At 65.4% G+C, this 53,358-nt stretch carries 57 protein-coding genes, 1 tRNA gene and 9 pseudogenes; 30 read left to right on the top strand and 37 right to left on the bottom strand.

Annotated elements, in window-relative coordinates; genetic code table 11:
* Positions 1-40: 40 nt before the first annotated feature.
* Positions 41-958, bottom strand: coding sequence for an IS3 family transposase (locus ACNJ7E_RS13000; protein WP_418339243.1), 918 nt, complete (start codon positions 956-958; stop codon positions 41-43).
* The gene (locus ACNJ7E_RS13005; protein ID WP_418339244.1) at positions 958-1,281 is read right to left on the bottom strand and encodes a transposase; all 324 of its coding nucleotides are present in this window, start codon (positions 1,279-1,281) and stop codon (positions 958-960) included. The genes ACNJ7E_RS13000 and ACNJ7E_RS13005 overlap by 1 nt, the downstream gene beginning before the upstream one ends.
* Before the next feature lie 197 nt (positions 1,282-1,478).
* Here ACNJ7E_RS13005 and ACNJ7E_RS13010 point away from each other — a divergent pair, with 197 nt between their 5' ends.
* Positions 1,479-3,086 (top strand): FMN-binding glutamate synthase family protein, encoded by a 1,608-nt coding sequence (locus ACNJ7E_RS13010; protein ID WP_418340063.1) that lies wholly within the window; start codon positions 1,479-1,481, stop codon positions 3,084-3,086.
* Between the two features lie 433 nt (positions 3,087-3,519).
* Here ACNJ7E_RS13010 and ACNJ7E_RS13015 read toward each other — a convergent pair whose 3' ends face one another.
* Positions 3,520-3,783, bottom strand: coding sequence for a YciI family protein (locus ACNJ7E_RS13015; protein WP_007296737.1), 264 nt, complete (start codon positions 3,781-3,783; stop codon positions 3,520-3,522).
* Between the two features lie 508 nt (positions 3,784-4,291).
* Between ACNJ7E_RS13015 and ACNJ7E_RS13020 the strand changes: the two genes are divergently transcribed.
* Complete coding sequence (locus ACNJ7E_RS13020) at positions 4,292-4,462, top strand: hypothetical protein (RefSeq protein WP_418340064.1); 171 nt, start codon at positions 4,292-4,294, stop codon at positions 4,460-4,462.
* Here ACNJ7E_RS13020 and ACNJ7E_RS13025 read toward each other — a convergent pair.
* The 3 genes and pseudogenes from ACNJ7E_RS13025 to ACNJ7E_RS13035 form a co-directional block, all read right to left on the bottom strand.
* Positions 4,425-4,658 carry a molybdopterin dinucleotide binding domain-containing protein gene (locus ACNJ7E_RS13025; RefSeq protein WP_007300298.1) on the bottom strand — a complete coding sequence of 78 codons (234 nt, stop codon included), beginning with the start codon at positions 4,656-4,658 and terminating at the stop codon, positions 4,425-4,427. The two genes, ACNJ7E_RS13020 and ACNJ7E_RS13025, sit on opposite strands and share 38 nt — an antisense overlap.
* A 23-nt stretch (positions 4,659-4,681) precedes the next feature.
* Positions 4,682-4,987: pseudogene (locus tag ACNJ7E_RS13030) on the bottom strand (amidase family protein); the annotation flags it as partial.
* Entirely contained in the window at positions 4,971-5,588 is a 618-nt protein-coding gene (locus ACNJ7E_RS13035) for a carbonic anhydrase (RefSeq protein WP_418340065.1), read from the bottom strand. The pseudogene ACNJ7E_RS13030 and the gene ACNJ7E_RS13035, both read right to left, overlap by 17 nt.
* 197 nt (positions 5,589-5,785) lie before the next feature.
* On the opposite strand from ACNJ7E_RS13035, the gene ACNJ7E_RS13040 reads away from it, so the two are divergent.
* Together ACNJ7E_RS13040 and ACNJ7E_RS13045 are read left to right on the top strand one after the other, a co-directional pair.
* Positions 5,786-6,280: a MarR family winged helix-turn-helix transcriptional regulator gene (locus ACNJ7E_RS13040; protein WP_418340066.1), complete on the top strand. Its 495-nt coding sequence runs from the start codon at positions 5,786-5,788 to the stop codon at positions 6,278-6,280.
* Between the two features lie 49 nt (positions 6,281-6,329).
* Positions 6,330-6,500 (top strand): annotated as a pseudogene (locus ACNJ7E_RS13045) (IS701 family transposase); the annotation flags it as partial.
* A gap of 94 nt (positions 6,501-6,594) precedes the next feature.
* Here the strand turns inward: ACNJ7E_RS13045 and ACNJ7E_RS13050 are convergent.
* The 3 genes and pseudogenes from ACNJ7E_RS13050 to ACNJ7E_RS13060 form a co-directional block, all read right to left on the bottom strand.
* On the bottom strand, positions 6,595-7,023 hold the full coding sequence (locus ACNJ7E_RS13050; protein WP_418340087.1) for a hypothetical protein: 429 nt from the start codon (positions 7,021-7,023) through the stop codon (positions 6,595-6,597).
* Positions 7,024-7,759: 736 nt separating this feature from the next.
* Positions 7,760-8,275 (bottom strand): DUF5994 family protein, encoded by a 516-nt coding sequence (locus ACNJ7E_RS13055; RefSeq protein WP_418340088.1) that lies wholly within the window; start codon positions 8,273-8,275, stop codon positions 7,760-7,762.
* A gap of 159 nt (positions 8,276-8,434) precedes the next feature.
* Positions 8,435-9,294, bottom strand: a pseudogene (locus tag ACNJ7E_RS13060) (GTP pyrophosphokinase).
* Between the two features lie 64 nt (positions 9,295-9,358).
* On the opposite strand from ACNJ7E_RS13060, the gene ACNJ7E_RS13065 reads away from it, so the two are divergent.
* Positions 9,359-10,147: a helix-turn-helix transcriptional regulator gene (locus ACNJ7E_RS13065; protein WP_418340068.1), complete on the top strand. Its 789-nt coding sequence runs from the start codon at positions 9,359-9,361 to the stop codon at positions 10,145-10,147.
* Positions 10,148-10,478: 331 nt separating this feature from the next.
* Here ACNJ7E_RS13065 and ACNJ7E_RS13070 read toward each other — a convergent pair whose 3' ends face one another.
* From ACNJ7E_RS13070 to fdxA, 6 genes and pseudogenes are all read right to left on the bottom strand, one after another.
* The gene (locus ACNJ7E_RS13070) at positions 10,479-10,889 is read right to left on the bottom strand and encodes a DUF952 domain-containing protein (protein ID WP_016880633.1); all 411 of its coding nucleotides are present in this window, start codon (positions 10,887-10,889) and stop codon (positions 10,479-10,481) included.
* 93 nt (positions 10,890-10,982) lie between these two features.
* A complete protein-coding gene (locus ACNJ7E_RS13075; protein ID WP_418340069.1) occupies positions 10,983-11,294 on the bottom strand; it encodes a dsRBD fold-containing protein in 312 nt (103 codons plus the stop codon).
* A gap of 179 nt (positions 11,295-11,473) precedes the next feature.
* Positions 11,474-11,947: pseudogene (locus tag ACNJ7E_RS13080) on the bottom strand (group III truncated hemoglobin); the annotation flags it as partial.
* On the bottom strand, positions 11,935-12,381 hold the full coding sequence (locus ACNJ7E_RS13085; RefSeq protein ID WP_418340070.1) for a hypothetical protein: 447 nt from the start codon (positions 12,379-12,381) through the stop codon (positions 11,935-11,937). The pseudogene ACNJ7E_RS13080 and the gene ACNJ7E_RS13085, both read right to left, overlap by 13 nt.
* Before the next feature lie 177 nt (positions 12,382-12,558).
* Entirely contained in the window at positions 12,559-14,307 is a 1,749-nt protein-coding gene (gene ctaD / locus ACNJ7E_RS13090; protein ID WP_418340071.1) for an aa3-type cytochrome oxidase subunit I, read from the bottom strand.
* Positions 14,304-14,690: a ferredoxin gene (gene fdxA / locus ACNJ7E_RS13095; protein WP_418340072.1), complete on the bottom strand. Its 387-nt coding sequence runs from the start codon at positions 14,688-14,690 to the stop codon at positions 14,304-14,306. The genes ctaD and fdxA overlap by 4 nt, the downstream gene beginning before the upstream one ends.
* A gap of 59 nt (positions 14,691-14,749) precedes the next feature.
* Between fdxA and ACNJ7E_RS13100 the strand changes: the two genes are divergently transcribed.
* The gene (locus ACNJ7E_RS13100; RefSeq protein ID WP_418340073.1) at positions 14,750-15,442 is read left to right on the top strand and encodes a helix-turn-helix transcriptional regulator; all 693 of its coding nucleotides are present in this window, start codon (positions 14,750-14,752) and stop codon (positions 15,440-15,442) included.
* Between the two features lie 78 nt (positions 15,443-15,520).
* On the top strand, positions 15,521-16,057 hold the full coding sequence (locus ACNJ7E_RS13105) for a DUF488 domain-containing protein (RefSeq protein ID WP_418340074.1): 537 nt from the start codon (positions 15,521-15,523) through the stop codon (positions 16,055-16,057).
* Positions 16,058-16,199: 142 nt separating this feature from the next.
* On the opposite strand, the gene folE is transcribed toward ACNJ7E_RS13105, so the two are convergent.
* Positions 16,200-16,796 (bottom strand): GTP cyclohydrolase I FolE, encoded by a 597-nt coding sequence (folE, locus tag ACNJ7E_RS13110; RefSeq protein ID WP_242324018.1) that lies wholly within the window; start codon positions 16,794-16,796, stop codon positions 16,200-16,202.
* 128 nt (positions 16,797-16,924) lie between these two features.
* Positions 16,925-17,407 (bottom strand): hypothetical protein, encoded by a 483-nt coding sequence (locus ACNJ7E_RS13115; protein ID WP_418340075.1) that lies wholly within the window; start codon positions 17,405-17,407, stop codon positions 16,925-16,927.
* A gap of 91 nt (positions 17,408-17,498) precedes the next feature.
* On the opposite strand from ACNJ7E_RS13115, the gene ACNJ7E_RS13120 reads away from it, so the two are divergent.
* The 5 genes from ACNJ7E_RS13120 to ACNJ7E_RS13140 all read left to right on the top strand — a co-directional run bounded on the left by ACNJ7E_RS13120 (position 17,499) and on the right by ACNJ7E_RS13140 (position 23,560).
* Positions 17,499-18,209: a helix-turn-helix transcriptional regulator gene (locus ACNJ7E_RS13120; protein WP_418340076.1), complete on the top strand. Its 711-nt coding sequence runs from the start codon at positions 17,499-17,501 to the stop codon at positions 18,207-18,209.
* Between the two features lie 292 nt (positions 18,210-18,501).
* Positions 18,502-19,176: a hypothetical protein gene (locus ACNJ7E_RS13125; protein ID WP_418340077.1), complete on the top strand. Its 675-nt coding sequence runs from the start codon at positions 18,502-18,504 to the stop codon at positions 19,174-19,176.
* 74 nt (positions 19,177-19,250) lie between these two features.
* Complete coding sequence (tal, locus tag ACNJ7E_RS13130) at positions 19,251-20,393, top strand: transaldolase (RefSeq protein WP_418340078.1); 1,143 nt, start codon at positions 19,251-19,253, stop codon at positions 20,391-20,393.
* A 127-nt stretch (positions 20,394-20,520) separates the two neighbouring features.
* Positions 20,521-21,777, top strand: coding sequence for an NAD(P)/FAD-dependent oxidoreductase (locus ACNJ7E_RS13135; RefSeq protein WP_418340079.1), 1,257 nt, complete (start codon positions 20,521-20,523; stop codon positions 21,775-21,777).
* Positions 21,778-21,979: 202 nt separating this feature from the next.
* Positions 21,980-23,560, top strand: a complete 1,581-nt coding sequence (locus tag ACNJ7E_RS13140; protein WP_072943983.1) for an FMN-binding glutamate synthase family protein — start codon at positions 21,980-21,982, stop codon at positions 23,558-23,560.
* 249 nt (positions 23,561-23,809) lie between these two features.
* Here ACNJ7E_RS13140 and ACNJ7E_RS13145 read toward each other — a convergent pair whose 3' ends face one another.
* Entirely contained in the window at positions 23,810-24,250 is a 441-nt protein-coding gene (locus ACNJ7E_RS13145) for a MarR family winged helix-turn-helix transcriptional regulator (protein WP_011599175.1), read from the bottom strand.
* Between the two features lie 35 nt (positions 24,251-24,285).
* Complete coding sequence (locus ACNJ7E_RS13150; RefSeq protein WP_418340080.1) at positions 24,286-24,582, bottom strand: hypothetical protein; 297 nt, start codon at positions 24,580-24,582, stop codon at positions 24,286-24,288.
* Between the two features lie 275 nt (positions 24,583-24,857).
* Between ACNJ7E_RS13150 and ACNJ7E_RS13155 the strand changes: the two genes are divergently transcribed.
* The 4 genes and pseudogenes from ACNJ7E_RS13155 (at position 24,858) to ACNJ7E_RS13170 (ending at position 27,002) form a co-directional block, all read left to right on the top strand.
* The gene (locus tag ACNJ7E_RS13155; RefSeq protein WP_418340081.1) at positions 24,858-25,058 is read left to right on the top strand and encodes an RGCVC family protein; all 201 of its coding nucleotides are present in this window, start codon (positions 24,858-24,860) and stop codon (positions 25,056-25,058) included.
* A 474-nt stretch (positions 25,059-25,532) separates the two neighbouring features.
* Positions 25,533-25,649, top strand: a pseudogene (locus ACNJ7E_RS13160) (DUF3040 domain-containing protein); the annotation flags it as partial.
* Positions 25,650-25,652: 3 nt separating this feature from the next.
* Positions 25,653-25,937, top strand: a complete 285-nt coding sequence (locus ACNJ7E_RS13165) for a hypothetical protein (protein WP_244163878.1) — start codon at positions 25,653-25,655, stop codon at positions 25,935-25,937.
* Positions 25,938-26,105: 168 nt separating this feature from the next.
* The gene (locus ACNJ7E_RS13170) at positions 26,106-27,002 is read left to right on the top strand and encodes a slipin family protein (RefSeq protein WP_418340082.1); all 897 of its coding nucleotides are present in this window, start codon (positions 26,106-26,108) and stop codon (positions 27,000-27,002) included.
* 342 nt (positions 27,003-27,344) lie between these two features.
* Here the strand turns inward: ACNJ7E_RS13170 and ACNJ7E_RS13175 are convergent, their stop codons facing one another.
* Complete coding sequence (locus tag ACNJ7E_RS13175; RefSeq protein ID WP_007300326.1) at positions 27,345-27,701, bottom strand: DUF488 domain-containing protein; 357 nt, start codon at positions 27,699-27,701, stop codon at positions 27,345-27,347.
* A 25-nt stretch (positions 27,702-27,726) separates the two neighbouring features.
* Between ACNJ7E_RS13175 and ACNJ7E_RS13180 the strand changes: the two genes are divergently transcribed.
* The 3 genes and pseudogenes from ACNJ7E_RS13180 to ACNJ7E_RS43985 all read left to right on the top strand — a co-directional run.
* Complete coding sequence (locus ACNJ7E_RS13180; RefSeq protein WP_418340083.1) at positions 27,727-27,867, top strand: hypothetical protein; 141 nt, start codon at positions 27,727-27,729, stop codon at positions 27,865-27,867.
* Between the two features lie 278 nt (positions 27,868-28,145).
* Positions 28,146-28,941: pseudogene (locus ACNJ7E_RS13185) on the top strand (succinate dehydrogenase iron-sulfur subunit).
* Between the two features lie 96 nt (positions 28,942-29,037).
* A pseudogene (locus ACNJ7E_RS43985) lies at positions 29,038-29,136 on the top strand (wax ester/triacylglycerol synthase domain-containing protein); the annotation flags it as partial.
* A 44-nt stretch (positions 29,137-29,180) separates the two neighbouring features.
* Here the strand turns inward: ACNJ7E_RS43985 and ACNJ7E_RS13190 are convergent.
* Together ACNJ7E_RS13190 and ACNJ7E_RS13195 are read right to left on the bottom strand one after the other, a co-directional pair.
* Entirely contained in the window at positions 29,181-31,979 is a 2,799-nt protein-coding gene (locus ACNJ7E_RS13190) for an aconitate hydratase (RefSeq protein ID WP_418340084.1), read from the bottom strand.
* Positions 31,976-32,413: a carboxymuconolactone decarboxylase family protein gene (locus ACNJ7E_RS13195; protein ID WP_237720598.1), complete on the bottom strand. Its 438-nt coding sequence runs from the start codon at positions 32,411-32,413 to the stop codon at positions 31,976-31,978. The genes ACNJ7E_RS13190 and ACNJ7E_RS13195 overlap by 4 nt, the downstream gene beginning before the upstream one ends.
* A 259-nt stretch (positions 32,414-32,672) precedes the next feature.
* On the opposite strand from ACNJ7E_RS13195, the gene ACNJ7E_RS13200 reads away from it, so the two are divergent.
* Positions 32,673-33,086 (top strand): VOC family protein, encoded by a 414-nt coding sequence (locus ACNJ7E_RS13200; RefSeq protein WP_039952789.1) that lies wholly within the window; start codon positions 32,673-32,675, stop codon positions 33,084-33,086.
* 242 nt (positions 33,087-33,328) lie between these two features.
* On the opposite strand, the gene ACNJ7E_RS13205 is transcribed toward ACNJ7E_RS13200, so the two are convergent.
* The 3 genes from ACNJ7E_RS13205 to ACNJ7E_RS13215 all read right to left on the bottom strand — a co-directional run bounded on the left by ACNJ7E_RS13205 (position 33,329) and on the right by ACNJ7E_RS13215 (position 36,481).
* Entirely contained in the window at positions 33,329-33,610 is a 282-nt protein-coding gene (locus ACNJ7E_RS13205) for a YciI family protein (protein WP_007300332.1), read from the bottom strand.
* Between the two features lie 285 nt (positions 33,611-33,895).
* Positions 33,896-35,416, bottom strand: coding sequence for a catalase (locus tag ACNJ7E_RS13210; RefSeq protein WP_011599170.1), 1,521 nt, complete (start codon positions 35,414-35,416; stop codon positions 33,896-33,898).
* A 381-nt stretch (positions 35,417-35,797) separates the two neighbouring features.
* A complete protein-coding gene (locus ACNJ7E_RS13215; protein ID WP_007300334.1) occupies positions 35,798-36,481 on the bottom strand; it encodes a helix-turn-helix transcriptional regulator in 684 nt (227 codons plus the stop codon).
* A gap of 227 nt (positions 36,482-36,708) precedes the next feature.
* On the opposite strand from ACNJ7E_RS13215, the gene ACNJ7E_RS13220 reads away from it, so the two are divergent.
* Positions 36,709-37,254, top strand: a complete 546-nt coding sequence (locus ACNJ7E_RS13220) for an FHA domain-containing protein (RefSeq protein ID WP_007300335.1) — start codon at positions 36,709-36,711, stop codon at positions 37,252-37,254.
* Positions 37,255-37,307: 53 nt separating this feature from the next.
* Here ACNJ7E_RS13220 and ACNJ7E_RS13225 read toward each other — a convergent pair whose 3' ends face one another.
* The 4 genes from ACNJ7E_RS13225 to ACNJ7E_RS13240 all read right to left on the bottom strand — a co-directional run bounded on the left by ACNJ7E_RS13225 (position 37,308) and on the right by ACNJ7E_RS13240 (position 40,412).
* The gene (locus ACNJ7E_RS13225; protein ID WP_007300336.1) at positions 37,308-37,460 is read right to left on the bottom strand and encodes a hypothetical protein; all 153 of its coding nucleotides are present in this window, start codon (positions 37,458-37,460) and stop codon (positions 37,308-37,310) included.
* A gap of 280 nt (positions 37,461-37,740) precedes the next feature.
* Positions 37,741-37,971 carry a hypothetical protein gene (locus tag ACNJ7E_RS13230; RefSeq protein ID WP_007300337.1) on the bottom strand — a complete coding sequence of 77 codons (231 nt, stop codon included), beginning with the start codon at positions 37,969-37,971 and terminating at the stop codon, positions 37,741-37,743.
* 193 nt (positions 37,972-38,164) lie between these two features.
* On the bottom strand, positions 38,165-39,829 hold the full coding sequence (locus tag ACNJ7E_RS13235; protein ID WP_418340085.1) for a hypothetical protein: 1,665 nt from the start codon (positions 39,827-39,829) through the stop codon (positions 38,165-38,167).
* A 460-nt stretch (positions 39,830-40,289) separates the two neighbouring features.
* Positions 40,290-40,412, bottom strand: coding sequence for a hypothetical protein (locus tag ACNJ7E_RS13240; RefSeq protein WP_007300339.1), 123 nt, complete (start codon positions 40,410-40,412; stop codon positions 40,290-40,292).
* 317 nt (positions 40,413-40,729) lie between these two features.
* Between ACNJ7E_RS13240 and ACNJ7E_RS13245 the strand changes: the two genes are divergently transcribed.
* The 4 genes from ACNJ7E_RS13245 (at position 40,730) to ACNJ7E_RS13260 (ending at position 44,033) form a co-directional block, all read left to right on the top strand.
* A complete protein-coding gene (locus ACNJ7E_RS13245; RefSeq protein ID WP_011599166.1) occupies positions 40,730-41,107 on the top strand; it encodes a hypothetical protein in 378 nt (125 codons plus the stop codon).
* 635 nt (positions 41,108-41,742) lie between these two features.
* Positions 41,743-41,871 (top strand): hypothetical protein, encoded by a 129-nt coding sequence (locus ACNJ7E_RS13250; protein ID WP_039952787.1) that lies wholly within the window; start codon positions 41,743-41,745, stop codon positions 41,869-41,871.
* Positions 41,872-43,312: 1,441 nt separating this feature from the next.
* Positions 43,313-43,600, top strand: a complete 288-nt coding sequence (locus ACNJ7E_RS13255) for a hypothetical protein (protein ID WP_167332392.1) — start codon at positions 43,313-43,315, stop codon at positions 43,598-43,600.
* On the top strand, positions 43,593-44,033 hold the full coding sequence (locus ACNJ7E_RS13260) for a WhiB family transcriptional regulator (RefSeq protein WP_225857941.1): 441 nt from the start codon (positions 43,593-43,595) through the stop codon (positions 44,031-44,033). The genes ACNJ7E_RS13255 and ACNJ7E_RS13260 overlap by 8 nt, the downstream gene beginning before the upstream one ends.
* An 852-nt stretch (positions 44,034-44,885) precedes the next feature.
* Here the strand turns inward: ACNJ7E_RS13260 and ACNJ7E_RS13265 are convergent.
* From ACNJ7E_RS13265 to ACNJ7E_RS13285, 5 genes are all read right to left on the bottom strand, one after another.
* Positions 44,886-45,407, bottom strand: a complete 522-nt coding sequence (locus tag ACNJ7E_RS13265) for a Dps family protein (protein WP_007300343.1) — start codon at positions 45,405-45,407, stop codon at positions 44,886-44,888.
* On the bottom strand, positions 45,404-45,532 hold the full coding sequence (locus tag ACNJ7E_RS13270; protein WP_257226535.1) for a hypothetical protein: 129 nt from the start codon (positions 45,530-45,532) through the stop codon (positions 45,404-45,406). The genes ACNJ7E_RS13265 and ACNJ7E_RS13270 overlap by 4 nt, the downstream gene beginning before the upstream one ends.
* Before the next feature lie 32 nt (positions 45,533-45,564).
* Positions 45,565-45,717 carry a hypothetical protein gene (locus ACNJ7E_RS13275; protein WP_225857940.1) on the bottom strand — a complete coding sequence of 51 codons (153 nt, stop codon included), beginning with the start codon at positions 45,715-45,717 and terminating at the stop codon, positions 45,565-45,567.
* A 306-nt stretch (positions 45,718-46,023) separates the two neighbouring features.
* Positions 46,024-46,581: a CBS domain-containing protein gene (locus ACNJ7E_RS13280; RefSeq protein ID WP_007300345.1), complete on the bottom strand. Its 558-nt coding sequence runs from the start codon at positions 46,579-46,581 to the stop codon at positions 46,024-46,026.
* 328 nt (positions 46,582-46,909) lie between these two features.
* On the bottom strand, positions 46,910-47,350 hold the full coding sequence (locus tag ACNJ7E_RS13285) for a hypothetical protein (RefSeq protein WP_418340089.1): 441 nt from the start codon (positions 47,348-47,350) through the stop codon (positions 46,910-46,912).
* A gap of 35 nt (positions 47,351-47,385) precedes the next feature.
* Here ACNJ7E_RS13285 and ACNJ7E_RS13290 point away from each other — a divergent pair, with 35 nt between their 5' ends.
* A complete protein-coding gene (locus ACNJ7E_RS13290; RefSeq protein WP_011599159.1) occupies positions 47,386-47,763 on the top strand; it encodes a hypothetical protein in 378 nt (125 codons plus the stop codon).
* Between the two features lie 371 nt (positions 47,764-48,134).
* Here ACNJ7E_RS13290 and ACNJ7E_RS13295 read toward each other — a convergent pair whose 3' ends face one another.
* A complete protein-coding gene (locus tag ACNJ7E_RS13295; protein WP_007296963.1) occupies positions 48,135-48,695 on the bottom strand; it encodes an IS5 family transposase in 561 nt (186 codons plus the stop codon).
* Between the two features lie 883 nt (positions 48,696-49,578).
* Here ACNJ7E_RS13295 and ACNJ7E_RS13300 point away from each other — a divergent pair.
* The 4 genes and pseudogenes from ACNJ7E_RS13300 (at position 49,579) to ACNJ7E_RS13315 (ending at position 52,372) form a co-directional block, all read left to right on the top strand.
* On the top strand, positions 49,579-51,126 hold the full coding sequence (locus tag ACNJ7E_RS13300; protein WP_007296964.1) for an MFS transporter: 1,548 nt from the start codon (positions 49,579-49,581) through the stop codon (positions 51,124-51,126).
* A gap of 166 nt (positions 51,127-51,292) precedes the next feature.
* Positions 51,293-51,697: pseudogene (locus ACNJ7E_RS13305) on the top strand (MFS transporter); the annotation flags it as partial.
* Positions 51,658-52,068: pseudogene (locus ACNJ7E_RS13310) on the top strand (helix-turn-helix domain-containing protein); the annotation flags it as partial. The pseudogenes ACNJ7E_RS13305 and ACNJ7E_RS13310, both read left to right, overlap by 40 nt.
* Before the next feature lie 230 nt (positions 52,069-52,298).
* Positions 52,299-52,372 (top strand) — tRNA-Ile (locus tag ACNJ7E_RS13315).
* A 125-nt stretch (positions 52,373-52,497) separates the two neighbouring features.
* Here ACNJ7E_RS13315 and ACNJ7E_RS13320 read toward each other — a convergent pair.
* Positions 52,498-52,788 (bottom strand): DUF4193 domain-containing protein, encoded by a 291-nt coding sequence (locus ACNJ7E_RS13320; protein WP_007296967.1) that lies wholly within the window; start codon positions 52,786-52,788, stop codon positions 52,498-52,500.
* 19 nt (positions 52,789-52,807) lie between these two features.
* The gene (locus tag ACNJ7E_RS13325) at positions 52,808-53,140 is read right to left on the bottom strand and encodes a WhiB family transcriptional regulator (RefSeq protein WP_007296968.1); all 333 of its coding nucleotides are present in this window, start codon (positions 53,138-53,140) and stop codon (positions 52,808-52,810) included.
* Between the last annotated feature and the right edge of the window lie 218 nt (positions 53,141-53,358).

The following is a 53,358-nucleotide window of genomic DNA, read 5'->3' on the forward strand; positions in this document are numbered from 1 at the left end:
TGAGGTTCCCCCCGAACGGTGGACAAGGGGGTTGCGTGCCTCAGGCGACTTCCACCTGAAGCAACTTCTCGTAGCTGTCGGGACTGTGCATCCCCACCGTAGAGTTCCGTCGAACAGTGTTGTAGAAGACAATCCAGTTGTCAACGCCAGCAACGAGATCAGCCTTCGTTGCATAGACGTGCCGATAGTATTCTTCATGCTTGAAGATCGACCAAAACGATTCGGATGGACTGTTGTCCCAACAAATCCCGGTCGCACCCATCGACCGACGCAACCCGTGCTGCACACACGACGCCGCGGTCAGGTGGGCAGTGTATTCCCCACCCCGGTCCGAATGCAGGATCGTCTCGCGACACCGCCCACCGCGCGTGGCCACGGCTCGATCGATGGCGGTGGTGACCATCTCGGCGCTGATGTGATTAGCAATGCTGTATCCCAACACCTTCCGTGAATGACCGTCCCGGATCGCACACAAGAACATGTCCCCTTCACCGCACGTGAGGTAGGTGATGTCGGTAAACCAGACCGCATCGAGCCGGCCCCGATCGAAGTGCCGCTCGATCAGATCCGGCGGGAACGACGCCTGCGGATCGACCGCCGTGGTCTTGACCTTGAACGTGCGCGGGCTGATGCCCTCCACACCGAGCGAGGCCATGATCTTGGCCACGGTCTTGGCGTTCACCACCTCACCACGCGCCCGCAACTCGGCCGTGACCCGCGGCGACCCGTAGGTACCCTTCGATTCCCGGTGGACCTCGACGATCTTGACTTCGAGGTCGGCGCGACGCTGTTGCCTCGGCGTCAACACCGTGGCAACTCTGCGCTTGACGTACTGGTAGTAGCCCGATGTGGACACCTCCAGCAGTCTCGCCATCCGCAGGATCGAGAACCGTTCACCTTCCGGCGCGGCGGTGCCGGCGGTCTCTTCGATGTTGTCGGGGCCGGCGTACTTGGCCATCAGATCGAACCGGGTCGGTTCTTCTGCATCGCGGCAAAGTACGCCGAAGCTTTTACCAGGAAAGCGTTGTCCTTCTCGAGTTCGCTTACCTGCCTTCGCAATCGGCGTAGCTCGGCGTGTTCGGCCGCGTCCAAAGGCTTCTCTCCGTGGGACTCTGCGGCGGCGATTCTGCGCCGCTCGAGTTTGACCCATTCACCCAACAGACTCTCGTTGAGGCCGAGTTCTCGGGCGACCTCTGCGATGGTGCGACCGGAGTCGATCACCCGGTGGGCAGCCTCGACCTTGTACTCGGTCGTGAACGACCGACGCTTGCGAGGGGGCATACGGACATCCTTCCAGCGGGACCGGTGTCCCGCCAAGTCGGTGTCCACTTTCCGGGGGGAACCTCAGACGGCCTGCAAGGAAGTGAACTGCCGATGAGACGGCTGCAGGGCCGCTACGCCGGGCCGTGGGGGACCGGGCCTGCCGGCCGGGCCGGGGGAGGCCCGCCGCCGGTGTCCCTCGGCGGGGAAGGGTGTCGATGTTCCGGTTCCTGATCGTCGGGTTCACCGTCCTCGGGCTCGGTGTCGTCACCGCCGCGGCCGCGGTCGGCTCGTGGGCGTGGTGGGTGGTCGCTGCGCTGCTGGCGGTGTTGCTGATCGTCGGCCTCTACGATCTGCTGCAGCGCAAGCATTCGGTGCTGCGCAACTACCCGATCCTCGGGCATCTGCGGTATCTCCTGGAAAGCCTGCGCCCGGAACTGCAGCAGTACTTTATCGAACGCAACTTCGACGGCCGCCCCTTCGACCGGGATGTGCGCACCGTCATCTACGAACGCGCCAAGGGGATCCACGGTGAACTGTCGTTCGGGACCGAACGCGACATCGAAGAGGTCGGCTACGAATATCTGGTGCACTCGGTGATGCCGGCCGCCGAACCCGAGCGAGCGCCGCGGGTGCTCGTCGGCGGCCCGGACTGCCCCAGGCCGTATTCGATGTCCCTGCTGAACATTTCGTCGATGAGCTTCGGTGCCCTGTCCGCGAACGCGCTGCGCGCGCTGAACAGTGCCGCCGCCCGGGGCGGGTTCGCCCACGATACCGGCGAGGGCGGCCTGACCCCGTACCACCTGTCCGGCGGCGGCGACATCATCTGGGAGATCGGGTCCGGATACTTCGGCACCCGCACCACAGGCGGGCATTTCGACCCGCACCGGTTCGCCGACAAGGCCGCACACGAGCAGGTCAAGGCGATCTCGCTGAAACTGAGCCAGGGCGCGAAACCCGGCGTCGGGGGTGTGCTGCCGGCGGCGAAGGTGAGCGCCGAGATCGCCGAATACCGGGGCGTGCCGGTCGGGGAGAAATGCGTCAGCCCCGCGGCGCATTCCGCGTTCCACACCCCGCGGGAGATGATCGAATTCGTCGCCCGGATGCGCGATCTCGCAGACGGCAAACCGGTGGGACTGAAGCTGTGTGTGGGCTCGCGGGTGGAGATCCTCGCGATCTGCAAGGCGATCCTGGAGGTGGGCACGGGACCGGACTTCATCGTCGTCGACGGCGCCGAGGGCGGCACCGCCGCCGCCCCACTCGAATACGAAGACCATGTGGGCCTGCCGCTGACCGATGGGTTGATGACCGTCCACAACGCCTTGGTCGGCACCGGACTGCGGGAGCAGATCCGGCTTGGGGCCAGCGGCAAGGTCGCGGTCGGCAATGACATCGTCAAGCGGCTGATCCAGGGCGCGGACTACACCAACGCCGCCCGGGCGATGATGATGGCCATCGGCTGCATCCAGGCGCAACGCTGTCACACCAACACCTGCCCGGTCGGTGTCGCGACCCAGGACCCGAAGCGCACCCGGGCCCTCGACGTGGCGGACAAGAGCCTTCGCGCGTATCGGTACCACGAGGCCACCGTCCGCCAGGCCGTGCAGATCATGGCCTCGATGGGCGTCACCGACCCGTCCGGGCTCGGCCCGCATCTGCTGCGAAAGAAGATCACCCCGACCCGGGTGAGTTCCTACGCCGAAATCTACGAATGGTTGACGCCCGGTGAACTCCTCCATCACACACCGCGCGCCTGGGCCGCCGACTGGGCCGAAGCCAGCGCGGACACCTTCCACCCCGGCGCCGAGCCGGGACACCGACCCTAAAGCGCACCAAACCCCGGAAACGAGTGATACTCGGACGCGTGTTGGCGGGCAGCGCAAGACCCTCGCCGGGAAAGCGGCCGGCGTCACGGGTCAGGACGCCACCCGAAATGTACGAACCCTCGCAGTGCGGGTCTTCTGCCGCGCAATCTGTCGCTGTCCCTTTTCACCGTCACATCCCAGCCGGACGGCTACGGAAGGTTCCGTGCCCCACCGCGCGGTTGGGGTACCCCCACATCGCGCGGGCGCGACGCTTCGACACGTGGCAGCGGGAGAAGCCACGTCGATCGCCTCCGGGCACCCGCGGGGCTCCTCCGGTCCCGGATCGTGACCGGAGGCTGCACCGTTGCGGGTACGAGTCGCTCTCAGCTACCTCGTCACCGGACATCTCAACCTTTGCCCACAACCGGCTCCCATAACTCGTGAGATCGTCCTGTCACCGGTTCCAGGGGCTGATGGATACATGGGATACGAGGTGTGCCTGCGCAAACGGGTCGTGCCCGAACAGGCGGGCCACGGTGTCGGCATCGGCGGCGTCGACGATGAACTGGAAGCCGCTGTGGTCGGCGACGGGACTCGACGACAGCACCACCTTGCGGCGAACCAATTCCGCGAGCCATGCATGATGATCGGTGCGGTGATCGTCACGACCGGACGACGATTCGGGACTGTAGGTGTACTCGACGACGAACGTAGGCATACTGTTCTCGATTTCTTCCCGGGGCGACCTCTCGGGATGGTGCGCAGTCGCGAACGACCACCACTGCCACTTGTCAACCCACTCCCATGGTTGCGTGCGCGCTTCCGGCACGGCGGTCGGTGGCGCAGGCACATTGCCTAGACGCGAGGTCACCGTCTGACGAATTCACCTCGTGCCCTCGGCAACCGCACCTACAGTGCGGCGTCGGGACGACGTCCTCGACCCCGACACCCGACGCCGTCGCGATGCCCGACCAGCACGCGACGTCACACCACCGCCTCACCTGCCCCGTTGCCGGTCTGCAGCTGCCGGCGCACACACGCCTCATACCCAATCCTGCACCTAACCATTGCGCAATCGCAACCATTGCGCGTTGGATGGAAGACAAGTGGCGCCGACACCTGGCGCCGAACCGAGGAAGGAACGACCAGACCGGTTCCGGTACAGTTGACGCCAACACGGCCAGCCTTCCACTCATTCGAGGGGGAGGCTGGTTTTCTTTATCCTCATGAGCCAGCCCGCCTACTGCAAACCGTTCAAGACCATTCCCCAGCAGCGGCAGCTGCTGGAATCGCGGGGCATGACGATCGTCGACCCCGCGGCCGCGGAGCAGTGGTTGGACACCGTCGGGTACTACCGGCTCAGCGGCTACTGGCAATATGCAACATTCGACCTATAGTCGACACGAGGTCTTGTATGCGGCGAGTGTTCATGTAGCCGTAGTGGAACGGGACGAACAGCACGCCGGGTCGGATGCCAGTGATCCGCGCCTGGGCGTGCAGGGTTCCTCGCGGGGTGGAGATCGCGAGCACGTCCCCGTCGACGATGCCGTGTTGGTGCGGGATTGCGCCGGCGGCGTGGGTGCGTTCGACCACGAGTTGGCTGCGGGAGGGATGTGGTCGGCGAAGATCGGGGACCCATGGGTGGTGCGCAGCCCCGCGGTATCGAGGGTGTCCTTGTGGGCGATCGGCAACCCATGGAGGGGGCCGAGTGGTTCACCAGACATGGTGCGGGCATAGGATTTTCGGGCGAGTTCGAGTGCGTGCTCGGGTTGGACAGTGACTATGGCGTTGATTGCGGGGTCGATCTGGTCGATCCGCGGCCGCGCCGGTGCCCCGCCCGCGCTATCCGCCGGTGGTGAGTGATGTGGTGGTGTTGGATCCGACGTAAGTCGTGGTTCTGGGGAGTCAGTTGCCGGGCTCACCGATGTCTCCCACCGTCCCCTGAAGATGTATTCGGCCGTCGGACAGCTTGTAGGTGACGCCCGCGATGGCGCAAGTACCGGCCTCGATGCGTCCGGCGATGAGGCGTGAACGCTGCGCAAGAAGTTCGCCGGTCTCCACTACGTGACGGGCCTCGAGTTCGTCTGCGGTGCAGAGCCCTTCACGACGTCCCGTCATGACCGACGGTGCCACGCGTTCGACGACAGTGCGAATGAACCCGTCCGGCACCGCGCCGTTGTCGAGCGCGTCGAGCGTCGCCTTCACGGCGCCACAGCCGTCGTGGCCGAGCACGACGATGAGCGGAACGTTCACGATTTCGACGGCGTACTCGATCGAGCCGAGAACGGCGTCGTCGAGGACGTGGCCTGCGGTGCGCACGACGAACACGTCACCGAGACCCTGATCGAAGATGATCTCGGCGGCGACTCGCGAGTCTCCGCATCCGAACAACACGGCGTTGGGGTGCTGCCCGTCGGAGAGCGCTGCGCGGTCCGCGATCCCCTGGTTGGGATGCAGTGGGGTCCCGTCGACGAATCGCTCGTTTCCCTGCCGCAGAATCTTCCATGCGGACGCGGGGGTCATAGGGTGCGGGGAATCTGTGTGCACTGAGGCCTCATTTCGTCTCGAGCGGGCTGGGTACTCGTGTCGCTGCGCCGGGCCCGGCTCGGGCCGAAGCTCGAACATCACTGACGAGGCTCAGCCGGCGCGGTGGTCCAGTATCCACCAACCTACGCAACTTCTTGCAGCATGCAAGGCTTAGCTTCTGCAATACTTGAGCTATGCGCAAACGCGACGGTGGCGACGAGTCGGTGAGCACGAGTCCCGAGGATCTGCGAGCATTCGAAGTCGCCATCCGAGATCTCGTGGGTGTGGCGCTGCGCAGCATCGAGGGAGGCGACGTCGAGGTCACGTTGCCGCAGCTGAGGCTGCTGATGGTATTGAACGAGGAGGGCACAGTGAGTTCGAGTCAGGCGGCGCGAGCATTGGGTGTGGCCGCATCGACGGTCACCCGCCTCGCCGATCGTCTGCTCGCCTCCGGGCACCTCAGACGAGGCGCGGACCGATCGAATCGCAGCGTCGTCACCCTGGAATCGACGGCGCGGGGGCGCGCCGTCGTCGAGCAGGTCAATGCTCGACGGCAAGACGAGTTGCGTCGCATCCTCGACCAACTCGACCCCACCGAGCGGTCCGACTGCGCGGCCACCCTGCGTCGCATCCACGAGTGCCTCGACGGAACGTCGACACCACCCGTGCTCAGTTCACTCTTGCGGTGAACTGCCCGCTCCCGGGGTGACCGGCTGGTGCGATACGCCACCACGTGTGATCCGCTGGCGCATCGAGCACGACTACCGGAAACTGAAAACCCGGCTCGAGCTGGACATTACGACGAGCCCTCCTGGCTCGGCGGGCACCACCACGCCACCGAAGGTCACCGCCGCCCATCTCTTCCCCAGCACCCTGCGACTGACTCATCCAGAATCGGTTGGGCAGGACTGGCCCTCCGCGCCACTGTCCGAGAACTTCAACGCGCACTTGTTCGTTCGATCATACCTGCCCACGGTGCCACCAACCTCCTGACGCAGTCCTATTAGGGGAGCGCGTGGGGTACGGATCCGATCTCGATGGTCGACGACGTTGCCGCCAGGCCGATCCGGGCCCATTCCACGGTCACCGTGAGCGACACCGGCGTGTGGATTCCGCCTATCCAGTACCGCGGCGTGGTGCGGAAGTCGATCAAGCGCGTCGTTCCGGTCGACAGGATCGGGGCCTGGTACGGGTCGGCCTCGCCCGTGAGATTCCCGGCGCGCACGTGTGTCCGGAGGAACGACCACCGCGGCGACGGGTCCCCGGGGTCGGTCAGCGGTCGTGTTTCATAGCGTGCCTGCTGGGCCGCGTGGCCGTAGGCGGTGAGGGCAAGACGCAGTTCCACCCCGGCCGGGTAGCGAAGAAGGTCGATGAGTTCGACGGTGATCCCGAGGTCGGCTGCGAGAACGGAACGCCCGTGAACAATACCCACCCCGCGCCACGCGGGTGGGGGTGCGGCCGGCCAGCGTCTTCGCATACTCGTCATACTTCCACTGAGACAGCACCTCGATGTGAGAATTCCATCGGAGGAGGACTTTTCGCATCCCACGGCACGCAAACGACATTGGTATCCGTGCCGTGGTGTGCACGACAATTGTATCAAGCAACACCTGCTCCGGCGGTCTGTCTCACCTGTGTGCGCGGTAGTGCGAGTAGGCCGGAACGACAGTGCCTCTCGGCTATGCGACTGGTGGTGGCAGGGGGAGTGGCACTGGAGGAGGCAGCACCAGCACCAGACGGGGGGACATCCTGTGGATGTCGAACTTTGGGCATCGAGGCGTGTGTGGGTCGCAGTTCCGCCCTCTTCGGTGAGGCCGTCGGTAATCCGCCGAACTACCCGCGGACATGAAAAGGCACTGACCCCACCGTCTTGCGATCCTGGAAGCACGTGTCCCATTCACTCAGCGGTATGGACGCTTCTGCGCCGTGGAGTCGTGTATCACCAGGTGAATGGTGGAACACGATGACCGCGCCGCGACGCGCACGACTTCTGAGCGCATGCGGAATTTCGCGTCCGTTGGACAACGTTTCGCGCGTGGCTCGACGGGCTGCTGTCGCACGCGTTGTCCACGAGGGCACTGCGTGCTCTCACCCTGACCGCCCATTGTCGAGGATCACTGTGGCGGTGCCAGGGTGGACGGAAAAGATGTGTGTCCCCCGGGTCTCACTCAGCCGCGTCGCACCCCGTCGCGGTCGCCGGTGCGGCGCGGCCGCACAGACCTGTCTCCACGGTGGCGTATTGCTCCGCCTTCGGACTCCCAGCGGTGTTGGGCGAGCAGTGCCAGCCGGCGATCCTCGGCCTCGCGTGCACCGATCGCCAGCAGTTCGTCGGCGGTGGAGACGTCGCGCGGACTCGCCGCCGTCATTATGGTCGCGTAGGCGAAGACCGGGTCGGTGTAGGGAGGGACCACCAGCAGGACCAGCCGTCCGAACTTCTCGCCGGTGATCGCCAGGGTATTGCTCGACTGGTCCTTGGAGTGTCGCAGGGCCACCGTGTTGCCTGCGTGGTCGATACGCGACGGTGCTGGCGCCCAGCCGTTCTCGTCGTAGATGATCCGGTCGATGGGGCCCAGCCGCCGCGAGAGGGCCGTGATTAGGGCCGGAAGTTCATCGGTGAGGTGAGTCGATCGTGGCCACCAGGCGCCCTGTACGAATCCACGGGACTGGGCGGGCTTGAGCCGCAATCGCAGTCCTCGACCGGGTGAGGGTGTCGCCTTCGAGGCATCCACATGCAAGGTTGGTGTGGACATGAGTGGCCTCCCGCCTGTTGATGATTGGTGAAACTGGTGTCGTGGGATTTACGGATTGGGGTTTCGTCGGCACTGCTGTAGTGCAGTGCTGGGTCATTCTCGGGTGTTGCCCTGCAACGCTCCGTTAGGCGACGTGTGTGGTGGTTCGGCAGACATCCACACCACCCGCCGGCGGGTATCGCACGAGCGGCCCGGCGGTCGCGTTGTGTGGTTTCCGCACGGTTCTGTGAGCGATCGCCGTGATCGTGGTCAATGGCCTTGAGGCTCAGTGGACCGTCGTCGGAGTCCAGCGCCGACTTCAGACCGGCAACTTCGTTGTGCAGCCGCTCCATCTTCCTGTCGAGTCGGTGCGCGACGTCGGCGGCCTCGGTCAGCTCCTGCAACAATCGGCGGGGGACGGAGCGCTGGTACTTGTAGTAGATCTTGTGCTCGAGGCTGGCCCAGAAGTCCATGGCGATTGTCTGGATTTGCAGCTCGACGGGTACCTGGACAACTCGGTCGCTCAAGAACACCGGGATCTCGACTGACACATGCAAACTTTTGTAGCCGTTGGATTTCGGCTTCGCGATGTAGTCTTCGACCTCGAGCACGGTGACATCGGGCTGACCGCCGATCAGGTCCGCAACGCGGTAGGTGTCCGAGATGAGACCGCAGGTGATGCGGACTCCGGCGATATCGCGGATGTTCTGACGAAGGTCGGCGGCCGTGAGCGGGCAGCGCAGGCGCTGCGCTTTGGCCATGATGCTGTCGGGGGATTTCACCCGTGCCGAGACATGCTCGATCGGGCAGTGGCGATCCAGGTGCGTGAAACCCTTTCGCAGGATTTGTACTTTGGTGGTCAACGTCGCGATTGCGCATTGGTAGGGCAACACGAACTGGGTGAATTCGGGACCGAAGAGCTCGAATTGCGTCGTCATCGGTAAGTCGGGATCGCAGATGTTGTCGACCGTCATGCCCTACCTCTGTTGTTGTGAAGCGGTTAATATTTAACGGAAGGGTATCCTCTAAATTGGTAAAATGAAAGGTGACGCGGTGGACGAGGCGAGCGATACCCGGGGGCCGCGGCGAAATTTCCTGCCGCGCAACCGGCAGCGGGAACGTGTTCTTCGGATGGTGCGTGAGCACGAGGGTGCGGTGGACGCCGTCGAACTGGCATCACAGATCGGTGTGCACGTGACCACGGTGCGGTTCCATCTGGATGCGCTGTGTGACGACGGCGCGATCACGCGCACCCGGATGAACCGGCCGGGCGCCGGCCGGCCCCGTACCGGTTATCTGGCGATCGAGGAACGCGTGGACTACCGCACTCTCGCCAACGTCCTCGCGATGGAGCTGGGCCAGACGGCGCAGACGCGGGCTCGCCGCGCGGAGCACGCCGGGCACGAATGGGCCACGCGGATGGCGGCTTCCCGCAGCGCAGGCACCGGTGACGGCGGGCACACACCGGAACCGGATGCCGGTGATGCGCTCGATCACGCGGCGGCGCGCACCACTGATGCTTTCGCGCGGATGGGTTTCGGCCCCGAGCTGGTCTCGGCGCCGGGCCCGTCGGCACCGTCGTCGGCGGACAGCGGCGGCCCCGCCGGCGAACGTGAACGGGTCATTCGCCTGCACGCCTGCCCGGTACGGGATCTGGCCCGGTCGCATCCCGAGGTGGTGTGCGGAGTGCATCGGGGGTTGCTGCAGGGTCTGCTGGACACGTCAGCGACCGAGGGAAACCGAAAGCCGCAGCGACCGGCCATCTCGGCTCACCTCGAGCCGTTCGTCGAACCCGAACTGTGTGTGGCCAGGCTGGTGGCGGGGTGAGTCAGGTTGTCCGAAACGCGGCGTTGCTGTGCCGGGGTCGGGGTCGGGGTGAGGGCGGCGATGTCGGGGTGATTGTGGCGATCGTTCGCCGGAACGCTCTGTGACACGTTGTTTCCGAGAGTGACTCTGCAGATGATTTTCGACACCAACAAAAGCTGTGGGCTCCGGGTTTCTGTCGACGGGCCTCTGGTGATTTAGGCACTCGTGCACGCCCGAGCTGCACTGTGCGCCACCGCTACCGGTGCGGCCCGCCCGGGAATCTGCACAGTTGGCCTCCGTGTCGGCGGACGTGTGCCGACAGCGGTGGACCGGGTTTACGGGCGGGGGATTGCTACGACGCCGCCTCGCCGACGCTGTACCCGGAAAGGTCGGGGACGGCCCAATTCTCACCGTGTTTCTCGAGCGGGATGGTCGCCACAACGATGTCCGGATCCAGCGGCACCGCTCCCATGATCCGCGGAACCCACCGACCGGGCGTACCCGACGGCCCTGCCATCTCGTCCCATCGAACGTCGACACCGGCATCGCGGAGTGCGTCCTGGTCGATCACAATCACCGCCAGGGGAAGATTGACGTCACGATATACGGTGGCGAGGACGTGCTCGAGTTGCTCCGCGGTCGCGGCGTGGATGAATCCCACCTGATCGAGTGTGTGGGCGCGGGTGGACGCCTCGTATTCTCCGAACCGTGCGGCGCCTTCCCAGTCGTCGGCGAGGGCTATGTGAAAGAGATGTTCGCTCATCGTGATGTCCTTGTGGAGGAATGTCCGCGGGAATGCAGGTGTCGGGCGCCGCCCCGCGCCAACGGGTCGACAGGGGATTCGTGCGTGCCGAGTTCAGGCCGAGGAACGTCGACGGCCGAAATCGGCGGCGCGTGCGGAGGTGAGGGCGCTGCGCGTGACCGCTTCGCGCTGTGCGGCCGCTTCGTACAGTTGATGCGACAGGTCTGCCAGGGCGCGGGCGGCGGCCATGTCGTCGCTGACTTCCGGGACGTCGGTATGGCGCGGATTGCGCCGGGCGAGTCCCGTTCCCACGAAGGCGGCCCGGCCGCTGGTGCGCAGGCGGGCGCTCGCTCGTGTCTGGGCGCCGGTCTCCGCCGATTTGTGTTCGTCGATGACGATGTTCACCGACCATGTCTTCTGGTTCACGGTTGATGCACTTCCTTTCGTGTTCTGCCGTCGCGGACGCATCCGGGTCGACGGTGGTGTCCCCGGGGGGCCGCTGTCTAACCTGCTCGGCGCGAATTAGGGTGGGTTTCCGGGAGATCCGTGGCCTGACCGTGCTTCAGGCGATGCGATGCCGTTCGGTCATCGAGGTGACCGCCGGGGGAGCGATCAGGTGTGTGGTCCTCGCGGACCCGACGGTGAAGTCGGGAGGTGAGGGCGTCGAGTTCGGCGGAGTCGGTGCCGGTCAGGTTGCGGTGCATCGCCCGGGCGATCCTGGTGGCGTGGACTGTGGCGTGTTCGGCGATCGGACCCTGAAACATCTGCCCGACCGTGGTGGACCAGAGGGTGAGCCATCGTAGGAAGTGTCGTGTCTCGAGTCGATGCCGGGTGTGGACGCTCCGGTGCGCCCGCAGGGCGCTGCCCTGGTAGAGGCGGGCCCCGAACAGGACGGTTTCCCAGAAGTCGCACATGATCGGCAGGTGTGATTCGAGTCCGCTCTCGCGGATCTCGGCGAACGGGTCGGCGAGGAGGTCGTCGACGAGCACGCGCCCGTAGAAGCGGCGGAGCAGGTCCTCGATGTCGGTGCGAGTGGCCAGATCCGTGCGCGTAGGTTCGTCTGGTGTCAGTGAAGGCATGAGGCCACCGCCCGAAAGAACTGGAAGATCAACGCGATCAGCAATGCGACCTTCGCTACTTCCAGTCCGATGTACACCAGGTGCATCCTCGATCGTGGCAGGTGCTCTCCGGCGAGGATCCGGTCCGATCGTGTACTCAGAGGCGGGCGGACCACCGCGATCTGCACCACCAGCACCACCGTGACAAGCGCGAGCACCGTCAACGCGGTTGCGTCCGGGGGCGCGGCGACGCACGACGCCAACAGCGCGAGTGCCAGAACCAATTCCACCGCATTGAGGGCGAGGAAGACCTTCCGGCCGATGCCGAGCCCGATGGCCAGGGTCACGCCCGGGGCCCGAAATTTGATCGGCGCCTCGAGAAACGAAATCGCCACCACCATCCCGAGCCAGAACACCGGCAGGATCAACTGCGTGTAGCGCGCCACCTCAGTCATGTGCCCCCCCTTGTCAGGCGGGCACGGGTCCGCCGGACGGTCTCCGGTGGACGGGTGCAGCAGTAGTCGCCCCGCGGGGTCGGCCGGTCGCCGCCGCTCACCGGCCAGGACCGTGCAGGCGTCGCGATCGCATCGGCTTCGGGACACCGCAGGAAACTGTAAGAACGATCGGCGGTGTCACTCATCGCCGGCCCGTTTCTCGCTCGGGACCCGGGCTGTGCCGGCGGTGACCGTGACCGACTTGGGCCGTCGGCCGACGTACGTTTCGGCTCGCATCCGCGTCACCATGTGGGGGTAGTGCAATTCGAACGCGGGGCGCTCGGAACGGATTCGGGGCAGCTCGGTGAAGTTGTGCCGCGGCGGGGGACAACTGGTGGCCCACTCGAGCGAGTTCCCGTAACCCCAGGGGTCATCGACCGTGACCACCTGGCCGTACCGGTAGGACTTGAAAACATTCCACACGAACGGCAACACCGACCCGCCGAGGACGAACGAGCCGATCGTCGAGACCGTGTTGAGGGTGGTGAACCCGTCCGTGGGGAGGTAGTCGGCGTAGCGGCGGGGCATGCCCTCGGCGCCGAGCCAGTGTTGGACCAAAAAGGTGGTGTGGAAACCGATGAACGTGGTCCAGAAGTGCCATCTGCCGAGGCGTTCATCCATCAGCCGTCCGGTCATCTTCGGGAACCAGAAGTAGATGCCGGCGTAGGTGGCGAACACGATGGTGCCGAACAGCACGTAGTGGAAATGCGCGACGAGGAAGTAGGAGTCGGTGACGTGGAAGTCCAGCGGCGGGCTCGCGAGCAACACGCCGGACAGGCCACCGAACAGGAAGGTCACCACGAAACCGAGCGAGAACAGCATGGGGGTTTCGAAGGTGAGCTGCCCTTTCCACATGGTGCCGATCCAGTTGAAGAACTTCACCCCGGTGGGCACCGCGATGAAGAAGCTCATCAGCGAGAAGAACGGCAGCAGAACGGCACCGGTGGCGAACATGTGGTGCGCCCACACCGCGGTGGACAGTGCGGCGATGGCGATGGTCGCGTAGACGAGGCCGGTGTAGCCGAAGAGCGGCTTGCGGCTGAAGACAGGGAAGATCTCCGAGACGATGCCGAAGAATGGGATCGCGACGATGTACACCTCGGGGTGACCGAAGAACCAGAACAGGTGCTGCCAAAGCAGGGCGCCCCCGGTGGCCGGGTCGAACAGGTGCGCCCCCAGGTGCCGATCCACGAGCAGGCCCAACAGTGCCGCGGCCAGAATCGGGAAGGCGATCAGGACCAGGATCATGGTGATGAAGATGTTCCAGGTGAAGATCGGCATCCGGAACATCGTCATCCCCGGCGCCCGCAAACAGATGACGGTGGTGATCATGTTGACGCCACCGAGGATGGTGCCCACACCGGCCAACGCCAGTCCCGTGATCCACAGGTCGCCGCCCACCCCCGGCGAATGCACCGCGCTGGTCAGGGGGGAATACCCGGTCCAGCCGAAGTCCGCGGCCCCTCCCGGGGTGAGGAACCCGGACACGGTGATGATCGCGCCGAACAGGTACAACCAGTAGCTCAGCGCGTTCAGCCGGGGGAACGCCACGTCGGGGGCACCGATCTGCAGCGGCAGAATGTAGTTCGCGAATCCGAAGACGATCGGCGTCGCGTACAGCAGCAGCATGATGGTGCCGTGCATCGTGAACAGCTGGTTGTACTGTTCGTTGGACAGGAACTGCAGGCCGGGGACCGCGAGTTCGGTGCGGATCAGCAGGGCCATCAACCCGCCGACCATGAAGAACACGAACGAGGTGACCATGTACATCAGACCCAGCATCTTCGGGTCGGTGGTGGTGGCGGCCTGGTAGAGGAACGATCCCTTGATCCCGCGCCGTTGTGGGTACGGCCGGACGGGGACGACGTCCACGGTGAGGGGAGTCACGATGCACCGCCGCCGCAGGGGGACCCCTCGCCGGTAGCGGCGGGGCCCGAATGTGGATGCCCACTGACCAATTCGGTGTCGGCGGCGAGCCGGCCGAGCTTGCCCGCCCCTCCCGGCATCCCCAATGCGGCACTCGCGCCGGGGAGCGGGCTGTGGAAGAACCGGGCGTTGTCGTCGGTGAACGCGCCCCACCGGGCGGGCAGGTCGTCCTCGTAGAAGATGGCCTCCACCGGGCAGACCGGCTCGCACGCGCCGCAGTCGATGCATTCGTCGGGGTGGATGTACAGCGACCGGCCGCCCTCGTAGATGCAGTCCACCGGGCATTCCTCGACACAGGCCCGGTCCATCACATCGATGCACGGTTCTGCGATCACATAGGTCATGGCCACCTCCGGGACGCTGCCCTTTTTTTGAGGAATCCCTTCCTCTAAAGTCATACAGTATGGCGATACGAAAAGGAACCGGTGCCGAGCGCGCCGGGACGCACGCGGTGCTGGCCTCGCGCAGACGGGTCCAGTTGCTGGATGCTTTGCGGGCCAGTCCGACGCCGATGACCGTCGGGGAACTGGCGGCGCTGTGCGAGCTGCACGTGACCACGGTTCGCTTCCACCTCGACGCGTTGACCGGCGCCGGATTGGTCTCGGCCGAACCCGAGCGGAATCCGGCGCGCGGCCGCCCGCGTCGGCTCTACCGGGCGCTGGCCCCCCTCGAACCGGGGCACGCCGATTCCGGATACCAGGGGTTGGCTCGGGTGTTGGCGGCGCACTGGGCCGGTGCCGACGGCGGCGACCCCGTGGGCCGGGCGGAGGCGGCCGGCCGGGCGTGGGCACTCGACGACCTCACCGGCACCTCCGGGGCACCCCGATCGATCGAGGGCGCCGCGAGCACCCTCACCACCCTGTTCGCGGAGATGGGATTCGACCCCGAACTCGAGTCCACACCCGAGGAAATGCGAATCCGGTTGCATGCCTGCCCGTTCGAGTCGGTCGCCCGGCAGAGCCCGAACGTCGTGTGCGCGCTGCATCTCGGACTGATGCGCGGCGTCCTCGACCGGCTCGGCGCACCGGAAACCGACAATCGGCTCATCCCGTGGGAAACACCCCAGACCTGCGTCGCCCACCTGGCGCGACGCTAGCCGGCCCGGTATGCCCGGCGCCGACCTCGATCGCACATGGGGGCGGTGTGGTCTCCGGCAGGCGGAGGTGGTGAGGCGATGTTGCTGTCCGTCGGGCACGGCCGGCTCGGTCGGAAGGAGCTGACCACGCTGCTGACCGCGGCCGGCGTCGACGCGGTGGTCGACATTCGCCGGTATCCCGGCAGTCGCCGCAACCCCGATGTCGGCAGCGAGATGATGACGCACTGGTTGCCGGCCGCCGGGATCGGCTATCGCTGGGAGCCGCGACTGGGCGGGCGCCGCCGCCTGCCGCCCGGCGAGCCGCGTGAGGACCCGTGGTGGCAGGTCGATCAGTTCGCCGCCTATGCCGCACACACCCGCACCACCGAGTTCGCCGCGGCACTGACCGAGCTGTTGGATCGGGCGGCGCGGCAGAAAACGGCGATGATGTGCAGTGAGAGCGTGTGGTGGCGGTGCCACCGCCGGCTCGTCGCCGACGTCGCAGTCCTGCGGCGCGGGGTGCGCGTCGAGCACCTCATGCACGACGGCCGGCGCACCCCGCACCTCCCGGCGGACGGCGCTCGGGTGCGGGCCGACGGCCAGGTGGTCTGGGACCGCCCCCGGGCGCGGTCCTGATCGGCAGCCCCGGTGGCCCGCACTCGTGCCCGACGCCCGCTCCGGCCCGGCACCGGGCCGAGACCGCAACGCGGAGCGGCGCAGCGCTCGGCGTGCCGCCCGGCCGAAGCAATGACGGACCGCGGGTCGTCCACCCACCCGGTCAGGCGCGGACGCCGGCGAGGGCGAAGAATTCCTGGCGCGAACGAGGATCATCGCGCAACGCTCCCAACAGAGCGGAGGTGACGGTGGCCGATCCCACCGATTGCACCCCGCGCAGGGTCATGCAACTGTGCTCGGCCTCGATGACCACCCCGACACCCCGAGGATGCAGGTGTTCGTCGAGCCAGCCCGCGATCTGCTTGGTGAGCCGTTCCTGAACTTGAGGGCGACAGGCGAAATGCTCTGCCACGCGGGCGAGCTTGGACAATCCAATGATGCGCTCGCCGGGCAGATACCCGATGTGCACGGTACCGGCGAACGGCAGCAGATGATGCTCACACACCGATCGCAGCGGGACGTTGCGGACCAGGACGAGTTCGTCGTAGTCCTCGTCGTTGGGGAAGGTGGTCAGATCGAAGGCGCGGGGGGTGAACAGTTCGGCATAGCCGTGGGCCATGCGGCGGGGCGTCTGGCGCAGGCTTTCCGAGTCCAGGTCGATCCCGAGTGCCTCCAGGAACGCCGCTGCCGCCTCTTCGGCCGCAGCCAGGTCTCGTCCTGGTGCCTGATGGAGAACGTGGAGTGTCGCGGTCGACGGCATGCCGGGTTCCTTCCGCAGTGGTGGTGGTGTGGCGTCCACCCGGCGAAGCGCAGCGGCCTCGGGCGGGTGGACGAATGAGGGTGTCGACGTCGCGCGCCCCGGAACGAGGGGACGCACGTCGGTGTCGGCTAGACGGCACTGAGTTTCGGGGCGAGTGCGGTCCGCCGGTGCCAGGCCGGGTCGTACACGTAGGCCAACCGGCCGAGGGTGAGGGCGGCGAGCATCAGTCCGAAGTCACGCAGTGCGATGTCGTAGAAGCCGGGGTAGCTCAGCAGGTTGATCACGATTCCGGCGAGCCAGGCGGCGACGATGTAGGCCGCATAGCGTGGTTTGATCGCGACGGCGATGCCGGCGACGATTTCGATCACTCCGACGACCAGCATGGTCTGGTGCGCGCTGAACGGGCTGAGGTCGACGATCCACGGCGCCAGGTAGTCCTCCCAGGTGGTGAGCACGTTCGTGAACTTGTCGATGCCCATCACGATCGGGAGCACGGTGAATCCGATCCGCAGCAACAGGAACGCGCCGTAGGCGGGGTCACTGCGAGCGCGTTGCAGGGCCGTGCCGGGTGTGGGTGCGGTCGCCGCCGAGTCGGGCGTGGGAGTAGTCATCAGAAACCCCTTTGTAAAAGTAATAGGACTCATTTTTAGAATCTTCCCTCCACGCCTATTTGTCAATACTTTTTGGTGTTACAGTCGGGGTATGTCCACTCCGCGATCCGCTGCGCCGGCGGTGCTGGCGGCGTTGAGCAACCTCGATGATCCGTTGCGGCGCAGGCTGTATGACTACGTGACCGAAAGCGACGCACCGGTCTCGCGGGAGCAGGCGGCCGCCGCCGTCGACGTCGGCCGGACCCTCGCGGCCTACCACCTCGACAAGCTGGCCGATGCCGACCTGGTGACGGTCAGTTACCAGCGGCCGGCCGGCCGCGGCGGGCCCGGCGCCGGCCGCCCGGCGAAGCTCTACACCCGGGCCACGACGGAAATGACCGTCAGCGTGCCGCCCCGGGACTATGAACTGCTCGCACGGTTGCTCGTCTCCTCGGTCGAACAGGACACCAGCGGAACCGTGCGGGCGGCCGTGAACGAGGCCGCGCTCGACGCCGGCAAGCGGGCCGTCGCCGACACCGGGGGAGATCTCCTGGCGGCGCTCCGCGGCTGCGGATACCTGCCCCAGGTCGCCGACGACGGCCGTATCGACCTACGCAACTGCCCCTTTCACCATGTCGCCCGTGACCACCTGGACGTGGTGTGCGGGTTGAACTTACGCCTTGTCGAGGGCGCGATCGCCGGGAGCACCCAACACGACGCGCACGCAGAACTGGACCCGCGACCGGACCGGTGCTGTGTCGTGGTCCACCACGCAGCGTCCGCACACGCACACTCGCCCCCGGGCACCGCCGCCCGTCCCTGACGGACACGAACCGGCAGGTCACGAGGCGCCGGATCGGCTCGCGCGTCGATCGAAGGACCCGCCCATCCGAGCACCGGCATTCCGGCGCACCGCGACCGCGGCGCTCCATGCAAGCGTTGCGTGCCAGGACGCGCTCGTCGCGCATCACACCGCGAACCATCGGAACCGCATCTGGAAACCCCGAATCGGGGACCCATGACGCTCACCGCTCGTCATCTTCTTTTCGGTGACACCGCGGGTCCAGGGCGGTCCGCATCGCTCAAAGCCATATCTCTGCAAGGGATCACATCCCATGGGTGTCTATCGAATCCTCTGGTGGGTGGTAACAGTGCCACTGGGGTTGGTCGGCTTCGCGGTCGCGATCTTCACCGTCCACCCCGACGTCCTCGTGTCCGCGGCATTCGCCGCGGCACTGACCGGCGGCGGCCTGACCGCAATGGCGGCCGACAGGTCCGCCACCGCCACGCCGCGTTCATCGCTGCCGACCGCCGCACTCAACGCCGCCACCGCGGGCGCGGCCCTGATCGGCATTGTCGGCCTGATCGCACTGTCCGGCGCTGCGGCCGTGCCGCTGGTGCTCGTGCTGACGGTCACCGCCCGGCCGGTGGCGCGGCGGCTTCGAAGCTGGCCGCCGTTGGCGCAGTTACTCTCCCCGCAGCCCTCTGCTCTGTGTGATCCGGACGAGGCGAGCGCTCCGGGTTCCCCGGCGGCGCCGCCGCCGAGCTGCGCGGAATTGTCCGGCGATGCGTTGTGCCGCGGCTGGCGCACCAGCTTCGCGGAGCTGCAGAACGCCAGGTCGGTCACCGACCGACTGCGACTGGCCCGGATCCGCCAGCAGTACCTCGACGAGATCGAGCGCCGCGATCCCCAGGGATTCGCGGCGTGGTTCACCGCCGGGGCCCGGGCGGGCAGCGATCCATCGAAGTTTCTCACCACACGAGAACAACCACCGACCGACCGGCAGTGACACGGTGCACACGCCGACAGAGCGGGGAGCCAAGTGGGCGTGGATGAGACGCCCGCACGACGAGAGGCACGACGATGAACAGATTCCCACCCCCACCGGTAGGGGTAACGGTGAGCCGGTTGCATCGCCTGTACCGCGAGCAGGGGCAAAGCCCCTGGTTGGACAACCTCACCCGCCCCTACCTGCGCGATGGCACCCTCGCCGGGTTCGTGGCCGCCGGGATCCGGGGGGTGACGGCCAACCCCACCATCTTCGCGCGGGCCATCGCCGGCTCCGATGCCTACGACGCACAGTTCGCGGCGCTCATCGCCGAGGGACTCGCGGTCGAGGACGCGTATTGGGAGCTCGCCGCCACCGATGTCGTCGACGCAGCCGCGATATTGCGGCCCGTCTACGACACCTCGGGCGGCACCGATGGGTTCGTCTCGATCGAGGTCGCCCCGGAACTCGCCCGGGACACCGACGCCACGATCGCCGCGGCCGGGCGACTGCACGAACGGATCGCCCGACCGAACGTGTTCGTGAAGATCCCCGCGACCGCGGAGGGAATACCGGCGATCGCGGACATGATCGGCAAGGGCGTCAGCATCAACATCACCTTGATCTTCTCCCTCGCCCGCTACGAACAGGTGATCGAGGCGTACCTGCAGGGTCTGGAGACGCTGGCGGCACGGGGCGGGGAACCGGCCGCGGTGCGCAGCGTCGCATCGTTCTTCGTCAGCCGCGTCGACACGGAGGTCGATCGACGACTCGAGCACAGCGGCGACCCCGGGGCCCCAGGGTTGCGGGGTCGGGCGGCGATCGCCCAGGCCCGCCTCGCCTATCGGATCTTCCGGGACCGCTTCACCGGAGCGCGGTGGGAGGCCCTCGCCGCCCGCGGCGCCCGGGTGCAACGGCCACTGTGGGCATCGACCTCGACCAAGAACCCCGACTACCCGGACACCCGCTACGTCGACAGTCTCATCGGTCCGGACACCGTCAACACGCTGCCCGAGGCCACCATCACGGCATTCGAGGATCACGGCACCCTCACGCGCTCCATCGACACCGACCCCGCCGGCGCGGCCGCCGTCCTCGGCGAGCTCGCCGCGGTGGGCGTCGACATGGACGACGTCGGCCGCACCCTCGAAGACCAGGGTGTCGCCGCCTTTCACCAGTCGTTCGCCGATCTGCTCACCGAACTCCACGCCAAAGCCCACCAGCTGGCGCAACGATGACCCCCGGGCGGCTCGCCGAGGCGACCCGGCACTACAAGATATCGGCGCGGTGCGGTGAACAGGAACCACAGCGCGCATGAAATCGGTCCTCGCACCTGAAACACCTCGCACCAGAGAAGGACATGACATGGCCACTGCAGAGCAGACATTCGTCATCGTGGGCGCCGGACTGGCCGGTGCGAAGGCCGCTGAGGCGCTGCGCACCGGCGGGTTCGACGGACGGATCGTTCTCATCGGCGACGAGACCGACCGCCCCTACGACCGACCCCCACTGTCGAAGGCCTACCTCCAAGGCACCACCGAGCGGGAGAAGATCTACCTTCACCCGGCAGGGTGGTACACCGACCACGACATCGAGTTGCGGGTGGGGACCCCGGTCACCGCCCTCAACCGGACCGAACACGAGGTGGTCATTGACGGCGTCGAGCGGCTCGGATACGACAAGTTGCTGTTGACCACCGGTTCGTCGCCCCGCCGGCTGCAGGTGCCCGGCGCCGATCTGGGCGGGGTGCACTACCTGCGCCGGGTCACCGACTGCGAGACAATGAAGGCCGCGTTCGCCGCGGCGGACCGGGTGGCGATCGTCGGGGCGGGATGGATCGGTTTGGAGACCGCGGCCGCCGCCCGAGCGGCGGGCTGCGCAGTCACGGTGGTGGGGAGATCGAAGTTGCCGTTGCTGGCGGTGCTCGGCGCCGAGGTCGCCGAAACCTACGCCGCCCTGCACCGCGACCACGGTGTGGAGTTGCGCCTGAACTCCGGGGTGCGCGAGATCGTCGGTAAGGACAACCGGGCCACCGGAATCCGCCTCACCGATGGCACGGTGGTCGAGGCGGACGCGATCGTCGTGGGGGTGGGCATCGTGCCCAACACCGCACTGGCCGAGACGGCCGGGCTGGCGGTCGACAACGGGATCGTCGTCGACGAACACCTGGCCACGACCGACCCCGACGTGTTCGCCGCCGGGGACGTCGCCAACACCTTTTACCCGCTGTTGGGGACTCATCTGCGCCTCGAGCACTGGTCGGCCGCCCTCAACCAGGGACCGGTGGCGGCGGAGAACATGATCGGCCGGGTCACCGCCTATGACCAGGTGCCCTACTTCTTCTCCGATCAGTACGACAGCGGGATGGAGTATTCCGGCTACGTCCCGCACGGCAGTTACGACTCGGTCGTGTTCCGCGGCGACGTCGCCGCCGGCGAGTTCATCGCCTTCTGGATGCGGGACGGGCGGGTGCTGGCCGGCATGGACGTCAACACCTGGGGGGTCACCGATGCCATCGAGGCGCTGGTGCGCTCCGGTGAGCGGGTCGACCCGGCGAAACTGGCCGACCCGGACGAGCTCTTGAGGTACCTGGCCGATCGGGTGCCGGGAGGTGCGCGGTGACGCTCATGCCCCAGCAGGAACGGACGCGAACCCCCGAGACACCGCCCCCGTCTCAGTGGTGTCGACAGGTCTGTTCGAACTCGTCGGGACTTCCTGGATTTACCGACGGCGCTTCCGGTTCGGCCGGACCTGCTCGGTCGGGTGCGCGGGGGTCGCAACGGAGGGTGGGTGCGTCCGCGACCACGCGCCGGGAGGAATTCCCATGATCCGGTGGCTGGTCATCGCGGGCGCCTGGGTGTTGGGGTCGGCGTCGCTGCTGCTGGTCTTCTTCGTCTCGGCGTGGTGGCTGCTCGGCACGGTGATCGTGGCGGCGATCGCCATGGTCGGCGCCTGGGATCTGCTGCAGCGTAGGCACAGTGTGCTGCGGAACTATCCGGTGATCGGCCACGCCCGGTTCATGCTCGAGAGGATACGCCCCGAGATCCAACAATACTTCATCGAACGATCCACGGACGGAACACCGTTCGACCGCGACACCCGCACGACGGTGTACGAACGCGCCAAGGGCACCAAGGACGTGGAACCGTTCGGAACCGAACGGGACGTCACCGCCACCGGATACGAGTTCGTCACCCACTCGTTGCGCGCGCATCCGGCCTCCGATGACACACCACATGTTCGGATCGGCGGTCCACAGTGCACCATGGGGTACGACATCGCCTTGTACAACGTCTCGGCGATGAGCTTCGGCGCCCTGTCGGGCAACGCCATCGAGGCGCTCAACGGGGGCGCGGCACGCGGCGGGTTCGCCCACGACACCGGCGAGGGCGGTATCAGTCCTTACCACCTCGCGCAGGTCGGCGACCTGATCTGGGAGATCGGTTCCGGCTACTTCGGCTGCCGCGACGCCGACGGGCACTTCGATCCCGGCGAGTTCGCCGCCAAGGCCGCCCTTCCGCAGGTCAAATGCATCTCCATCAAGCTCTCCCAGGGGGCGAAACCAGGGCTCGGCGGCGTACTGCCCGCCGCGAAAGTCAGCCCCGAGATCGCCCGAACCCGGGGGGTGCCGGTCGGGCAGAGCGTGATCTCGCCGCCCTCCCACAGCGCGTTCTGCACACCGCTCGAGCTCATCGACTTCATCACCACACTTCGTGCACTGTCCGGCGGAAAGCCGATCGGCTTCAAACTGTGCGTCGGTTCCCGCACGGAATTCCTCGCCATCTGCAAGGCCATGATCGAGACCGGCATTACCCCGGACTTCATCATCGTCGACGGATCTGAGGGCGGAACCGGGGCTGCCCCACTCGAATTCGAGGACCACGTCGGGATGCCGCTCACCGAAGGTCTGATGCTGGTGCACAACGCGTTGGTGGGCACCGGGCTGCGGGACCGGATCAAGATCGGCGCCTCGGGCAAGGTCGCCAACGGAATCGACATCATCAAACGCCTGATCCAGGGAGCGGACTTCACCCTCGCTGCCCGCGCGATGATGTTCGCGGTCGGCTGCATCCAGGCCCAACGCTGCCACACCAACCGGTGCCCCGTCGGTGTCACTACCCAGGACGCCCGCCGGGCCCGCGCACTGAATGTTCCGGACAAGACCACCCGGGTGTACAACCTCCAGAGATCCACCGTCGCGAGCGCCCAACAAATCCTGGCATCGATGGGGCTGGACGACTTCTGCGACCTCGATCCGTCGATGCTCAACCGGCGCATTCAGGGGCACCGCACGATGACCTACGCGGACCTACACGAGTGGCTGCAGCCCGGCGACCTGCTCACAGAGGACCCCCCGACGAGTTGGCTCCGCGACTGGACGAACGCCGACTCGTCTAGGTTTTGACGGCATCGCCGGAGTCTGTGGTGTTCGCCCGAGTCCCGCCGAGGCCGGCTACGTCGCACCACCTACCGCAGAACCTGCGCCCACGAGCGCGACGTCCCCGATGTCCGGGATCCGACTGCGCCAGCTCCTCACTCGGTGCCTACCGACCCTCGGGCAATCGCATCTTCGCCGACCGGCAGCTGATGGGAACCGGGATTGATGTGCGGGCGACCGATCACGGCCCCGGGCGGTCGACGAACGGACGCGACGTCACCGATCCTGGGGAGGGTCGTCCCAGATGGGTAACTCGAGGGCGGGTCCGAGGCGCAGCAGTTCGTCGCGGTGCATCGCACTCAGACGTGCCAGGATCAGCTGCCCGTGCTCGGTCAACTCCACCCGTACCGCTCGCGCGTCGGACGGGTGCGGCGCGCGCTCCACGAGACCCTGCTTCTGCGCTCGGTCGACCAGCTCCACCACGCTGTGATGACGCAGCTGCAGGCGGTCGGCCAACTCTCGCATGGTGGCCCATTCGCGGCCGGGAAATCCCTTGAGTGCGAGCAGCAGCTGGTAGTGCTGCGGGGTGAGGCCATGGTCACGGACCGTATCCTCACTGAAGCGCACATAGCGGCGGATACCGAAGCGGAAACGTGCCAGTGCCTCGAAATCCCGCTTCGTCAACGGCTCCGACTCCACGTGCTCCTCTGCAGTCACGGCACCTCGCCCCTTCAGTCGTCAGAACCGCCGCACTATATATCGTCATACGATACACCAGGGATGTTCTCGTGGTCATCACGCCTGAACGGGGCATTGCCCGACATCGTGCGACGAGTCCTTGGAGACAGCGCCGACGTCGATGCCACGGCGACGAGTGCGTAACGCCCCGCCGTGCGATCGGCCACCGACGCGGCAATGTCGACAAAGTATCGCCGATTGGCGGTCGTGATTCCAGCGCAGACGATTTCCGATTCCCTCAGAAGAAGGACGCACAGGAACACATCATGCATCAGCACCCGCACTGCCCCGTGCAGCGGAGCGATGAGCACGGGCGGACGATTCCGCAACGAAAGCATCGAGGACTCGTTCGGGTGCAATTGCGACAGGATCGCCGAGGGCCGAGGAAGGGTCGTCGGGACGTTGTGAACCCTCGACGCGTCATCGCAATAGGTTCCGGGAGAGGGTCGTTCACCCGCGGAGCCAAAGGAGCCGGCGGGCACGTGTAGCCTTGAGGGTGCCGAGGGCCCGAACATGCGCGGTCAAGCCATGTCGTCCTCGGCGCCCGAACCGGCCCGATCGCAGGGCCGAGAACTGGAGCGCCGCCATGGCGTCGAACGCGACCAATGTGTCGAGCCTTGAACGGGCACTGGAATCAACGCCGTACTGCACGGCATGTCCGCACAGCCCGGCTTCCCACGATGCGCTCGGTATTCGGTTTTGCGCCGCGACCTCGGACCGAAACCTCGGCCGAAAGTGCATCTGCGCTGGCGAACCGGCGACTGGACAGCACTACTCCCGGTACTGAACGAGAAGTACAGCTCGAAAAGCCCACCCAGGCATATCCGCCCGATTCCCGGCGAGTTCTACCGCAACCCCTATTCGCGCGGTGCGGGACCGGCGCCCATGCGGCGACATCACCGACCGCACCAATCCCCGACCGTTGCTAGAAAAGGGGGTAGCGGCGGCATCCCCACCTTTACTGGCGCGCAATCACCTTCGTGTCCGGCAGGGGCCGGGCTTACCGCGGTGCCGGATGTCGACCGTGATTTTCGCGAAAGTCGCATACGGATCGAGCGATGGGACCGGATATGTGGTTGGGCGCGAGTGCCTTCGCGCACGAAGAAGGTCCACTACCGAACCACCGGCGAGGAGCGCAGTCAACCGGGTGGCCGACGCCGCGCCTTCCCGTGCTACTGGCGAAACATTTTTATCGTGATACGATATAAAAAGTGGTCGTCCCGGCACCAAGACCTCGCCGGGGGAGTCCGGGAGGTGCGCTGTGCTCAGCGACGATGAACGAAATGCTCTGTGCGAGATCGAACAACGGCTACTCGCAAGCAGCCCGACGCTGGTCCGAGTGTTTCACGGCGTCACACCGCGCCCACCATACGATCGCAGTGTGCGGGTCCGGCTGAGAGTGCTGGTGCTCGCGGTGACGTTCGGCATGTTTGCACTGCGGGGGCCCCGCGTTTTCAACGACGCCGAGATCACCGTCCGGAAGAGTTCACCGACGCCACGTACAACACGGGCGGTGCCTGCACGCAACCGTCTGGCCGTCGGCGGTTCCCATTCCGCGAGCGCGATTCCGGTCGATACCGACACCGTCCGGATCCTCGATCCGTCGACCGCGTCCGGTGCTGTGCTCATACCGTGGCCGCCCCGCGAGGTGCCGGCACCGAACTGAGTGGCGAACTCGGAAATCCAACGCCTCGCGCAGGTTTGGGCGCCTCTACGAATCGAGGCGCTGCTCCGAGGAGCCGTCAACGCGGGGACGCGAGGTTAATTCATCGATTGGCAGCAAGCCCGTGGTGACCGGGTATCGGTAGAGGCCACGGGCGGATGGGAGAACACCATGATTCTCTATGCGGTGGCCGTCTTGGTCGGACTCGGCCTGCTCGGCCTGAGCTCGAGCATTCGCGTCGTCAAACAGTTCGAACGCGGCGTCGTGTTTCGGTTCGGATGCGTCCAGCCCGCCGTCCGCGCACCGGGCCTGATGTTGCTGATCCCGATCGCCGACCGGCTCGAGAAGGTGAACATGCAGATCATCACGATGCCGGTGCCCGCCCAGGACGGCATCACCCGCGACAACGTGACCGTCCGGGTGGATGCGGTCGTCTATTTCAACGTCGCCGATCCGGTGCGAGTGGCAGTGGACGTGCAGGACTACGTCTCCGCGATCGGTCAGGTCGCACAGACGTCGCTGCGGTCGATCATCGGCAAGAGCGAACTCGACGACCTGCTGTCCAACCGGGAGGGCCTCAACCAGGGCTTGGAGCTGATGATCGACAGCCCCGCGCTGGGGTGGGGTGTGCAGATCGACCGGGTGGAGATCAAGGATGTGGTCCTCCCCGATTCGATGAAGCGGTCGATGTCGCGCCAGGCCGAGGCCGAACGTGAACGGCGGGCCCGCATCATCACCGCCGACGGCGAACTGCAAGCCTCGGCGAAACTGGCCCAGGCCGCCGAGACCATGACCGAACATCCCGCCGCCCTGCAACTGCGGCTCCTGCAAACCGTCGTGGAAGTCGCGGCCGAGAAGAACTCGACCCTCGTGCTGCCGTTCCCGGTCGAGTTGCTCCGCTTTCTGGAACGAGCGACACCGCACACCGCCCATGTTCCGACGCGAACAGCCGAACCTACAACCACAACCACGCCTGCCAACGTAAACAACGAACCGTCGACCCGGCACACACAACACAGATCCGTCGACGCCCGCGGATTCGCCCTCGAGCAATCACGATTCGGATAGGGCCAATAGACCCTGCAAGTTCCAGAGCGGTGATCGCCGGTTCCGTTCGGGGGTCCTGGGCAGCAGGCGGTGTCGGGAGCGGTGGTTCACCCCGACACCACGGTGACCTCTGTTGCGGCGGGACTTACGGGTAGGGGGCAGGACCGTCACCCGGTGTCTTCCGGGTTTCCAGGATGTCGCCCTGCGGGCCTTGGGGTCTGACTGCCCGCACTGACCTGCGACCGACCCACCACCGCCCCGCGGACCACGGCCCCGTTCTGACCGCGGCCGACCGGCACGGCTCGAGGTGCAAGGCCGAGGGTTCATGGATGCGATGAGTATTCAGGCCGTCCTACGGTGATGTCAGAACTGATTCGAGATCCACTCGCGCAAGACCACGGCTTGGTTGTGCTCGAGGTCCTTCGCCGAATACAGCAGCACCACAGTCCCGTTACGCGCCGCCTCGACGATCGGTTGGGCGGCAGCGCGATTGGTGTCGAGTTCCTGAAGGTAGCGGGTGCGGAACTCCGGAAAGCGATCCGCCTGGTGGCCGAACCAGGTCCGCAGCTGCGTGCTGGGTGCCACCTCCTTGATCCAGGCGTCGCAGTCGAGGTCCGCTTTCGCGATGCCCCGTGGCCACAGTCGATCTACCAAGAAGGTTGGCGATGTCTTCTTGGTGCCGCGAGCGTCATAGGCTCGCACCAACTCGATCGGGCCCATAGATCGATCATGACACGAAATGACGGTGCCCACAACGAATGACAAACCCGCGGTGCACTGTGGCGGTGGCGGTGGGGGGGTGAAGACCGCGGACACCGCACTGATGGGTGAGAACCTGCTGAAGCTGCCCGAGTCGATCCACCTGGCGAGCGCACCGTGGCCGTGATGCGGCAGAACATCGGTGTCGCGCCCGCAACCGTGTCGTGGTGCCGGCAGGCGCCTTCGCCGGCCACGCCACGATGTCCCTCGGGATGCTCGTGCACGGACTGTCGGTGCTCGTGGCCCTCATTAGGAGGGGTGTCGCGTCCGCACATCACGCGGCCCCCGGCGCGAGAGAGGGTCCGGACCGGTTTTCCGATCCGACAACCGACCACTGAGCTAACCTGTGGACAATCCGAGACGAGCTCCCCGAAAACGTAATTGACGAGGTTGGAGTCGATAACCATGTCTGTCACCATGAACAACGAGGGCCCGGGTTTCGTCGCGCTACCGCCAGTCCCCGAAGGCGCCGTGATGGTCACGTTGAAGATTCGCCGTTTCAACCCCGAGGACCCGGGCAAGGCCGGATGGGTCAGCTTCGAGGTTCCGTGCCTGCCCACCGATCGGTTGCTCAACCTGCTCACCTACGTCAAGGGGTATCTCGACGGGACCCTGACCTTCCGCCGCTCGTGCGCGCACGGCGTGTGCGGATCGGATGCAATGGTCATCAACGGAGTCAACCGGCTCGCGTGCAAGGTGCTCATGCGCGACATGCTGAACAAAGACGGTAAGAACACCACCGTCACGATCGCACCCCTCAAGGGACTCCCGGTCGAGAAGGATCTCGTCGTCGACATGGAGCCGTTCTTCTCGGCGTACCGCCAGATCAAACCGTTCCTGATGACATCGGGTCAGGAGCCCACCCGCGAGCGGATCCAGTCCCAGGCCGATCGTGCCCGGTACGACGACACCACCGAGTGCATCCTGTGCGCGTGCTGTACCGAGTCGTGCCCGGTGTATTGGGCGGATGGTAGCTATTTCGGGCCGGCCGCCATCGTCAACGCCCATCGCTTCATTTTCGACAGCCGCGACGAAGGCGCCGGGGAGCGGATGGACATTCTGGGGCGGCGTCGACGGCGTCTGGCGTTGCCGCACCACGTTCAATTGCACCGACGCTTGTCCGCGCGGAATCAAGGTGACGCAAGCGATCACCGAAGTCAAACGCGCGTTGCTGTTCAACCGCAAGGCAGTCGTGCGGTAGCCGCACGAGTTCTGCACCGCCAGACCTTGAACAGGGGTCTCCGGCCCTGGTCGGGGAACGAAAGGGTGTCACCCTGTTGCTTCCACGACCGACTCACTGTTGCTGTGGGGTGAGTCCCGCGAGCATCCGATGCACGTGGGCGGCCTGGCACGGTTCACTCCACGCCGGGTGACGGCGGCGGAGGTGCGGGGGCTGTGCGAGAGACGCTGTTTCCGCATGGGTGCTCTATGGCGAGCCGCTCAGGTCACGAGGAGCTGTCGCAGCACATATTGCAGTATCCCGCCGTGCCGGAAGTATCCCGCCTCCGCGGGGGTATCGATCCGCACCGTGGCCGGAAATTCCTGTACTTGACCATGGTGGTCGGCTCGGACGGTGACCTCGGTAGGGAAGTCCGCGCGCGGGTCGCCGCCTTCGAGTCCGGTGATCGAGTATTCCTCTTCACCGGTCAACCCGAGGCTTTCGCGGGTGCGACCGGGCGGGAACTGCAGGGGCAGCACCCCCATGCCGATCAGGTTGGAGCGGTGGATGCGTTCGAACGACGTCGCGAGGACCGCTTTGACCCCGAGGAGCAGTGTTCCCTTGGCCGCCCAGTCGCGCGAGGACCCAGATCCGTATTCGGCGCCGGCGAGGATGATCAGCGCAGTGCCCTCGGCGGCGTAGGCGTTCGAGGCGTCGAAGATGCTCATCACCTCCCCGCGGGGGAGGTGGCGGGTGACGCCGCCCTCCGTGCCCGGAGCCAGCAGATTCCGCAGGCGGATGTTGGCGAAGGTGCCGCGGATCATCACCTCGTGGTTGCCGCGACGGGATCCGTAGGAATTGAAGTCGGGCGGTTCGACACCATGCTCGCGCAGGTAGATACCGGCCGGGCTGTCGCGGCGGATCGTGCCCGCGGGTGAGATGTGGTCGGTGGTCACCGAATCCCCCAACATGACCAACACCCGGGCGCCGGTGATGTCGGAGATCGGTTGCGGTTCGGGCTGTATGCCGTTGAAGTACGGTGGCCGCCGCACATAGGTGGAGTCCTCGTGCCATTCGAAGATCTCGCCGGAGGCGACATCGAGGCCGCGCCAGTTGTCGTCGCCGGCGAAGACATTCGAGTAGCCGTCGGTGAACATCTGCGACTGCAGGCATTCGTCGATGACTGCCTTGACCTCCTCGGTGCTCGGCCAGATGTCGCGCAAGTACACCGGCTGCCCGTCCGACCCTGTCCCGATCGGGTCGCGGCGCACATCGGCGAGCATGGTCCCGGCGAGTGCGTAGGTGATGACCAGCGGCGGGGAGGTGAGGAAGTTCATCTTGCACTCGGCGTGGATGCGGCCCTCGAAGTTGCGGTTCCCGGACAGCACCGCGCAGGCGGTCAGATCGTGTCCGGTGACCGCGTCGCTGACCTGGGGGATCAGCGGACCGGAATTACCGATGCAGGTGGTACAGCCGTAGCCAACGAGTCCGAAGCCGAGCCGTTCCAGATAGGGGGTCAGACCGGCCCGTTCGTAGTAGTCGGTGACCACACGCGATCCCGGGGCCAGCGACGTCTTCACCCACGGTTTGCGGGTCAGGCCCGCCTGCACGGCCTTCTTCGCCAGCAGGCCCGCGCCGATCATCACCGACGGGTTCGAGGTGTTGGTGCACGAGGTGATGGCGGCGATGACCACGTGCCCGTGATCGACACTGTGCACCTCGCCGTCGAGGACCACCTCCACCGGGTCGGAGGGCCATTCATGGCTCTTCCCGCACCGGCACGGTGCCGCCGGTCCGTCCGAGGCGCGGTCGTGGTCGATCGCGATCGGATCGCTGGCGGGGAATGACTCGTCGGATGCCTCGTCGAGGCCGGCTTCCAGCGCAGTCGGCAGTGGTTGGCCAGCCAGCAAGGACCCGACGGCGTGCGACGCGCTGGCCAGCGGGATGCGGTCCTGGGGTCGTTTCGGGCCCGCGATGGAGGGCTCGACGGTGGCGAGGTCGAGCTCGACGGTGTGGCTGTAGGCCGGTTCCTGATCGGGGTCGTGCCACATTCCTTGTTCTTTGGCATAGGCCTCGACGAGTCGGATCTGCTGCTCGGGTCGCCCGGTCAGACGCAGATAGTGGAGGGTCTCGTCGTCGATGGGGAAGATGGCGCAGGTCGAACCGTATTCGGGGCTCATGTTTCCCAGGGTCGCCCGGTTGGCCAACGGGACGTTGGCGACGCCAGGGCCGTAGAACTCCACGAATTTGCCGACGACACCGGTCTTGCGGAGCAACTCGGCGACGGTGAGGACGAGGTCGGTGGCGGTGGTGCCCTCGGGTAGGGCGCCGGTGAGTTTGAGCCCGAGGACCTGCGGCAGGAGCATGCTCATCGGCTGGCCGAGCATGGCCGCCTCCGCCTCGATTCCGCCGACTCCCCAACCGAGCACGCCGAGGCCGTTGATCATCGGGGTGTGCGAGTCGGTGCCCACGAGAGTGTCCGGGTAGGCGAGGGGGCCGTCCGGTGTGTCCCGTGTGAACACCACGCGGGCCAGGTATTCGAGGTTGACCTGATGGCAGATGCCGGTATCGGGTGGCACGACCAGAAAATCGTCGAAGGCATGCTGCGCCCACCGCAACAGTTGATAGCGCTCCTTGTTGCGGGAGAACTCGAGGTCGGCGTTGACCCGGTAGGCGTCGGGCCGACCGAAGACGTCCGCGATCACCGAGTGATCGATGACCAATTCGGTGGGAATGAGCGGGTTGATCTTTCGCGGGTCGCCGCCCAGCGCCGTCATCGCGTCCCGCATCGCCACCAGGTCGACCACACACGGCACGCCGGTGAAGTCCTGCATCAGCACCCGGGCGGGCGTGTATTGGATCTCGGTGTGGCCGGGATTGCGCGGTGACCAGGAGGCCAGGGCCGAGACCTGACCGGGGGTGACCAGGCGGCCGTCCTCGTTGCGGAGCAAATTCTCCAACAGCACCTTCATACTGTAGGGAAGCTGGACGTCGGTCTCGATCGCATCCAGCCGGTAGATACCGTACGTCTGGTCTGCGACCGTCAGTGTGGAGCGCGCACCGAAACTGTTGCCGCTCACGGTTCGGGCTCCCCGGTAGTGGTGTGGCCACTATGGTTCATCGCGTTCAGGGCCAGCGTGGAGTGTGCGAACGCACCACCGGCCCGCATTTCCGCCGCGACCCAGATGGCTTCCATGATTTCCTCCGGTTCGGCGCCCGTGCGGCGGGCGAGCTTGGTGTGCCCGGTGATGCAGTAGGGGCACTGCGTCACATGGGCGACCGCGACCGCGATCAGCTGTTTCGTCTTCTCCGGCAGCGCACCGTCGGCGAAGACGGAGCGACTGAAATTCTCGAAGGCTTCGTGAATCCCGGGTGCGAGCGTTTTGCGGCGCTCCGAAATCTCCGGCGTGGTGGGCTGATACAGCGACTCGGGCATACAGCTGTCCTCCTGTTTCAGCGTTGCCAGCCGTAGCACAGACACCGCAGCAGCAGCGCGGACCTTGCCTGCCACCATAGCCCGTCCGCATCAAATTGCCAGGGCCGAATGTCCCCACCTCCACGACCGATCCGGTGGCTCAACGGTGCAGACGGAGTGGGGCGATCTGCAGGACAGTGTGGGACGATTAGTCATCGGCCCGATTCGCTTGCCGCATTGCGCGGCGCGATGGTGTCGGAGGACAATATTGGATGCGTGCGTTCCGATCTGAGCGACGGGTCCACCCCGCGCCGTGAGCGGTTGAAGATCATGGACCGCCCGGGCGTAGGAGATGAAAATGTGCGCTGCCAAGGTTGCCTCGTCGGTGATGCAAGTGGCCGAGTTGGATCGGTCGGTGAAGTACTACTGCGACGTATTCGCCTGCCGTGTCGCTGTGCGCGAGCCCGATGCAGCACTCCTTCTGACGCCGGACAACTTTCAGATCTACATGTACGCGAAGAAGGGGGCATCGACCCGTCGCGGGGTAAGCGTTATCGGCGTCCACTACGTCATGTGGGCCGCCGACACCGAGGACGAGTTGGCGCGGATCACCGAGCGACTACGCACATATGACGCGGCCACATACACGCAGACGGTCGGTGGGGTGACCTTCGTGGATGGTTGCGACCCGGACGGCATCCGGGTCATCGTCGCCTACCCGGGCCCCGAGCAGCTACCGCGGGAGCTGATCGCGCAACGATTCCGCGGGTGACCACAGGCGGTGGTGCATCCGCCACGCTGGCAAGACGAGCGCCTTGTTATCGAATGCGACCGTGCCGCGGTCTGGCTATTTCAGACGACGAGTTACGCACAACGGATCCCCGGCGTCGAGGTTATGACCGTTCGACGAGAACCGTCGAGTACCAGAGGTCATCGAGCCTTCAAGAGATACCGTGCACGGTTCGGTCAATTCCGTTGACGATGCCCGATCCTGACACTGGCGTGGATCAGCATCTAGGCGCGGATTTCACCCACGGGGTTCCATGTGCCGATGAGAACCTTTGCTACGAGGTTTGCTTGAGCAAATGGATCGTGTGTGAACAGACGTGTGACGGTGTCTTCGTCGGCGGCGTCGACGATGAACTGGGCGCCGGTATGGTCGGCGAGGGGACCCGATGACAGGACCACTTTGCGGCGGACCAATTCGGCGAGCCACGCATGGTGGTCGGTTCGGTGATCATCACGACCGGAGGATGTTTCGGGGCTGTAGGTGTATTCAACGACGAACACGGGCATGCTCTTCTCGTTCGCTCGTAGGCCGATCTATCCAGTGTGCAACCACGCTCGATTCAATACCAGTCCTTCTCGCGCGATTCTTCATGAGGGGGCGGCCCGCCTAAGCAGTCGGCCGAGGGTGGCGATAGATCCGAATATGCCTGTCGTTTAATCCATACTGAGCGACAGGCGTATTCATGTGTGGTTGGCGGATCAGCTACCAGTGGAACCACCCGAGAAGCGCATCGACCCGGTGCAGACGGAGTGAGGGGTCTCGGTGTAGGTGATCACGATCTGACGAAGTCCTCAGGCCTTCTCTTGAGCGGATCGACGCGACGGGTTGTCTTGTCCCGCGGCCTTGGGATCGAGTTCATCCTTTTTGGCGCGCACCCCCTGCGCGACTTTGTCGCCGAGGCCTTTGTCCACATTGCGCCAATACTCGAACACTCTCGCCAGGACAGGTTCGCTCACGCCGTTGAGTAGGTGCCCGACGATGTTGTCGACCAAGCGTCCGCGGGCCGCATCGTCGAGAACGTCGCGTACCATCGTGCCCGCCTGACCCCAATCGTCGTCGTCCTGGCGAAGTGTGTAGGCCTGCCGCACCATGTCCCCGTCGCTGTACCAGCCGATGGGTTCGCCCGCCACCGCTGGATCCGCATGCGGGCCGCCCTTGGAGTTGGGTACATACACCGGGTCTCCGGGATTCTCGTGGCGCATGTGGCCATCCTTCGAATACGACCGCACGGTGGTCGCGTGTGGCCGGTTGACCGGCAGCTCCTTGTAGTTGGCGCCGATGCGGTGCCGATGCGAATCGGGATACGAGAACCACCGGCCGAGCAGCATCTTGTCCGGACTCGGCCCGGTTCCGGGCACGGCGTTGCTGGGCTCGAATGCCCCCTGCTCGATCTCGGTGTGGTAGTTGCTCGGATTGCGGTTCAGCGTCATCTTGCCGACTTCGACGAGTGGATAGTCCGCATGCGGCCAGACCTTGGTGAGGTCGAACGGGTTGAACCGGTACGTCTTTGCATCCTCGAACGGCATGATCTGCATCTTGAGTGTCCAGCTGGGATAATCACCTTGTTCGATGTGCTCCCACAAGTCACGAAGGTGGTAGTCGGTGTCGATCGAGGCCATCTGATCGCCCTCGTCCTGCGTGAAGAACTCGATTCCCTGATCGGTGATGAAGTGGTACTTCACCCAGAACTTCTCGCCCGCGGCGTTCATCCACATGTACGTATGGCTGGAATAGCCGTTCATGTGCCGCCAGGTGCGCGGAATTCCGCGGTCACCCATCAACCACGTCACCTGATGCGCGGACTCCGGAGACAGCGTCCAAAAATCCCACTGCATATCATGATCGCGCAGATTGTTGTCGGCACGCCGCTTCTGCGAACGGATGAAATCCTGGAATTTCATCGGGTCCCGCATGAAGAAGACCGGAGTGTTGTTGCCGACCATGTCGAAATTGCCTTGTTCGGTATAGAATTTGAGGGCAAAACCGCGCGGGTCGCGCCAGGTATCCGGACTGCCACGTTCGCCGGCGACTGTGGAGAACCGTGCGAGCATCTCCGTCTTCTTGCCAGGCTGGAACAGGTCCGCCAAGGTAAACGCACTGACATCGCCCGTCACCTCGAATGTGCCGAACGCCCCTCCTCCTTTGGCATGAGGCTGCCGCTCGGGTACACGCTCGCGATTGAAAGCAGCCATCTTTTCGATGAGGTAGGCGTCGTGCAGCAAGATCGGACCGTCCGCGCCGACGGTGAGCGAACGCTCGTCGCTCGGTACCGGAATTCCCGCATCATCGGTGGTGTAGTTGTTCTCAACCATCATGCCCTTCTTTCTTTCGACGTTGCGGACACAGCCCTCAGAAGACGACCTCGGTATCGCTTGCTTGAGACACCTGTTTCGATCTGCTCGCGGACCAGATGGGCGATGTCTCTCGCAGTGAGGTGTGGGTGATCATCGAGAACCTCGAGCACAGCCCCGTCGCGGGCTGGTGAGCCGAAGGTCGACTTCCCGCAACCGCAATTCCACATCGCGTGATGTGTTGTGCCGCATACCCCTCAGGGCATCATGTCTTCTTGAATCCGTCAAGCGACGTTCTCGGTGGCTGCCACAATGACCGATATCTGGTTACGGCGTGATCGGTTGTCCGGGAGGTTGTCCGGGAAACAACCACTCGCTAATCACACGAGGTGGAGGTAACTCTCATTCGGGGGTGGGGATCAGGTGCGCCAGGCAGAGCGACGGCTCGACGAACGGTTCGAGTCGATCGGCCGCGAGCGGTGCCCGCACCTCGGCCAGCGCCCCGCGGATCAAGCCCAGGTGCAGCGAACACACCACGTCCCGGTGCCGCTCGGCTACCTCCCGGAACGGGCAGTGTCGCAACGGGATCACTGGTCGATCGAGGTTCTCCACCACGCCCGGGGCGAAGCCGGACTCGGCCAGCACCGTCGACAACCGGCGGACCCCGTCGGCGGCGTCCACCCGCTGCGACGGGGCCGGCCGCTCCGCCAGGTAGCGACCCCACGCCTCCCCGGCCGTCTCGGCAGCCCGGCCGGGCTCCGGCAGAGTGTCGGCGATCAGACCGGTCAGCATCTCCGCCAGCAACCGATAGCTGCGCTGTCCGGTGGACGCATCCGAGGGGGTAGCGGCATAGACCATCCGGGGCCGACCCGGCCGGCGGCTGTCCTCGGCGCGACGCTCGGCCAGGCCCGCGTCGACCAATCCGTCCAGATGAAACCGGGCCGTATTCGGATGCAGGTCGACCCGGTCGGCGATGTCCTGTACGCCCATCGGTTCCGCCGCGGCGCACAACAGGTCCAGCACCCGGTTCCGGGTCTCGCCGAGCGCGGTCGGCAGCGTGGGGTCGATCAACGTCTGCTCGCTCATAGTGCCTACTTTAGCCGAGACTATTAGTAGAAACCATCCGTATCGGCGAGGGAACTCAGCGCGGGGTCGAGCGTCGGATCCTTCGAGGTCACACGGTGCTAGTGATGCGCGTCACATGCATTGCACCTACCGTCGGTCAATGAGTTTGCACTAATCTAATAGTAAATAATAGTTGTTGTATGAGGTAGTGCTAGCTTGCTCTCCTCGCGCAGAGAGAGGACCTCGTCGTGACCGCACCATTCGACATCACCGACACCAAAATCGACCGAGACGACGCTCACCGTCTGCTCCGCGAGTATCGAGCGAAAGCCGCACTGGTGACCGAATTGTCACTCAATGGCCCACTGTCGGCGAAGACGTGTGCCGGGGTGAACCTCCCCACCGCCCGCCGTCGACGGCATCCGGCCCCCAGCGACCCGCCTTGGGACCGTGCCGAGGTCGAGGCACTGCCGTCCGGTTCGGCACTGCTCGTGGTCACCCGGGGGCCCAACCGCGGTGACTGGTTCCTGCTCGATCAGACGGTCACCACGATCGGTCGCCACATCGACAGCGACATCTACCTCGACGACACGACCGTCGGCCGTCGCCACGCCCAGATCCGGCGCGACAACGACACATTTCGGGTGACCGATGTCGGCAGCCTCAACGGCACCTACCGCAACGGGACACCGGTCGACACCGCACTGCTCGCCGACGGTGACGAGATCAAAATCGGAAAATTCCGGCTCGCGTTCCTCATCACACCGCTGTCAGCAGCGGCAACAGACCAATGACCACGACGGAGTGAGTGACACGGCTTTCCTCGTCGCCATGATCGCCCCGCCGCTCATCCGGTGGGAAACTGCTCACACTCGCGTTGCCCGGCCAGCGGGCCGGAGTTTTCGGTGCAGGTGGTGTAGCCGTAGCCGACGAGTCCGAAGCCGAGTCGTTCCAGCTGGGGGAGCCGTCCGGCCCGTTCAGCCGTATTCGGTGACCACACGCGCTCCCGGAGGCAGTGACGTCGTCGCCCACGGTTTGCGGCGGTCCCGCTGTACGGCCTTCTTCGCCAGCAGGCCCCGCAGATCATCACCGACGGGTTCGAGGACACGGCACGCTCTATTGTCGACCGGCAAGCGGCGCGCCTGCATTCCCACAGATGATCTGCGGCAGTCCTGTGGAAAACTCCCGGAGCCGTGCCTGCCCCACGCACAGCGTTCCCACTAGCGCCAGCTGCCGGTATGCAACCGGAGCGCGTCCAAGCGTTCCGCGAGCCGTGGATCTCAACCCGCGAGCCACAGACGCCGCCGTGCCACTGCCTTCATCTTCTCCACGATCGTCGGCCGAAGCGGAGTCGGGGGGTTCGGGTGCAGCTGCGCGTGCAGACAGCGGAAGAACTCGCCGGTATCCATACCGAAAACAGCGATAATCTCCTCCGCCGGGCCGCCGCCATGCGGGAACCAGCGAAGCGCGAAGGTCACCATCCGATTCACCTTTGCCGTGTCTCCGGTCATCGTATTTCCTTTCCCTCACCGCTACCCGGCCCGAGTCGATGGCGGAGCGCCCCTATTCGGGTGGGTCTTCGCCAATGGACTCCGGCAACGCGGTCGAGGACCGATAGTTGCGTCATCAGTTCGCTCATGTTCGCGGTTCCCTACAGTTCAAGTTCGACTTCGACGCTGCAAGCGTGGGTGCCTGTTCTGAAGGTCAGGTCCATTTTGGTGCTGGACGGGACGACGAACTTGCCGCCACCAACGGTGGGTTGGAAGGTGCGCAGCCGGAAAGGTCGTTGGCCTCGAGGCACTCTCGCAACGTGGGCGTCTTGCCGCGGCGACTCGGAGCGGTGCGCCACACCTGCGTCTCGAAGGGGAAGATCGACTCCCGCCGTCGACGTTCGAGGTCCCTGACAGGTGTCACGGCGGGCGAGGCCCGCGGCGGCGCGACCGGTGTCGGTTTCGTCAGTGTCCCGCCGGGGCGACGACGTGCCCCAACGTCGAGTAGGGCGACAGCGCCGATCGCGGCGGTAACCGCCACGGTGAACCCCCAGCGCTGGAGGTACTCCGGTGATGCCGCGACGGCCGCGTGGAGCGAGGTGGCGAACAGCGCACCGGCGGCCGCGACCGATACGAGCGTGGACCGCCGGTCTCGGGCGGAGGCGAGCGTGTGGGGCAGCAGACAGCTTTCAGCACTGTCACAGAGCTTACCGAGTTCGGTATGCAGGACGGCGATCTCGTCGGCGGTGCGGTTCGCCAGCGTTGATCGAAGGTGTGTCGATTCGATCCGCGGAGGCCGGTGAGCACCCGCGGGGTGTGTTTGCAGAAGCCGTGTCTCGATCATCCGTCTGCGGGCCGCCGCGATGTCGCCGAGGCCCGCGAGGGCGCCGCGTTCGCTCAGTTGGCGGCGGTTGCGCAGGAGCGACAGTACTCGTCGGTGGTCCGCCGAGTGCTGTGCGCGGAGGGCGACCCAGCCGATGAGGCAGTAGACCATCTCACGGGTGCCCCGATCGAGATGGCCGGGACCGGTGGCGGGGGAACCGAGGTCGACGGCAAGGGCTCGGGCGTCCTCGCGAATCGCGATCCCCGATCCGAGACGTGACGCCCTGTCGATCAGCGGGACCCGGTGCCAGCCCAAGAGTCCACGGTAGGAGCGGGACGCGGCCCCTGCGCTGGGTGTAGTGCCCGGTTCGTCGTCCAGTCGCTGTACCGTATCGACCCCGTCGGTGTGGACCTCGATGATCAGGCCCTCGAGGGTGTCCCGCCCGGTCCAATTAGGGCCGTGGATTGTCAGGCTGCGTAGCGGCCGGTAGACCTCAGATCTGGGCAGTCGGGTGTCCAGCCGCGGGAAGACGTCGATCGGGCTCGCCTCGGTCGTCAGCCCGAAGGGACGGAGAAATGCTTCGATAGCGGCCCAGAATTCGGGGCTACCGCCGCCGCGAAGCGGATCATTGTGCCGGTCGATCAGGCTGCCGGCGCGGTCGGGGGTGAGTTCCTCGCAGGCCAGCACCAGCCCGTTGCCGGGAACCTCCCACAGTGACAGGCACGTCGCCGGGGGGCCGACGTAGCGGCGTTGCGGGCCGTCAGGCGCGCGCTGTCCATCGAGTGCGAGGCCGAACGCTATCGGGGGACTGCTGCGATCGACGATGTGCCGGAACGCCAGCAACTGTGCGTGCGGTCCATCGTCCCCGGTGGCGGAGGGGGCGCTGATGCACGCCGGCAGGAACGGTTCGACCTCGTCGACCGCGGCTACCGGGACCGGGTCGGCGCTTTCGACGATGTCCAAGGGCAGCAGGATGACCCGCAACAGTGCCCGGCGTCTCCTCGACGACAGCGAAGCCTGGTTCGGCCGACGGGTAACGAGTCCAGGACGATTCATTTCTGTTCCATCAATTCTCGACACATCCGGTACTCCTGCACCGACCCCATAGGTCGGCAGGGGAGACGGTCATCTCACCGGATGTTGTGGGAGTGCCCCTGTCTCGCTCACCCTGAACTCTTTGGGAAACACGTCGTCCCGGCCGTGGAGGGGCCGGGACGGGCGTGTCAGAGGCCGGAAGTTGGCCCCCCGATCGGGTGGTCACACGCGGGGCGGACCAATAAGACTGCGGTGTGCTTCCATTGAACTCGGCAGGGTTTTGTGAGCCGCTTTCACCGTTGTAGAAAATTGGAAGAGAGTGCAGTCGCTGATATTTCCACGCTCCGAGCCGTTCTCTTCCGAAGCTGCTACATCTGATGTGGGCGCGGGTCAGGGCTGTTGGCCGAGTTCCCGGGGGAATATCATCGATCCTCAGGCAGCGAGGAGGGTGGCGGGGTGCGGTGTTGACGCCAGTGTCGCATCAGCTCTTCCGCTTTCGGGTGAGTAGAATGGACGCGATCGCCTTCTCTCGCTTCTCCGCCCGGCGCTCCTTGAGGGCTCGTGCGGACTGTTTCGAACTCTTGACGGCGGACTTGTCAGCCATTGTCGGTCCTTTCCGAATCGGCAACCGCGAACTGACCTCGACCATACCCAACAAAAGAAATAAGTCCAGTTCAGCGGCCGATTAGAGGCGGTTCGATGATGCGCGGGCCGTGACGACGGCGTCGGTTGGTGCGTCGGCGGGCTGTTCCCCGATCCGAGGTACTCTCACCCCCTGTGGCGTCCGATCCGGTCGCGTGCGACGTCCGCCGGGAGTTTCCGAGGTGCAAGGCGCGCAGGAAATTTCACGGACTTGCTTATTTCTTCCCGATGGCTATGGTGCAGGGCAGCATTAGTGGCATCTATTTGGAGGACTGAAATGTGAGTGCAGCTACCGATCGTCAGTGGGCGGTTCGTGACGCTGTTCTGCGTTGGCTTCTTGCGAAGACAACGGAGGGTTATCGCAGCCCGATTCTGGACGCGGATGCCATCGGATCAGAGGTCGGGTGGGTGGCCTCGCCGCTCACCCGCGACGAAGTCGTCGACGCCTCGATGTTCCTGTTCAAGGAGAACTATGTGACAGGCGTGCCGGTGATGGGGATCGGGATTCCACGACCGATGCTGACTGTCGCGGGACGTCGGGTGGCCAAGACCGGCAAACCGCTGAGGTACAAGGTCGACGCTCACGAGGCGAAGGTGCGCCGGCGTCTGGCGGCACCGCTCGCAGAGACATCCGCGACAACGGCGGCAGTGAAGTGAAAGAGAGAATGACTCGACCGGTCACTCGACGATGAGTACGTGAGCACGGGGTTGAGCGCGGAACCTGTGCGGTCCGCGCCGTCGTCGGCGCAGACCACGCCGGCACCGACGAGGTTACCCAGTCCGGTCGCGCCGCGAGGTATGTGTCGTATCCGCGTACGCACACTCCGTCGCGAAGGACCGACCCATCGGTCGACTATTTGATTGGTTAGCGATCGGTACGGCCTGGACCGTATGTCGGCGCCGGGCGGCCAGGGTGCATCACCGAAAACTTCGGAAGGATAGCAGAATTCATTGCGGTCCTACTGGATGACAGGGTGCTCCGAATATCGTAGCGTGGGCGCTGGAAGGATCGGCCAAGGTGCGCAGGGCGAGCTACAGTTTCGCCTGCCCGTCGCCGTTCGCGCGGCGGCGGGCACGTTGTTCGCTGGTGAGGGTGTAACGGTCGGCAATGACTTCGCGGCCTTCTCGTGGCGTTCATCATGAGTGTGAGACCCGACCACAGGATTCCGTCGATCCTCGCCGGTGCCGGGTCGATCAGTATCGACCCCGCGGGCTGCGAGTGAACTGAGCCCCACCACATTACGATCCGCACCGGCCGCCGCATTTGGCCCGCCCCGAGGAGGACCTGTCCCGTGAACCTCAATGTCGCCCTGCTGCTACTTGTCCTCGCCGGCGGAATCGGTGGCACCGCCGCCGTCCAGGCCGCGTTGCGCCGCGGCGCCGATCGCGGCCGGCGTGCGGTGTTCCACGTCAACGGCTGACCAATCCTTCTCGGCGCCGGGCCCCCGGGGGCCGCGAAGGGAAGAGGATGAGCGATCCCGCGATGGGGGGTGGGTCTGATACGGGCGCTGCCGCGCATCCCGTGCCGGCCCACTTTCATTCGCATGTCCGTGCCGCCGGGTGCGTGTGGGCCCGGGCAGATGCCTGGCCGACTTCGTCAACCCACGGCACTGCGGATCCCACCAGGATGGCGAACACGGCTTGCGCGGAGAGTGGCGCCGTGGTGTCGAAAGGGCCCTGCACGACGTCGAGGTGCACGATCAGGCCGATCCCTGGCGACGTCGTCTATGGCGACGATATCGAGGGTGCCGGCGCCCGAAGTTTTCGGCGGTGGCCAGTCGCCGACGACCGTTTGATCACTACCCTCGGCGCCAGTCCGCTCTTGGATTGGTCTTCCGGATGCAGCCGCATGGGGGCGTCCCGTGTGACCGCCGGTGCAGGCTGCAGCTGTGAGTGGCGGTGATGGAGACCAGGACGTTCGGATCGCTCGGGTCCTCCTTTCGTCTGCCGGCCCGATCGCCACGGGGACGAGGGTGTGATCACCGGAGTGTTCCCGTCCGAGATGCATCCGGCGAGGTCCTCGATTGCGGTTGTCCCGATCGCCCTGCCGAACTTGCGTTTGAGAGCTGCCCGCACCGTCGACGCTGATGCACCCTGGTGTGCGCGGTACACCTGGTCTACGCCCCGCTGGATGTTCGCCGCGACGACGGGCACCAGATCCGCCGCACACCCGATGTCTATGCGCACCGCAACCTCGACCACATCAACCTCGATCCTGGTGCATCACCGCACGCTCACCTTGAGAGTATGAGAGACGCAGGATGACTCAGCTGCCCATTCGTCGTCGATGGCTGTGGTGCATGCTATCGCGGCTGAGATCTGTCGGCCGGAGGCTGAATCCGGTTCCTTCCTCGGGTCGAGAGCGTCCCGATCGACCCGGCAGGGGGTGCATCGCACCGTTCGGAGTGGGTGCCGCGCGCAGGAGTCGACCACTGCGACGAACACTGTCAAATCAGGCACCGCTCGGCGAAAGGCGTGCGATGGATCGTTCGCTAGTGGTGTCAGCTATCACAGAGGCCGGAGGCCTCATCGGATTTACCCCTGCACAGCCAGAGTCATCCGCACCATTCGCCGAATTGAACCGCGCGTACACGCCGCGTATCGGTGTCGGGTCGCAGATCGGCCACGCCGCCGTGCGTGGTCCGCGACACAAGACCGAGCACCCCATCAACGGTCTCACCCACGACACCCGTGCTTTACCTAGGTAAGGACTAGGTAAAGGCCGGTGGTCTCTGGATGTCCCTTCATGGAAGCTGGAGCCACGGACGATACCGGGCCGTCAACAGTGAGACGCGAGACATCGCCCCACCGCGCCGACGTCACCTGTATCGCAGTACCGCCCGATGTAGCGAAAGGACTCTCATGCCGACCGACACCTCCGCAGTACCCGGACGAGGGCCTTCGCCGCAGGCCGCGGACGCACAGTTGCTGTCCGCCGCGGCTGCAGTTCTGGCCGAGCAGCGCGCCTGCAGCCATGACGCCGGCTTCGATGCTCTCCTCGATGTGGCGCGCCGTAGCCACGTCAGCGTCACCACCGCAGCTGTACGAGTCCTGTCGCGGCCGTCTGCGGATCGCGGTGGCCGTGAGCAACATCCCCGTGCAACAGCGCATCTGCCGCGCCGCGACGGCGGCGGTGGTGTCAATGGATAGGAATCCGCCGTTGTCGATCCCGAAGGATCCGCCCTTGGTGGCGGTCACCGTTGATTCTGGTGAGTGGCGGGTGCGTGCCGCGTGTCGCGGCGCCGATCTGTCGGTGTTCTTCTCCCCCGACGGCGAACGGCGCGGCGCTCGCGATCGGCGTGAAGCGCGGGCCCGGCAGATTTGTCAGGTGTGCCCCGTGCTGGTGCGGTGTCGCGATCACGCGCTGACGGTGGGTGAATCCTATGGCGTGTGGGGTGGCATGACCGAGTCGGACCGACGAAAGCACACCCACCGTGCCCGCCGCGGTGAGCGTCGACCGCTCGGGTCTTTCCATGAGCGGCCTGTTGGCGCTGCGTCGGGGGTACGCCGGGCCGCGTTCACCGGGTCGTTCGACCGTGCGTACACCGGTGGGGCGTCGAGGGGTCGCCCCACCACCGGGTGACAGCCACGCCGACCTGGACCGGGCCGATTCGTACCGTCGGACGCTTCGGCGAGGCACGGAAGCACCGTGGGCATGACCCCGGCATCGTCCTGGCGGCCCGAAGGTCAGTCAGATGACGGCTCGAGATCGAGTTTTCACGCATCGTCGACAGAGCCGAACGGGTACCGCAGGCTGCACTTGATCGTGTGGATTCCGGTGTCCTGTGGAGTGCAGACGGTGTTCGTCGAAATCCAGATCTGCAGACCATTGCGATGAGTTTCTGGGTGAGTTTCGTGCACAGGTATTTTGCGGGCGAAGACCGCGTACACCGTCCCGGTTGACCGGAACTCCACCGGCGGTTTCCCGCCACGCGGTACCACCGCGCACGATGTACAGGGTGACATCCACTATCCACGGCGGCATTCTTCTCGGGTCGCCTCCCGCGACCTGCCGTGCCACCGGTGCAGGCAATCGCGATTCGAGGGGCGCCCACTCTGCGTCGGTGACCGACGACGAGTACACCGCGCAACCATGTCCCCCCGGGCACAACGAAATCGGCGATGATGAGATTGTGGGCTCCTGTTGGGTCGGTGATCTGGTGATCACCGACCCAGCCAGGAGCCCACTTTCTTCGATTCTCGGCGAGGCACAAAGCGTGCCAGTTCGAGTTCTCACACACACTGTGGCGCAGCCGCTTGGAATGACCCGCAACCGATCATTGGGCGGCATGGACTGTCGTCGCACTCGGGCTTCCCGTGCTGGGGCGATTGGAGTGCGGCATGCAAACGCGATCGTTATGGCATTGATGGCCGAGACCGCCGGTGCCGATCGTTCGGCGCGGCCGCCTCCTCTTTTGCTCACCGTCTGGTGGAGCTATCCGCTGAGCAACTGTCCGAGTCGACGGCGCTGGGCAGATGGTTGTGCGCTCTGGGCCTGCCACATCCAGTGCAGTTGCTCGAGTCGGGCGGTGATGCCGATCAGCAGGTCCTGGGTGACCGGGTCCGCCTTCTCGGTGGACTCGATGCGAGCCCGGAACCGCTCGATGACGGCGGCCAGGTTCGCGACGATCGTCTCGACCACCTCGGTGTCGGGTGTCCACCCTGCGGCGGATCCCGTGGTACCCGCGTCCGCGGCCACGGTGGCCCCGCGGCCGTCCGGGCTGACACCGATCGCGGTGGCGCGCTCGGCGGCCTCATCGGTGAAATTGCGTGTGACGGTGGCTAGCTCGTCGAGGGAGGGGTGGACCGCCAGGAAGTGGGGTCCGATGACATTCCAGTGGGCCTGTTTGGCGATCAGGCTCAGGTCGATCAGGTCGACGACGGTGCCCTGCAGTGCCTTGCCGGCGATCCGTTGCTGCTCGGCGTCGAGGGCGGTGGTGATGGGGGTAGGGGTCATGGTTGCTCCTGACGTTTTCGTAGGTCGGTGTCGGGGTCCTTGGTGTGGTCGTCCAGGCCGATGTTGTCCCGATTGTGCTGTCGGCGTGGTGGGGGATCGTGCCCGTCGGTGAGTTCGGTACTCACGTGTGCTGCGGGGTGTCCGGCGCTCTGCGCTCTCAGGCACTGCCTGCGAGAAGCGGAACCGTGTTCTCCTCAACCTCGCTGAGCCGGTGTGCGAGCACTGAACCGGCGTTTCCTCCCGGGGCGCCGTGATCGGTCTCGGGGGCGAACATCACCTCGAGATGGGCCTTGATCTGGCGCGTGCTCATCGATCCGCCGTGGGCGAAGGATCGATGGATTGCCGCGGCGGGCGTGCGCGATCGGTACATTCCTCTTCTCTCTCTTTCTCGGCCTCCGGGCCGCTACCGGCGCAGGGTGGCCGTGCGTGCGGCGCAGCGTCACGACGGGGGACGCGATCAGAGTGCCTTCGGCCACAGCCAGGTGGCGTGGCCGCGGACTGATCACTCGGGCCGTCGGGGCGATGCCGAAACACCCTCATCGCGCACTGAGTCGCGGCGGTGCAGTGATCACCGTGGCGCGCTGTTGCCAACAGCTTGTGCCTGATCGACCACCACCTATTCTTCAGTGGCAATGGACACTGTGCGGGTGCCCGGTACGGTCTTGCTCAACGCGATCGCGATGCGGCGTTCGGATTCGTCTGCGAAGGGGCCTGCGAGGGTGACGCGGCCCTCCTCGACCGTCACGCGCCAGCGTCCGTCCCCGGTATAGTCGTCGAGGCAGCGTTGCGCGCCCACGGCGATCGTCTCGTCCGGTTTGAGCATCAACCGCACCACGTCACTGCGGCTGAGGATGCCCACTACCCGCCCGTCGATATCCACGACCGGTAGACTGCGTAGTCCCTGCTGAAGCAGCATCTGGCTCACATCGGCCAAATAGTGGTACATCGGCGCAGCGACGGCGGGTGCAGTCATCACCTCGCCCACCGTCTCCGAGCACGTTTGTCCGGCCCGCAACACGTCTCCGCTGTTCAACATCCCGACCAACCGGTCGTGGTCGTCGACCACCGGCACCGCCGCGAACCCGTACTCGGCCAGTAGCACTGCGGCCGTGCGCATACTGTCGGATTGGCGCACCACTCGAACCGGTCGCTGCATCACGTTCAACACTCGCATCGTCACCACTCGTTTCAGTCGATCCGGCACCCAGCACTAAACTGCGCCGGAAGTTGGCCCCCCGTTAGGTCTCACGCGGATGCAGGCCGATGACATTCGCCGTGTTTCCAGAACACTCTTCAGCGCTCCGTGAGCCTTTTCCGATTCTGTTTATGAGCGGAAAGGAGGGAAGCCCGGCGAGGTCCTCACCCCACGTAGCTGGAACCCGAAATTTGCTAGTCCGTGATGGGGCGAGTCGGCTTTTCTCTTGGCCGAGCGTCGGGTGCGACATTCCAACCCTCAGGCAGTGACGAGGATGGCAGGTAGGTGGCGATGCTCCAGGATGACGTCAGCTCTTACGCTTTCGAATGAACTGAGTCGATTCGAGGGCCTTCGCTCTCTTCTCCGCCCGGCGCTCCTTGAGAGCACGTGCAGACTGTTTTGAACTCTTGACGGCGGACTTGTCGGCCATTGTCGGTCCTTTCCGAATCGGCAACCGCGAACTGACCTCGACCATACCCAAATAAAGAAATAAGTCCAGTTCAGTGGTATATTCGGGGAAGGGCACGTCTACCGAGTCACGCGCAAAAGGGCCGGTTCGGAGTGCGTCGACGGTGACGACGGGATCGGCTAGAACGTTGTCACGGGTCTGTTTGCCGCGCGAGATGCCCTGCGCCTCAGTCGCGCCCGCGCCGACGAGCTTGCGGCATCGACCGGGGCTGTTCTGAAATCCTAAGACGCGCAGAATAGTTCGATACTTGTCTATTCCTTGCCGACGGCTATGGTGCATGGAGGCATCAACGGCATCTACCGGAGGACTGAAATGTGAGTGCAGCTACCGATCGTCAGTGGGCGGTTCGTGACGCTGTCCTGCGTTGGCTTCTTGCAAAGACAACGGAGGGTTATCGCAGCCCGATCTTGGACGCGGATGCCATCGGAGGAGAAGTCGGGTGGGCCGCGTCGGCGCTCAGCGACGACGAGGTGTACGACGCCGCGAACTATCTCTTCACGGAAGGCTATGTGACAGGCATGCCGGTGAAGGGTCTCGGGATTCCACGACCGATACTGACTCTTGTCGGACATCGTGTGGCCAAGACAGGCAACCCCCTGCGGTCCAACGCCGACGCTCGCGAAGCTAAGTCGCGCCGACGCCCGCCCTCTTTTGCAGAGGCATCCGTGACGACAGCGGGTACAACGAAGTAGAGACGGCTCCGCCCGTCATCTGACTATGCGTACGTGAGCACGGGGTCAAGCCCGCCGAAACAGTGTCCGACCATCACCACACCCGAAGGGAAGTTGACATGTACACCAACGTGGCACTGCTGCTGGGGTTGCTCGCCGGAGGAATCGGCGGCACCGTGGCCGTGCAGGCACTTCTGAGGCGGCCCGGCAGACCGGGCCATAGGGCATCCTCGGTGATCCACTTGGGCCATGTTTCTTAGAGCGCGTTTGAAAACCGTCAGGTTCGGGCGAGCCGCCTCGTCATGTGTCGCGATCGTCGCGATGTGAACCATGGCCTCGTGGTGGTCGGGTCTGGTTTCGTAGTCTCGCACGCAGTGGCGGTGCTTGTTGAGCTACGCGAAACTTCTCTCGACCACCCAAACGCGGGGTCGGACGTGGAAACCGGTGGCGCCGGGGATGCGTTTGATGATCTGCATAGGCAGGGCGAGAGCGTCTTTCGCCCAGACGGGCAGCCGTCCAGGATAAGCGCCGTCGGCCCAGACCAGCCGGATGGTGGAGAACCTGCCGCGCAGTGCGGTCAGGAGTCGGTGCGCGGCGTCGCGGTCCTGGATCGAGGCAGCGGTGACGACGACGGCGAGCAGCAGTCCGTTCACATCCACGGCAACGTGTCGCTTGACGCCGTTCGTTCTCTTGCCGCCATCCCAGCCGCGGCCCGATCGGGGCACGTCGACGCGCTGCGCGACCGCCTGCGGGTGCGTGACGGGCGGGCCCGGTGCCCGACCGCGGCGATCATCGACTCGCAGACGGTACCGGCCGCCGATACCGATGCGCTGCCACGCGCCGCTGTGGGACCAGCGGGTGAAGATCGCGTACACCGTCCCGGCTGGCGGGAACTCCATCGGCAGTTGCCGCCACGCGATACCACCGCGGACGATGAACAAGATGGCGTCCAAACGGCGGCAATGCTTCGGGTCTGCCGCCTCGGCCTGCCGAGATGCCGGGCGCGGGCAACAGCGGTTCGAGGGTCGCCCACTCTGCGTCGGTGACCGACGACGGGTACACTACGCAACCGTGCCCGCCCGCCGCGTGGGGCGGGCACGACCGGCATGGCGGTATCGGCGATGATGTCATTGTGGGCTCCTGGTGTAGTCGGGGACATGTACTCACCGACCCAACCAGGAGCCCTCATTCTTCGATTCTAAGCGAGGCACACGCCCGCGATCGCGAGTTCTCAAACACCCCTTAGCCATGAAGGCCTCGTTGAGATTTGCATCACAATGAACTGTAGGGGCGCCAGCCGTCCAGATTAGTGCCCTATATTGCGACCCTCCGCGGCCACACCAAGCGATGCGAACTCAGACCAACGAATAAACAGGTATCGGCTGCTGGTCATCGCGCAGATAGCAGCCTCCGCCAAACTTCGGTCCGACGCGTCAAGTTCGACGGCGCCTGCCCGCACAAAATTTGGTTCAGTCGGTAAGTCGTCGTCCTCGATAGAGGGGCGACCGACACCGACGACGAGGTGATCGCTCACTGCCGGAGGCGGATCGCGTCTCGCCGAAGCCGAGTAGGTCGCCTTACTGAACGATTCCTGACCGATGAGGTCTGTCCGCCGAGGCTACGACTAATCAACGAATCATTAAGCGCCCAAATAGGACCCCGATTTTCCGCAGTCTCAGGGCTAACGTCTGAAGTCGTCGAGAAGCGAAGGGCCGATCTGAGCCAATCCCTCGGCCTCCTTCAAGGGCAGCACACAGAAGCCATCCTCTCCCGGCGGCCCCGGTGTACGCGATCCCTGCAGACACGGTCATTAACGACTGAAAGGGCGATGTTTCAATGTCTATCAATGAAGCGCCGAGTGAGGATGGCTGCCCCGAGGGTCAAACTGACGGACGAATCCACGGGGTCCGACGGCAGATAGCGATCGTCGCGGTCATCCTGCTGTTGTGCGAACTCAACGCGATGGCTGTCGCAATGCTGGTACCTGGTCTACGCCCTATGGCAGCAGAGTTTCCGGTCGAAGGACTCGCCTGGACAATAACGATAGTCTCTCTGGTCGGCGCGATGGTGATGCCCCTCGGAGGTAAGCTGGTTGACCGCTTCGGCCAACGGCCGGTGGTTCTCACCGCCTGCGCGGTATTTCTGGTAGGAAGCCTGATCTCGGCGCTATCGTCGTCTTTCGCCTTGATGATCGTGGGTCGGGCACTCCAGGGGACGATAGCGGTGATGCCTGTGATCGCGTACCGGGTGTTCCGGGACTCACTACCACCACGCGTCGTCCCGATTGCGTTAGGGGCACTCGGAACTGGGTTCGGCGTCTCCGGACTGCTAGCACCTGTCATCGGGGGTGCGTTCGTCGATGGTCTGGGCTACCGGTCGATCTTCTGGTTCTTCTTCGCCTTCACGGCAGTGCTCGCGCCGCTGAGCGTCATCGTATTGCCCCGCACTCCTCGGCAACGGTCCGCTGAGGTCGGGCGAGTCGACATCCTCGGTGGCCTGCTACTGGCGTTGGGCATCGGAGGGATCCTGCTTGGGCTTGGGCAGGGTGACAAGTGGGGCTGGCTTGCGCCCCTAACCCTGCTGGTCATTCTCGGTGGATTTATCGCACTGGGCATGTTCGTGTTGGTCGAGAGCCGGGTTGAAGAACCCATGATCGACCTCCGGGTACTGCGCAACCCAGCCGTCGCGCTGACCCTTACAGTCGGTCTGGTTGGGTTCATGGCGTGCGGGATGATGGCGATCGCCCTCCCGCAGATGCTGCAGACCCCTTCCTCCACCGGCATGATGTACGCCTTCGGTCTCAGTGCGTTGATGGTCGGCCTGGCCCAGATCCCATTCGGGATCACGTCCATGGTGTTCGGACCGCTCGGCGGGCTGCTTACGAAACGCTTCAACCCGCGGGCGATCATGATCTCCAGCATGGCCAGCTTCGCGATCGGATCGACGCTGCTGGCTCTAGCGCACCACTCACTGGTACTTGTTCTCGTCTGGTTATGCGTTATGGGTGTCGGGTTCGGGCTCTTTTGGGCGGCCCAACCCAATCTGATGGTGGAGGCGGTGCCTCGGAAGTACACGGGAGTCTCGGGTGGGATCCAGGTCTGCTCGGTCTCGATCTCAACTGCTATCGCCAGTGCAATCGTGGGCGCCGTGCTGTCGAGCAATGTCGCGGACGTAGGCCCCGAAGGGCCGTTATACAACGACGCCGCGTTCACCACAATCTTCCTTGTCGGTGCAGGGAGCGCTGTCATCGCCCTGATAATTTCCATGTTTATGCGACACGGACGACAGCCCGCCACCGGCGGCGCCGCAACCGACCTCGAGCTGGACGTCGAGGGTGCTACTTTTGCACGTGTCGGCTCTGCCGACGGGCAGGGCCTCGCCTGATCGTCGGTCTCGCGGGATTTCACTCCGATCGAGCAAGTCCCCAGCGTGCCTTATCCTCGATCCACCGAACGGTTGTGGGTTGGTTAAGGCCCTGGGTGTCAGGGCGAGTTGAGACCAGTGGTTCACAGCAAACCCGCCTGCAGGGCGAGATACGGATCAACCCGCGATGACGTTCTCCCACGGTTTCGTGACTGATTCTCCCTCCTCCGCGCAACCTGATGGCGCCACGCCTCCGATCCCGAACGACCCAGGGCCTGCGGTTCGGACCAATGCCGTGGTCGCCGTGCTCGCCTTCGCCGGCGTGGTTGCCGCGGTCATGCAGACGCTCGTCGTGCCGCTGATCGGCGAGCTGCCCGAGCTGCTCGATACGACGCGCTCGAACGCGACCTGGGTCGTCACCGCAACCCTGCTGGCCGCCGCCGTCGCCACCCCGATCAGCGGACGCCTCGGCGACCTGTACGGCAAACGCCGCATCATGCTGGGCTGCTCGGCACTGCTTATTCAACCCTTCATCGTTACGACACCCGGGAGGTGGACTCGTCGTGGCGGCACCTCAACCTGGGCGGACGCGTCTGTGTGCTCACGATGCGCCGCCGGCGACTGCGGTGCCCCGAGCACGGGGTGCTGGTCGAGGCGGTGGACTTCGCCCGCCCCGGATCCGGGTTCACCCGCGACTTCGAGGACCTGGCGGTGTGGCTGGCCACCAAGACAGACAAGTCCACCGTGGCGACGTTCTACCGCATCACCTGGCGCACCGTCGGCGCGATCTGCGGCCGGGTCGTCGCCGACAAACTCGACCTCGACCGATTCACGAATCTGGTCGAGATCGGGGTGGACGAGATTTCGTGGCGCCGCCACCACAAGTACCTGACGATGGTGTCCGACCACGACACCGGCAAGATCGTCTGGGGCACCGAGGGCAAGCACGCCGCCGCGCTCGGCACCTTCTTCACCGACACCCTGCCCGCGGGGGCCGCGCAGCGGATCGAGGCGGTGTCGATGCCGCAACGGATTCTCGATCTGTTGGGAATGGCGTTGTATGCCGTCGATGAGGACGGTGGCGTGCGGCAGCTCTTCGGCCGCGTATGAGCACTGCCCCGCCGCGAGCGGGACGGGGCAGCAATGTGGAGATACCATCGCTACGCCCGCAGAGCGAGGGGTGGTGCGGTGATGGGGCGGTAGCTCAGTCGGTTAGAGCCGTGGACTCATAATCCATTGGTCGCGGGTTCGAGCCCCGCCCGCCCCACCGCGCCGCCGGGCGACCTTCGGGAAGGGCTCCGTCAGGGCTGCCGTGCCGGCGGAACGAGCGTGGGCAATGCGGACTCCGCTCAACCTGGCGATGGGCCGAGTATCTCGAGTGCGCTGACGTACTCAGGCGCAGTCGCGGCAGAGTTGTTGCGCAGCGTCGGCGAGGCGGCTGCGGTGGTGGACCAGAAAACAACTGGTGCATGTGAATTCGTCCGACTGCTTCGGGATGACACGGACGGTGAATTCTTCACCGGACAGGTCCGCGCCGGGCAGTTCGAACGACTCGGCGGTGTCGGTGTCTTCGACGTCGACGACGGGGGACTGGGTGTCTTTCCGGCTGGCGGTCAGCTGTTCGAGGGAGGTGTCCGGCTCGTCGGATTCGGTGACTCGTGGTGCGTCGTAGTCGGTGGCCATGGCTGTTCTACCTTCACGCTCAGGGTGTTCGGATCCGCCAGGTTAAAGGGTCCGTCGACACGACACGCTCGCGGGGTCGTGCCGGGCGGCGGGTGCGCCGGGTGTGGCGGGCGCGTTCGGTTTCGGACATGCCACCCCAGATGCCATAAGACTCGGTGGCGGTGAGGGCGTGCGCGCGGCAGTTGTCGAGCACGGGGCAGTCTTGGCAGATTTGTTTGGCGGCGCGCTCGCGCCGGGCGCGGACGTTGCCGCGTTCACCGTCGAGGGAGAAGAACATGTCGGTGTCGGTGCCGCGGCATGAGGCGCGGTGCTGCCAGTCCAGGTCGATGGGGTGGTGGAGATGATCAGGCACAGCAGATGAGTCGCTTTCGAAAAATGAACGGTGACACGATCGGCGGATCGCGCAGCGAGGTGCGCACGGTGCGCACGGTGCGGCTGGCGGGCTGTGGGCGGTCCCCGGCCCGCGCGTGTACGGCACATCGATGTGGGTGAGTGTGGGCTTCCTGTGGGCGCGGACGGTGTGGGATCGGGTGCGCACCGTTTCGTTGTGGTCCGGGAAGTGTTGTGCGA

Origin of the sequence: Rhodococcus mengyinensis (genome assembly GCF_048381435.1) — a bacterium.
In the GTDB taxonomy this organism is placed as follows: Bacteria; Actinomycetota; Actinomycetes; order Mycobacteriales; family Mycobacteriaceae; genus Rhodococcus_F; species Rhodococcus_F opacus_D.

What these genes read in the sequence shown, in the direction of transcription:
- ACNJ7E_RS13000 (WP_418339243.1), bottom strand. Translation starts at nt 958, where the DNA reads ATGGCCAAGTACGCCGGCCCCGACAACATCGAAGAGACCGCCGGCACC.
- ACNJ7E_RS13005 (WP_418339244.1), bottom strand. Translation starts at nt 1,281, where the DNA reads ATGCCCCCTCGCAAGCGTCGGTCGTTCACGACCGAGTACAAGGTCGAG.
- ACNJ7E_RS13010 (WP_418340063.1), top strand. Translation starts at nt 1,479, where the DNA reads ATGTTCCGGTTCCTGATCGTCGGGTTCACCGTCCTCGGGCTCGGTGTC.
- ACNJ7E_RS13015 (WP_007296737.1), bottom strand. Translation starts at nt 3,783, where the DNA reads ATGCCTACGTTCGTCGTCGAGTACACCTACAGTCCCGAATCGTCGTCC.
- ACNJ7E_RS13020 (WP_418340064.1), top strand. Translation starts at nt 4,292, where the DNA reads ATGAGCCAGCCCGCCTACTGCAAACCGTTCAAGACCATTCCCCAGCAG.
- ACNJ7E_RS13035 (WP_418340065.1), bottom strand. Translation starts at nt 5,588, where the DNA reads ATGACCCCCGCGTCCGCATGGAAGATTCTGCGGCAGGGAAACGAGCGA.
- ACNJ7E_RS13040 (WP_418340066.1), top strand. Translation starts at nt 5,786, where the DNA reads ATGCGCAAACGCGACGGTGGCGACGAGTCGGTGAGCACGAGTCCCGAG.
- ACNJ7E_RS13065 (WP_418340068.1), top strand. Translation starts at nt 9,359, where the DNA reads ATGAAAGGTGACGCGGTGGACGAGGCGAGCGATACCCGGGGGCCGCGG.
- ACNJ7E_RS13070 (WP_016880633.1), bottom strand. Translation starts at nt 10,889, where the DNA reads ATGAGCGAACATCTCTTTCACATAGCCCTCGCCGACGACTGGGAAGGC.
- ACNJ7E_RS13085 (WP_418340070.1), bottom strand. Translation starts at nt 12,381, where the DNA reads ATGACTGAGGTGGCGCGCTACACGCAGTTGATCCTGCCGGTGTTCTGG.
- fdxA (WP_418340072.1), bottom strand. Translation starts at nt 14,690, where the DNA reads ATGACCTATGTGATCGCAGAACCGTGCATCGATGTGATGGACCGGGCC.
- ACNJ7E_RS13100 (WP_418340073.1), top strand. Translation starts at nt 14,750, where the DNA reads ATGGCGATACGAAAAGGAACCGGTGCCGAGCGCGCCGGGACGCACGCG.
- ACNJ7E_RS13105 (WP_418340074.1), top strand. Translation starts at nt 15,521, where the DNA reads ATGTTGCTGTCCGTCGGGCACGGCCGGCTCGGTCGGAAGGAGCTGACC.
- folE (WP_242324018.1), bottom strand. Translation starts at nt 16,796, where the DNA reads ATGCCGTCGACCGCGACACTCCACGTTCTCCATCAGGCACCAGGACGA.
- ACNJ7E_RS13115 (WP_418340075.1), bottom strand. Translation starts at nt 17,407, where the DNA reads ATGACTACTCCCACGCCCGACTCGGCGGCGACCGCACCCACACCCGGC.
- ACNJ7E_RS13120 (WP_418340076.1), top strand. Translation starts at nt 17,499, where the DNA reads ATGTCCACTCCGCGATCCGCTGCGCCGGCGGTGCTGGCGGCGTTGAGC.
- ACNJ7E_RS13125 (WP_418340077.1), top strand. Translation starts at nt 18,502, where the DNA reads ATGGGTGTCTATCGAATCCTCTGGTGGGTGGTAACAGTGCCACTGGGG.
- tal (WP_418340078.1), top strand. Translation starts at nt 19,251, where the DNA reads ATGAACAGATTCCCACCCCCACCGGTAGGGGTAACGGTGAGCCGGTTG.
- ACNJ7E_RS13135 (WP_418340079.1), top strand. Translation starts at nt 20,521, where the DNA reads ATGGCCACTGCAGAGCAGACATTCGTCATCGTGGGCGCCGGACTGGCC.
- ACNJ7E_RS13140 (WP_072943983.1), top strand. Translation starts at nt 21,980, where the DNA reads ATGATCCGGTGGCTGGTCATCGCGGGCGCCTGGGTGTTGGGGTCGGCG.
- ACNJ7E_RS13155 (WP_418340081.1), top strand. Translation starts at nt 24,858, where the DNA reads ATGGCGTCGAACGCGACCAATGTGTCGAGCCTTGAACGGGCACTGGAA.
- ACNJ7E_RS13170 (WP_418340082.1), top strand. Translation starts at nt 26,106, where the DNA reads ATGATTCTCTATGCGGTGGCCGTCTTGGTCGGACTCGGCCTGCTCGGC.
- ACNJ7E_RS13175 (WP_007300326.1), bottom strand. Translation starts at nt 27,701, where the DNA reads ATGGGCCCGATCGAGTTGGTGCGAGCCTATGACGCTCGCGGCACCAAG.
- ACNJ7E_RS13195 (WP_237720598.1), bottom strand. Translation starts at nt 32,413, where the DNA reads ATGGTGGCAGGCAAGGTCCGCGCTGCTGCTGCGGTGTCTGTGCTACGG.
- ACNJ7E_RS13200 (WP_039952789.1), top strand. Translation starts at nt 32,673, where the DNA reads ATGTGCGCTGCCAAGGTTGCCTCGTCGGTGATGCAAGTGGCCGAGTTG.
- ACNJ7E_RS13205 (WP_007300332.1), bottom strand. Translation starts at nt 33,610, where the DNA reads ATGCCCGTGTTCGTCGTTGAATACACCTACAGCCCCGAAACATCCTCC.
- ACNJ7E_RS13210 (WP_011599170.1), bottom strand. Translation starts at nt 35,416, where the DNA reads ATGGTTGAGAACAACTACACCACCGATGATGCGGGAATTCCGGTACCG.
- ACNJ7E_RS13215 (WP_007300334.1), bottom strand. Translation starts at nt 36,481, where the DNA reads ATGAGCGAGCAGACGTTGATCGACCCCACGCTGCCGACCGCGCTCGGC.
- ACNJ7E_RS13230 (WP_007300337.1), bottom strand. Translation starts at nt 37,971, where the DNA reads ATGACCGGAGACACGGCAAAGGTGAATCGGATGGTGACCTTCGCGCTT.
- ACNJ7E_RS13235 (WP_418340085.1), bottom strand. Translation starts at nt 39,829, where the DNA reads ATGAATCGTCCTGGACTCGTTACCCGTCGGCCGAACCAGGCTTCGCTG.
- ACNJ7E_RS13240 (WP_007300339.1), bottom strand. Translation starts at nt 40,412, where the DNA reads ATGGCTGACAAGTCCGCCGTCAAGAGTTCGAAACAGTCCGCACGAGCC.
- ACNJ7E_RS13255 (WP_167332392.1), top strand. Translation starts at nt 43,313, where the DNA reads ATGCCGACCGACACCTCCGCAGTACCCGGACGAGGGCCTTCGCCGCAG.
- ACNJ7E_RS13260 (WP_225857941.1), top strand. Translation starts at nt 43,593, where the DNA reads ATGGATAGGAATCCGCCGTTGTCGATCCCGAAGGATCCGCCCTTGGTG.
- ACNJ7E_RS13265 (WP_007300343.1), bottom strand. Translation starts at nt 45,407, where the DNA reads ATGACCCCTACCCCCATCACCACCGCCCTCGACGCCGAGCAGCAACGG.
- ACNJ7E_RS13275 (WP_225857940.1), bottom strand. Translation starts at nt 45,717, where the DNA reads ATGAGCACGCGCCAGATCAAGGCCCATCTCGAGGTGATGTTCGCCCCC.
- ACNJ7E_RS13280 (WP_007300345.1), bottom strand. Translation starts at nt 46,581, where the DNA reads ATGCGAGTGTTGAACGTGATGCAGCGACCGGTTCGAGTGGTGCGCCAA.
- ACNJ7E_RS13285 (WP_418340089.1), bottom strand. Translation starts at nt 47,350, where the DNA reads ATGCACCATAGCCGTCGGCAAGGAATAGACAAGTATCGAACTATTCTG.
- ACNJ7E_RS13300 (WP_007296964.1), top strand. Translation starts at nt 49,579, where the DNA reads ATGTCTATCAATGAAGCGCCGAGTGAGGATGGCTGCCCCGAGGGTCAA.
- ACNJ7E_RS13320 (WP_007296967.1), bottom strand. Translation starts at nt 52,788, where the DNA reads ATGGCCACCGACTACGACGCACCACGAGTCACCGAATCCGACGAGCCG.